This window comes from Bhargavaea sp. CC-171006 (assembly GCF_009761675.1).
GTDB lineage: Bacteria > Bacillota > Bacilli > Bacillales_A > Planococcaceae > Bhargavaea > Bhargavaea changchunensis.
Genome location: NZ_QUZH01000030.1, coordinates 1 through 55,462, shown reverse-complemented (window position 1 = coordinate 55,462; position 55,462 = coordinate 1). Strand labels below are relative to the sequence as shown.

The following is a 55,462-nucleotide window of genomic DNA, read 5'->3' as shown; positions in this document are numbered from 1 at the left end:
CGCTTCACCGGCTTGCGACCGGCTATGTGTCCGCTAAGTCCCAGGCGGCCATCGTCATCTCGATGGAAGAGGGCGGATTCCTTGATGAAGCGGAGTCCGCGGTCGTCCGCCGGGGGCGGAACGCCAAATCGGGACATGCTCCGAAAAACACGGATGTGCAGACGTACAATTACAGCACGGCATTCGAGGCGCTGGTCGGCTATCTGCATCTGCTCGGCAAAAAGGAGCGGCTCGATGAAGTGATCCGGTACGCCATTGATTTTGCGGAAGCGAAAGGAGGGGATGCGCGGTGACGAACCGTGAAGAAGAAATCATTGCGGGACGCAATCCCGTGCTCGAGGCGCTGCGTTCGAGGCGCCAACTGAATAAGATCTGGATTGGAGAAGGCATACAGAAAGGCTTTGCCTCGGATATCCGCCGCCTCGCAAAAGAATCCGGCACGGTTGTTCAGCAGGTGCCGAATAAAAAGCTCGACCAGCTGACCGATCTGACCCACCAGGGCGTTGTCGCTTCCATCGCCGCCTACGACTATGCGGAAATGGACGATCTGTTCCGCAGGGCCGAAGAGCGCGGGGAAGACCCGTTTTTCCTGATTCTGGACGAGCTCGAAGACCCGCATAACCTGGGATCGATCCTCCGGACGGCGGACGCTTCCGGCGTGCACGGCATCATCATCCCGAAGCGGCGCTCCGTCGGCCTGACCGGCGTGGTCGCCAAGGCATCGACAGGCGCGATCGAACATGTCCCGGTCGTGCGGGTCGGCAATATGGCGCGCACCGTGGATGAGCTGAAAGACCGTGGTGTCTGGATTGCGGGCACCGATGCCAAGGGGGACGCCGACTACCGCAAGATGGACGCGGGCCTGCCGCTTGCCGTCATCATCGGCAGCGAGGGCCGCGGCATGAGCCGCCTTCTGCGGGACAAGTGCGACTTCCTGTATAGCCTGCCGATGGTCGGGCATGTGAATTCCCTGAATGCCTCCGTCGCCGCGGCGCTCCTGATGTACGAAGTGTTCCGGAAGCGTGATCCGGAAGGCGGTCAGTGATGGACGTCCTGCTCGTCGACGGCTACAACATCATCGGCGCATGGCCTGAGCTGAAAGCGCTCCGTGATGCCCGGCTGGAAGATGCCCGCGACCTGCTCGTCGAGCTGATGGCCGAATACCGGGCATACACGGGCTGGCGGGTGATTGTCGTATTTGATGCACAGTACGTCCCGGGCATCCCGAAGCCACAGCGGCGGCGGGATGTCGAGGTGATATTTACCAGGGAAAACGAGACGGCGGACGAGCGCATCGAGCGTCTCGCCTCCGAACTCGGGAGCCGGCGCACCCGGGTTCATGTCGCCACATCGGACTTTACCGAGCAGCGTGTCATTTTCGCGCAGGGAGCCCTGCGGAAATCCGCCCGGGAGCTCCGTCTCGAAATGGGCGAGGTGCGTGACGGCATAGCGAAACGGGTGCGGGAAATCCGCGAAAACCGGCCGTTTTCCAAGATCCCGCTCAATGACGATGTGGCCGAAATTTTCGAAAAATGGCGCCGCGGACTAAAATGAGCGGTTGACGACAATATTTTCCTTCCTGTAAACTTGTCATTAAACTCAAGGGGGACCGGGGTGATCTGAAATGATGATTGACAGCCGGAAAGAGGTTTTGGGGGAAGCGTTTGAAAACCACAGCGATGAGTCGCTTGTCGAGCTGGTGCATGCCGGAAGGTCGGACGCGCTCGATTACCTGATCCGGAAGTATCATTATTTCGTCCGGATGAAAGCGCGCTCATACTTCCTGGTCGGCGCAGACAGGGAAGACATCATACAAGAGGGCATGATCGGCCTGTACAAGGCGATCCGGGATTTCCGCGCGGACAAGCTCAGCTCGTTCCGGGCGTTCGCGGAGCTCTGCATCACGCGGCAGATCATTACGGCGATCAAGACTGCGACGCGGCAGAAGCACATTCCGCTGAATTCGTCGGTATCGCTCGACAAGCCGGTCTACGAGGATGAGTCCGAGCGGACGCTGCTGGACATGCTTACTGGGCCGGAGCTGGACGACCCTGCCGACCTCATGGTCCACCGGGAGGATTTCCACCGGCTGGAGGAAGAGGTCAACAATGTTCTGAGCACGCTTGAGCGGCAGGTGCTCGCCCTTTATCTGGAAGGACGCAGCTACCAGGAGATTTCCGATAAGCTGGACCGCCAGGTGAAGTCGATCGACAATGCTCTCCAGCGGATCAAGCGGAAACTGGAGCAACACCTTGCTGCAGGGGCGCGCCGCTAGGCACCGGGACGCGTTGACAGCCTTGTTTTCAGGTGATAGGCTTTAAATGGACCGGTCCGCGGATCGGCGGCACGGCCGTCCTGACCCGGCGGCCGGCGGAAAATCGTGATACGACGCCGGAACTTCCGGTGACACAACCACACTCGACTTAGACACTGATAATCCGGAGGTTTACGATAAAATGGGCAAGATTCGCGAGTTTTTCAGCGGCGTCGTCTCCGAGATGCGGAAGGTCAGCTGGCCAAAACGCAAAGAACTGACCAAGTATACGATCGTCGTTCTTTCGACGGTCATTTTCATGGCTTTGTACTTTGTAGTCATCGACCTCGGCATTTCGGAACTGTTCCGCTGGTTCCTGAGCATCTGACTCAGACTGTCTGAATACATGGCCACAATAGCCCGTTTGGAGGACCACACGGGCTTTTTCATTTTGCTGAAGTTTCCGGGAGCGGGTTGCGCAAGCCGGATGCGGGTACACTCTTTGGAGAAGCCGCTTCGGGTGAGCTGCCGCCCCGGCGCTCAGCCGTTCATATGGAAGTGAAAGGGAGGGACGGACGGCCAGTCCGATCGAATGGAGAAAAATTGGTACGTGGTGCACACCTATTCCGGATACGAGAACAAGGTGAAGGCTAACCTCGAAAAGCGGGTTGAAACGATGGGGATGCTCGATAAAATCTTCCGTGTCATCGTTCCCGAAGAGCAGGAAACAGAACTGAAAGACGGCAAGAAAAAGACCGTCATGCGCAAGACCTTCCCGGGATACGTCCTTGTCGAAATGATCATGACTGACGACTCCTGGTACGTCGTCCGGAACACGCCTGGCGTCACGGGCTTTATCGGCTCGTCGGGCGGCGGTGCAAAACCGACGCCGCTCATGCCGGACGAGGTGGACTTCATCCTCCGCCAGATGGGCATGAAAGAAGCCAAGGTGGAGATGGATATCGAAGAGGGCGAGCTTGTTGAAGTTCTGGAAGGGCCGTTCGCGAACTTCCAGGGCACGGTCGAGGAAGTCGATCCGTCCAAAGGCAAAGTCAAAGTCGCTGTCGAGATGTTCGGCCGTGAAACGAAGATGGAGCTTGATTTCGCCCAGATTCGTAAAATTTGACATTCCGCTTGCATGCGGAGGGTGTTAGTGGTATCATTCCATAGGTCAGGCCTAAAATAGGTCTGCTGCGGATCAACCGTATTCTACCGGCAATGCCGGCAGACACATATGAGTGGGAGGGGCAACCCTATTACCACATCACGGACTTTAAGGAGGTGCGTCTCGTGGCTAAAAAAGTAAGCAAAATCGTTAAACTGCAAATCCCTGCAGGTAAAGCAAACCCGGCACCACCGGTCGGACCGGCACTCGGTCAGGCAGGTGTAAACATCATGGGCTTCTGTAAGGAATTCAACGCACGGACATCTGACCAGGCAGGTCTCATCATCCCTGTTGAGATCACGGTTTTCGAAGACCGCTCGTTTACATTCATTACAAAAACTCCGCCGGCTGCCGTTCTTCTGAAGAAAGCAGCAGGCATCGATAAGGCGTCCGGCGAACCGAACAAAAACAAGGTTGCCGTCGTCAAGCGTGATAAAGTCCGCGAAATCGCGGAGACTAAAATGCCAGACCTCAACGCCGCTTCTGTTGAAGCAGCGATGCAGATGGTCGAAGGCACTGCCCGCAGCATGGGCATCACGATCGAAGACTGATTCTTTCACTTGATGTTGTTCTGTTACAGGAGGGTTGCGCCCGTTCTACGCGAACGCCGCAATCCTTTTTCGTGGGAGGGTTAATCCGCTATAACCACAATCAAGGAGGAAACAAACATGGCTAAAAAAGGCAAGAAGCTCGTAGAAGCGGCTAAAAAAGTAGACCGCGAACAACTCTACGGCGCAGAAGAAGCAATCGCGCTCGCTAAAGAAACGAGCACAACCAAATTCGACGCTACTGTCGAAGTCGCTTTCCGTCTCGGAATCGACACTCGTAAAAACGACCAGCAGATCCGCGGCGCAGTCGTCCTTCCAAACGGAACGGGCAAAACGCAAAAGGTCCTCGTTTTCGCAAAAGGCGAAAAAGCGAAGGAAGCGGAAGCTGCAGGCGCTGATTATGTAGGTGAAGCAGACTACGTCCAAAAGATCCAGCAAGGCTGGTTCGACTTCGACGTCGTCGTTGCGACTCCTGACATGATGGGCGAAGTCGGTAAGCTCGGCCGCGTCCTCGGACCAAAAGGCCTCATGCCGAACCCTAAGACAGGAACTGTTACATTCGACGTAACAAAAGCTGTCCAGGACATCAAAGCAGGTAAGGTTGAATACCGCGCTGACAAAGCCGGCATCATCCACGCGCCAATCGGAAAAGTTTCGTTCGACAACGAGAAGCTCATCGAGAACTTCAACACGATCTTCGAAACAATCCAGAAGGCAAAACCTGCAGCTGCAAAAGGCACTTACATGAAGTCCGTCAACGTGACGACTACAATGGGCCCTGCAGTGAAAATTGATGCGGCTAACGTTACTGTCGCAAAATAATCATTGACAACGTACCGGTAGTCTGGTAAGATTGCCGATGTTGTGAATATCGTTTGTACCGTAGACAGCAGGGGCGGCATGCCGCTTAAAATTTCCCTGCCGAGGACAAAGACGTGCTTGATCGAATGAAGCCGACTTTAATGCCCTGTGTCTGCGTACGCGGATACAGGGCTTTTCCGTTGATATGCGGTATAAATGAGCCACTCTAACAGGAGGTGTTGACATGAGCAAGATTCTCGAACAGAAACAAGCGCTCGTCGATGAAATCAGCGGCAAGCTGAAAGAAGCGGCATCCGTCGTCGTCGTGGACTACCGCGGCCTCAACGTGGCGCAAGTGACTGAACTGCGTAAACAGCTTCGCGAAGAAGGCATCGAGTTCAAAGTATACAAAAACTCGATGACTCGCCGCGCGGCTGAAGCATCAGGCCTCGAAGCACTCAACGAGTACATGACAGGCCCGAACGCGATTGCGTTCTCGAAAGAAGACGTTGTTGCTCCTGCGCGGATTATCAATAACTTCGCGAAGGACAACGATGCGCTTGAGATTAAAGCGGGCGTCATCGAAGGCAACGTTGCAACTCTGGAAGAAGTCAAGGCACTGGCGGAACTCCCATCCCGGGAAGGTCTCCTCTCCATGGTCCTCAGCGTCCTCCAGGCGCCGATCCGCAACTTCGCACTCGCTACGAAGGCAGTTGCAGACCAGAAAGAAGAACAAGGCGCATAATTCCGCAGCCTGAGCCAACGGAACGCGGCATCGCCGCATAAAATAAATCGATTTATTAGGAGGAAACATCAATGAGCAACGAGCAAATCATTGAAGCGATCAAAGAAATGACGGTCCTCGAACTGAACGACCTTGTCAAAGCTATCGAAGAAGAATTCGGCGTAACAGCAGCAGCTCCTGTAGCAGCAGCAGGCGCAGCAGGCCCTGCAGTTGAAGAAAAAACAGACTTCGACGTTGTCCTGACTTCCGCAGGCGACCAGAAGATCAAAGTCATCAAAGTTGTCCGCGAAATCACGGGCCTTGGCCTGAAAGAAGCGAAAGCGCTCGTAGACGAAGCGCCGAAGCCACTCAAAGAAGGCGTAGCGAAAGAAGAAGCAGAAGAAATGAAATCGAAGCTCGAAGAAGTCGGCGCAGGCGTCGAACTCAAGTAATCCTTGCTTCCTATACAAAAAAGCCCGTCTCAACTCGACGGGCTTTTTTATTCATGTCCAAGGGGTATGATAGGGGCGAAGGCTCCCGGCCCCGGCCGGGCACCATTTTCATGAACGGAGGCGACGGGCATGGCGGATCATTACTATTCGAAGAACCCGGGCACCGAGAGCGCGCCGCAGACCTGGACGGCGACGCTGCGCGGCATCCCGTTCCGTTTCAAGACGGATGCGGGTGTATTCAGCAAGGAAAGTGTTGATTTCGGTTCCAGGCTCCTGATCGATACATTCAGGGAACCGGAAATTCCGGGAGATCTCCTGGACATCGGCTGCGGGTACGGTCCGGTCGGACTGACTGCGGCCAGACTGCTGCCGGACAGGACCGTCCATATGGTCGACGTCAACAGCCGCGCGCTTGATCTTGCGCGCGAAAATGCCGGCGCAAACGGCGCCGGCAATACGGTGATCTATGAAAGTGACGCGGGTGCGGATGTGCGGGGAAGCGGGTTTGCGGCCATCCTGACGAATCCTCCGATCCGCGCAGGCAAGGATACGGTCTTCCGGATCTATGAAGATGCCTACCGCCTTCTCGCCGAAGGGGGCGAGCTCTGGGTTGTCATCCAGAAAAAACAGGGCGCCGCGTCCACCGAGAAGAAACTCCAGGAGCTTTTCGGGAATGCCACGGCGGAGGAAAAGAAAAAAGGCTACTTCATCTACAGATCGCTCAAAAAACGACTTGACAAACATTGACTTGACAAAAATTCGATGATAGTATAATAAAATGCACAAATAAAATTGAGGTCGTGTGCCCTTTTGACTGAAGTGCCTCCGGCTGCCCTGGCGGCTGCCGGGGCCGGACAATCGCATTGTATCGTATAGTCCGGCTCTTCAATTGGGAATACTGGCCCGGAATGGAATAAGCCTGGTGAAACCGAAAATGAGCTTCTGCATCGGACTCGTTTTCTTTTTGTCTTTTCGGATATCATACATCAATTTGCCGGCATCCGCAAAGACCCATTATCGCTTTAATTGAGGGGTGAATCAGTTGACAGGTCAACTAGTTCAGTACGGTCAACATCGTCAGCGCAGGAGTTTTGCGCGGATCAGTGAGGTGCTTGAGCTCCCGAATCTGATCGAGATCCAGACGAAGTCCTATGAATGGTTCCTAGAGGAAGGCCTGCGGGACATGTTCCGAGACATTTCTCCGATCGAGGACTTTACGGGCAATCTTTCGCTTGAATTCGTCGACTACAGCCTCGGCGAACCGAAGTATCCGGTCGGCGAGTCGAAAGAGCGCGATGCGACGTACGCGGCACCGCTCCGCGTCAAGGTGCGCCTCCATAATAAAGAAACCGAGGAAGTAAAGGAGCAGGACGTCTTCATGGGCGACTTCCCGCTCATGACGGACAACGGGACGTTCATCATCAACGGCGCGGAACGCGTCATCGTCTCCCAGCTCGTGCGCTCCCCGAGCGTCTACTTCCACGACAAGACGGACAAAAACGGTAAGCGCGGCTTCGGAGCGACAGTCATCCCGAACCGCGGCGCATGGCTTGAATACGAGACGGACGCGAAAGATGTCGTCCACGTCCGTATCGACCGCACGCGCAAACTGCCGGTAACGGTCCTCTTGCGCGCGCTCGGTTTCGGCTCCGATCAGGAGATCATCGATCTGATCGGTGATAATGAATACCTTCAGAACACACTGGAGAAGGACAGCACCGAAAGCACCGAGAAAGCACTTCTTGAAATCTACGAGCGCCTCCGCCCGGGCGAACCGCCTACGGTCGAGAGCGCGAAGAACTTGCTCTACTCCCGTTTCTTTGATCCGAAGCGCTACGACCTTGCCAACGTCGGCCGCTATAAGATGAACAAGAAGCTCAGCATCAAAAACCGCCTCCTCAACCAGACGCTCGCTGAAGCGATCGCTGATCCGGAGACGGGTGAGATCATTGCGGAGAAGGGGACGCTGCTTGACCGCCGCGAACTCGACCGCATCATCCCGTTCCTCGAGCAGGGCGCCGGCTATGAAACGCTTGAGCCGGTCGGCGGCGTACTCGACGAGGATATCACGATTTCTTCCGTGAAGATCTATGCACCGAACAGCGAAGATGAGAAAGTCATCAACGTCATCGGCAATGCAGATATCGAAGAAGAAGTGAAGCACGTCACCCCTGCGGACATCGTGTCGTCGATCAGCTACTTCTTCAACCTGCTTTATCAGGTCGGCACGACCGATGACATCGACCACCTCGGCAACCGCCGTCTCCGTTCGGTCGGGGAGCTGCTGCAGAACCAGTTCCGCATCGGCCTTTCCCGGATGGAGCGCGTCGTCCGCGAACGGATGTCGATCAACGATACACAATCTATTGTGCCTCAGCAGCTGATTAATATCCGTCCGGTCATCGCATCGATCAAGGAATTCTTCGGCAGCTCCCAGCTGTCACAGTTCATGGACCAGACAAACCCGCTTGCGGAACTGACGCATAAGCGCCGCCTCTCCGCACTCGGGCCGGGCGGGCTCACCCGTGAGCGCGCCGGCATGGAAGTCCGTGACGTCCACTACTCCCACTATGGCCGCATGTGTCCGATCGAGACGCCGGAAGGCCCGAACATCGGACTCATCAACTCGCTCTCGACTTACGCGAAAGTGAACAAATTCGGCTTCATTGAAACACCATACCGCCGCGTGGACCCGGAGACGGGTATCGTCACCGACCGGATCGACTACCTGACGGCCGACGAAGAGGACAACTATGTCGTCGCCCAGGCGAACGCTCCGCTTGATGAAGAGAAGCGCTTCGTGAATGAAGAGGTTGTCGGCCGTTTCCGCGGTGACAACTCGGTCTTCAAGCGCGAATCGATCGACTACATGGACGTTTCGCCGAAACAGGTTGTCTCGGCTGCGACTGCCTGCATCCCGTTCCTCGAGAACGATGACTCGAACCGTGCCCTCATGGGTGCGAACATGCAGCGTCAGGCTGTTCCGCTCCTCAATCCGGAAGCGCCGTTTGTCGGCACCGGGATGGAGTATGTCTCGGCACGCGACTCTGGCGCGGCGATTGTCTCGAGGCACCACGGTATCGTGGAGCACGTTGAGGCCAAGGAAGTCCGCGTCCGCCGCATCGAGACGGTGGACGGCAAAGAAGTCAAGGGCGACCTTGACATCTACCCATTCGAAAAATTCATCCGTTCCAACCAGGGGACATGCTATAACCAGCGTCCGATCGTCAAGGTCGGTGACCGCGTCGAGCCGCTTACCGTACTCGGTGACGGCCCGTCGATGGAAGACGGAGAGCTCGCGCTCGGCCGCAACGTCCTGGTCGCATTCATGACTTGGGACGGCTTCAACTACGAGGATGCCGTCATCATGAGCGAACGCCTGGTGAAGGACGATGTCTATACATCGATCCACATTGAAGAATACGAGTCCGACTCCCGCGACACGAAACTCGGGCCTGAAGAAATCACCCGTGACATTCCGAACGTCGGTGAAGACGCACTCCGCAACCTTGATGAGCGCGGAATCATCCGTGTCGGCGCGGAAGTTCGCGACGGCGACATCCTCGTCGGCAAGGTCACGCCTAAGGGCGTCACCGAACTGACGGCGGAAGAGCGGCTCCTCCACGCGATCTTCGGCGAGAAGGCCCGTGAAGTCCGCGACACCTCGCTGCGCGTTCCTCACGGTGCAGGCGGAATCGTCCTCGACGTCAAAGTGTTCAATCGCGAAGACGGCGACGAGCTCGCACCGGGTGTAAACCAGCTCGTGCGTGTCTACATCGTCCAGAAGCGGAAAATCTCCGTGGGCGACAAAATGGCGGGCCGCCACGGGAACAAGGGTGTCATCTCCCGGATCCTTCCGGAAGAGGACATGCCGTTCATGCCGGATGGCACGCCTGTAGACATCATGCTTAACCCGCTCGGCGTTCCTTCCCGGATGAACATCGGCCAGGTGCTCGAGCTTCACCTCGGCATGGCTGCCCGTTACCTTGGCCTCCATATGGCGACTCCGGTCTTCGACGGTGCCAACGAAGAAGACGTCTGGGAAACCATGGAAGAAGCCGGAATGGACCGCTCGGGTAAAACAACCCTTTACGACGGCCGCTCCGGTGAACCGTTCGACAACAAAGTGTCGGTCGGCATCATGTACATGATCAAGCTCGCCCACATGGTCGACGATAAGCTCCACGCCCGTTCGACCGGGCCATACTCCCTCGTCACGCAACAGCCGCTCGGCGGTAAGGCGCAGTTCGGCGGACAGCGTTTCGGCGAGATGGAAGTCTGGGCACTTGAAGCGTACGGTGCAGCCTACACGCTCCAGGAAATCCTGACGGTCAAGTCTGATGACGTCGTCGGACGCGTGAAGACCTATGAAGCGATCGTCAAAGGGGAGAACATCCCGCAGCCGGGCATCCCTGAATCGTTCAAGGTCCTCATCAAGGAACTCCAGTCCCTCGGCCTCGATGTCAAAATGCTGACGGAAGAGTACGAGGAGATCGAGCTCCGCGACCTTGACGAAGACGAAGACCTCCAGCCGACGGATGCGCTGAACATCCTGCCGGAGCAGGAAACGATCGGAGCCGAGTAACGCGATAAAATTGCAGCGGGGCGGCTCGGCCGCCCGGAAACGCTGCGTTGCCATGAACGGTGAGCCTGTTCAGATTGAGACTAAAGGGAGGTAGGCTCCTTGATAGATGTAAATAATTTCGAGTATATGAAAATCGGCCTGGCATCCCCGGACAAAATCCGGTCGTGGTCATACGGTGAAGTCAAAAAGCCGGAAACGATCAACTACCGGACGCTGAAGCCGGAGAAAGACGGCCTGTTCTGCGAACGGATCTTCGGTCCGACAAAAGACTGGGAGTGCCACTGCGGTAAATACAAGCGCGTCCGCTATAAGGGCGTCGTCTGTGACCGCTGCGGCGTCGAAGTGACCCGCGCCAAAGTCCGCCGCGAACGCATGGGCCATATCGAGCTTGCGGCTCCGGTATCCCATATCTGGTATTTCAAAGGCATCCCGAGCCGCATGGGGCTTCTTCTTGACATGTCCCCGCGCTCGCTAGAGGAAGTCATCTACTTCGCTTCCTATGTCGTGACTGACCCTGCAGACACTGGCCTTGAGCGCAAGCAGCTTCTGTCCGAGCGCGAATACCGCGCGTACCGCGAAAAGTACGGCAATAAATTCTCCGCGCTCATGGGTGCGGAGGCGATCGAGAGGCTTCTTAAGCAGATCGACCTCGACAAAGAGGCCGACGCGCTGAAAGAAGAGCTCAAGACGGCACAGGGCCAGCGCCGCACACGCGCCATCAAGCGCCTGGAAGTCGTCGAATCGTTCCGCCATTCCGGCAATAACCCGGAATGGATGATTCTCGAAGTGCTTCCGGTCATCCCGCCGGAACTCCGCCCGATGGTCCAGCTGGACGGCGGACGCTTCGCGACATCGGACCTGAACGACCTGTACCGCCGGGTGATCAACCGGAACAACCGCCTCAAGCGCCTGCTTGACCTCGGTGCACCGGGAATCATCGTCCAGAACGAGAAGCGGATGCTGCAGGAAGCCGTCGATGCCCTCATCGACAACGGCCGCCGCGGCCGTCCGGTGACCGGTCCGGGCAACCGCCCGCTCAAGTCCCTTTCGCACATGCTGAAGGGTAAGCAGGGCCGCTTCCGCCAGAACCTTCTCGGAAAGCGCGTCGACTACTCCGGCCGATCCGTTATCGTCGTCGGTCCGAACCTGAAGATGTACCAGTGCGGCCTGCCGCGCGAAATGGCGATCGAGCTGTTCAAGCCGTTCGTCATGAAGGAACTCGTCGAACGCGGCCTCGCTCACAACATCAAGAGCGCAAAGCGCAAGATCGAACGCCTTCATTCGGACGTTTGGGATGTCCTTGAAGAAGTCATCAAGGAACACCCGGTACTCCTGAACCGCGCACCGACGCTTCACCGCCTCGGGATCCAGGCGTTCGAGCCGACGCTTGTCGAAGGCCGTGCCATCCGTCTTCACCCGCTCGTATGTACGGCATACAACGCCGACTTCGACGGCGACCAGATGGCGGTCCACGTGCCGCTGTCCGCAGAAGCACAGGCGGAAGCCCGCCTTCTCATGCTTGCGGCACAGAACATCCTGAACCCGAAAGACGGGAAGCCTGTCGTAACACCTTCCCAGGATATGGTCCTCGGGAACTACTACCTGACGCTCGAGCGCAAAGGCGCAATGGGCGAAGGGATGGTCTTCAGCAATTCGGACGAAGTGATGGTCGCCTACCAGAACGGTTACGTGCACCTGCACAGCCGGATCGCCATCCATGCGTCATCGCAGAACAACCCGACATTCACGGAAGAGCAGAACCGGCAGCTGCTCATGACGACAGTCGGCAAGGTCATCTTCAACGAGATCCTTCCGGAGTCGTTCCCGTACATCAACGAGCCGACAAACCACAACCTGCAGGTCGAGACGCCTGAGAAGTACTTCATCGATCCGACTGATGACGTCAAGGCGAGGATCCAGGAAGCGGAACTTGTCCAGCCGTTCAAGAAGAAAATCCTTGGGAACATCATCGCCGAGATCTTCAAACGGTTCCATATCACGGAAACGTCGAAGATGCTTGACCGCATGAAAGACCTCGGATTCAAATATTCGACCCGTGCCGGCATCACGATCGGCATCTCGGACATCGTCGTCCTTCCGAACAAGGGAGAAATCCTACAGGAAGCACAAGGAAAGGTCGACAAGGTCACGAAGCAGTTCCGCCGCGGTCTCATCACCGAAGAGGAACGCTACGACCGCGTCATCTCGTATTGGTCCCAGGCCAAGGACACCATCCAGTCCCAGCTGATGGAGTCTCTCGAGAACACTAACCCGATCTTCATGATGTCCGACTCCGGTGCCCGTGGTAACGCATCGAACTTTACGCAGCTTGCGGGGATGCGGGGCCTCATGGCCAACCCGGCCGGCCGGATCATCGAACTCCCGATCAAGTCGTCGTTCCGTGAAGGCCTCACAGTCCTCGAGTACTTCATCTCGACACACGGTGCGCGTAAAGGTCTTGCCGATACGGCGCTGAAGACGGCCGACTCGGGTTACCTGACACGGCGTCTCGTCGATGTCGCGCAGGACGTCATCGTACGCGAAGACGACTGCGGCACGGACCGCGGCCTTGAAGTGAGCGCGCTCACCGAAGGCACGGAAATCATCGAAACGCTTGATGAGCGGATCATCGGACGCCACGCAAAGAAATCGGTGCGCCATCCGGAAACGGGCGAAATGCTCGTCGACCGCGACGGCCTCATCACCGAAGACATCGCGCGTGCGATCCTGGATGCGGGCGTCGAAACCGTCACCATCCGTTCCGCGTTCACGTGCAACACGAAGCACGGTATCTGCAAGAAGTGCTACGGCATGAACCTGGCGACAGGCGAAGCGGTCGAAGTCGGCGAAGCCGTCGGCATCATCGCGGCGCAGTCGATCGGGGAGCCGGGCACGCAGCTGACGATGCGTACGTTCCACACAGGCGGTGTTGCCGGAGACGACATCACCCAGGGTCTTCCGCGTATCCAGGAAATCTTCGAATCACGGAACCCGAAAGGCCAGGCAGTCATTTCCGAGATCGATGGTGTCATCACCGAGATCGACGAGATCCGTGAAGGCCAGAAGGAGATCACCGTCACCGGCGAAGTCGAGACACGCAAGTATACGCCACCGTATAACTCGCGCCTCCGCTTCGGCCTGAACGACACGATCAAGCGCGGCGATGCGCTGACAGAAGGATCCATCGATCCGAAGCAGCTGATCGTCGTCAAGGACGTCAAGACTGTCCAGGAATACCTGCTGAAGGAAGTCCAGAAGGTCTACCGGATGCAGGGCGTTGAGATCAGCGACAAGCACGTCGAGGTCATGGTCCGTCAGATGATGCGCAAAGTCCGTGTCATCGAAGCCGGCGAGACCGACCTCCTGCCGGGCACGCTGCTCGACATCCACCAGTTCACGGAAGCGAACTTCGATGCCATCCGCGACGGCCGGCTGCCTGCAACAAGCCGCCCGGTCATCCTCGGAATCACGAAGGCGTCCCTCGAGACGGAATCCTTCCTCTCGGCCGCCTCATTCCAGGAGACGACACGCGTCCTCACCGATGCAGCCATCAAAGGCAAGATGGACGAACTCCTCGGACTCAAGGAGAACGTCATCATCGGGAAGCTTGTTCCTGCCGGTACCGGCATGCAGCGCTACCGCCAGATCGAAATGGCCTACGAAGGCATGGAAGAACAGGAAGAAACCGCAACAGCGGAATAATCCATGAAGATCCCCCGGGAAGCTTAATGCTTTCCGGGGGTTTTTGTGTGGGGCATGCCGGGAATAGGGGCGGAGGATTGTGGAATCGTACTTATATATGGCAGTTTAGTAGTATGGTTCGGTAAATCGTAGTTCGCAGCCGCAAATCGTATGATAGGGAGAGAAATTGTACTATAGGAGTCATCATCATCGCCGTTTTTCTCTGGGGTATTCGCCCTTTTTCGAGCTCAGGAAAAATGATATGTTTTTTATTGACATACGGAATCAGGGATGATAATATGTTCAAGGTTGAGAGTTGACTTTTGGTTCCTTGGAGGAAATGGCATGTCTCATGGACAAGCGAATCAGAAACAGACGATCATCGGTATAAAGCAGGCAGTAAAGGCGCTCCGGAAGGGCCGGGTGCGGGAAGTGATTCTCGCCGCGGATGCTGACGGGCGGCTGATCGGCGACGTTCTGTCCCTTGCGGAAGAGAACGGGATTCCGGTACGCTATGAAGGCACGAGGAAAGACCTCGGCCGGGCATACGGAATCGATGTCGGCGCTTCGGTCATCGCCATTACTGAGTAGGTTTTTGCGTCATGCTGCGCAAAGACTTTGTTTTTACCCCTAAAATGAACCACCTGGATGTGTGGTATTAAAAAGAACTGAAGGGAGGACCCTATCGATGCCAACAATTAACCAACTGGTCCGCAACCCGCGCAAGTCGAAAGCGACCAAGTCGAAGTCTCCGGCACTCGGGAAAGGTTACAACAGCTTCAAGAAATCTCTTACAGATGTGAACTCGCCACAAAAGCGCGGTGTCTGCACACGTGTCGGCACTATGACGCCTAAGAAGCCGAACTCCGCGCTTCGTAAATACGCTCGTGTGCGTCTGACGAACACGATTGAAGTCAACGCGTATATCCCTGGCGAAGGCCACAACCTGCAAGAGCACAGTGTTGTCCTGATCCGCGGCGGCCGTGTTAAAGACCTTCCGGGTGTCCGCTACCATATCGTACGCGGCGCCCTCGATACAGCCGGCGTTCAAGGCCGTATGCAGAGCCGTTCCCAATACGGCGCGAAGAAGCCAAAAGAGAAAAAATAATACACCTTCCAAAGGTGTCGTAAAGTTTGAAAGGAGGAACACACATGCCTCGTAAAGGTCCAGTAGCAAAACGTGACGTGTTGCCTGATCCGCTGTATAACTCGAAGCTCGTGACACGTCTTGTAAACAAAATCATGGTAGACGGCAAGAAGGGTACTGCCCAGAAAGCCCTCTACGGCGCATTCGAAATCGTCCGTGAGCGTTCCGGTAAGGATCCTCTGGAAGTATTCGAAGCAGCACTCGAAAACATCATGCCAGTCCTCGAAGTCCGTGCCCGCCGTGTCGGTGGCGCGAACTACCAGGTACCGGTTGAAGTCCGCCCTGACCGCCGTGTCACACTCGGCCTCCGCTACCTCGTCAACTACTCCCGCCTGCGCGGTGAGAAGACGATGGAAGAGCGCCTGGCTAACGAGATCCTTGATGCATCCAACAACACTGGTGCATCCGTGAAGCGTCGCGAAGACCTTCACAAAATGGCGGAAGCGAACAAAGCATTCGCTCACTACCGCTGGTAAGTTCAAGCCGAAGTCCACTCTATTCCGACATAACAGGAGGAGAAACACATTATGGCTAGAGAATTCTCCTTGGAGAACACTCGTAACATCGGGATCATGGCTCACATTGATGCCGGTAAGACTACAACAACCGAGCGTATCCTTTATTACACAGGTAAGATCCACAAAATCGGCGAAACGCACGAAGGTGCTTCCCAGATGGACTGGATGGAGCAGGAACAGGAGCGCGGAATCACGATCACTTCCGCCGCGACGACTGCTGCATGGAAAGGCCACCGCGTCAACATCATCGACACCCCGGGACACGTCGACTTCACAGTTGAAGTAGAACGTTCCCTCCGCGTACTCGATGGTGCGGTAACGGTTCTTGACGCCCAGTCCGGCGTTGAGCCACAGACAGAGACAGTATGGCGCCAGGCAACCACTTACGGCGTACCTCGTCTCGTGTTCGTCAACAAGATGGACAAGACAGGCGCAGACTTCCTCTACGCTGTCAAAACACTGCACGACCGTCTCGATGCAAATGCGCATCCGATTCAGCTTCCAATCGGTGCTGAAGACGAATTCCGCGGCATCATCGACCTCGTCGAGCAGAAAGCCATCCTGTATGGCAACGACCTCGGAACAGATGTCGAAGTCACTGAAATTCCTGCCGAATACCAGGAGCAGGCTGACGAATACCGCGAAAAGCTCATCGAAGCACTTGCGGAGTTCGACGAAGAGCTCATGGAGAAATACCTCGGCGGAGAAGAACTCTCTGTTGAAGAGATCAAGGCTGCTATCCGTAAAGCGACACTCGCGGTAGAATTCTACCCGGTCGTCCTCGGTACAGCGTTCAAGAACAAAGGTGTCCAGCTCGTCCTTGACGCAGTTGTCGACTACCTCCCGTCCCCGCTGGACATTCCGGCAATCGACGGCACTGACCCTGACACAGGCGAAGCAATGGAACGCCATGCCGATGACAGCGAGCCATTCTCGGCACTCGCGTTCAAGGTCATGACTGACCCGTTCGTCGGTAAGCTGACATTCTTCCGTGTCTACTCCGGTGTCCTTCAGTCCGGTTCTTACGTTCAGAACTCGACAAAAGGCAAGCGTGAGCGCGTCGGCCGGATCCTGCAGATGCACGCGAACTCCCGTGAGGAGATCTCCGAAGTGCATGCAGGTGAAATCGCGGCTGCCGTCGGCCTGAAAGACACAGGCACAGGCGACACGCTCTGCGACGAGAAAGCACTCGTCATCCTTGAGTCGATGGAATTCCCTGAGCCGGTTATCTCGGTTGCAATCGAGCCGAAGACCAAAGGCGACCAGGACAAGATGGGCATTGCCCTCGGCAAGCTCCAGGAAGAAGACCCTACATTCCGCGCGCATACTGACCAGGAAACTGGTGAAGTTATCATTGCGGGTATGGGTGAACTTCACCTCGACATCATCGTTGACCGCCTCAAGCGCGAGTTCAAGGTTGAAGCGAACGTCGGTGCGCCTCAGGTATCCTACCGTGAGACGTTCCGCCAGACTGCAAATGTCGAAGGTAAATTCGTACGCCAGTCCGGCGGCCGCGGTCAGTTCGGCCACGTCTGGATCGAATTCTCGCCAAACGAAGAAGGCGCCGGCTTCGAGTTCACGAACGGCATCGTCGGTGGTGTTGTTCCGCGTGAATACGTTCCTGCTGTTGAAGCGGGCGTTAGAGACGCACTCGAAAACGGTGTTGTGGCAGGATTCCCTGTCATCGACGTCAAAGCCAAGCTCTTCGATGGTTCTTACCACGATGTTGACTCCAGCGAAATGGCGTTCAAGATTGCCGCTTCCATGGCAGTCAAGAACGCAGTATCGAAGGTCAACGCTGTACTTCTTGAGCCGATGATGAAAGTTGAAGTTGTCATCCCTGAAGAGTACATGGGCGACATCATGGGCGACATCACTTCCCGACGCGGCCGCGTTGAAGGTATGGAAGCCCGCGGTAACGCTCAAGTCGTCCGCGCGATGGTTCCACTTTCCGAAATGTTCGGCTATGCGACATCGCTCCGCTCGAACACGCAGGGCCGCGGCACATTCTCGATGGTGTTCGATCACTACGAGGAAGTTCCTAAGTCCATCCGGGAAGAAATCGTCAAAAAAGTTAAAGGTGAATAATTGAAATTCCCCTTTGATTCAAGTATAACTAACCTATAAGATATGGAAGGTGGGGAAGTGCGGCTTCCCCGCGGACCATACCAACTATCTCTTACATTTAAGGAGGATTTTCCTAATGGGTAAAGAAAAATTCGATCGCTCCAAAACGCATGCGAACATCGGTACAATTGGTCACGTTGACCATGGTAAAACAACTCTGACTGCTGCAATCGCGACAGTTCTCGCGAAAAAAGGCGGCGGTGAAGCACGTTCTTACGCTGATGTTGACAACGCTCCTGAAGAAAAAGAGCGCGGGATCACAATCAACACTTCCCACATCGAGTATGAAACAGAAAGCCGCCACTACGCACACGTTGACTGCCCAGGTCACGCTGACTATGTCAAGAACATGATCACTGGTGCAGCTCAGATGGACGGCGGAATCCTCGTTGTATCCGCAGCTGACGGCCCAATGCCACAAACTCGTGAGCACATCCTCCTGTCCCGTCAGGTTGGTGTTCCTTACCTCGTCGTATTCCTTAACAAGTGCGACATGGTTGACGACGAAGAACTTCTTGAACTCGTTGAAATGGAAGTCCGTGACCTCCTTTCCGAGTACGACTTCCCTGGCGATGACGTTCCAGTCATCAAAGGTTCCGCTCTGAAAGCCCTCGAAGGCGAAGCAGAATGGGAAGAGAAAATCGTTGAGCTCATGGACGCAGTTGACAGCTACATCCCAACTCCAGAGCGCGACACTGAAAAGCCATTCATGATGCCTGTCGAGGACGTATTCTCGATCACAGGCCGTGGTACTGTTGCAACAGGCCGTGTAGAACGTGGACAAGTTAAAGTCGGCGACACTGTTGAAATCATCGGTCTTGCTGAAGAAGCAAAATCGACTACAGTAACAGGCGTTGAAATGTTCCGTAAGCTTCTCGACTATGCAGAAGCTGGCGACAACATCGGTGCGCTTCTCCGTGGTGTTGCACGTGAAGACATCCAGCGTGGCCAAGTTCTTGCGAAGCCAGGCTCGATCACTCCACACACTAACTTCAAATCTGAAGTTTACGTTCTGTCCAAAGAAGAAGGTGGCCGTCACACGCCATTCTTCTCCAACTACCGCCCGCAGTTCTACTTCCGTACAACTGACGTAACCGGCATCATCACGCTTCCAGAAGGCGTTGAAATGGTTATGCCTGGCGACAACGTTGAAATGACAGTAGAACTCATCTCGCCAATCGCGATCGAAGAAGGTACTAAATTCTCGATCCGTGAAGGTGGCCGCACAGTTGGTGCAGGCGTCGTAGCTTCTATCCAGAAGTAATCTGAGAAGATGATGTAAATCGAATATCGGAAGCGGGCCGGCCTGATCAGCCGCTCCGCTTCCAAAGTCCAGACGTGGACTTTGACCTCCGCCCAGACGTGGGCGGGGGTCTTTTTTTGTTTGTACGGAATTCCCTGCACTCCATGCCAAATCGGGATGGAACTCCTCTCTTGACTTCCTTTTTTCTATATCGGTTAAGGCCCTCGCATCGGCAGGTGATTACGCTTCCAATCAACCTTGCGAAATAATTCTCAAATTATTTTTAAGAAGTGCAGAATGCGATATATCAACGTTTGCAAACGTTTACAGACTGAATCCAATTCTAAATTGCACAAAAACTTGGAAAAAGCGACTTGACGCAATATTTTAACCGCGTTATGATGTGTTCAATTCATTTTGAGAGACGGCAAAAGAGCACGGCCAGAAGCCGCTCCGCCTCCATTCAGAGGAGAGATCATCTTATGCGAAGCGACATGATTAAAAAAGGAATCGACCGGGCACCGCACCGGAGCCTGCTATATGCAGCGGGCGTCAAGGCGAAGGATATGGGCAAGCCGTTCATCGGCGTCTGTAACTCCTACGTCGACATTATCCCGGGGCATATGCACCTGAACAAGTTCGCGGAAGTCGTCAAGGAAGCGATCCGTGAAGCGGGAGGAATTCCGTTCGAGTTCAACACGATCGGAGTCGATGACGGGATTGCGATGGGGCACATCGGAATGCGCTACTCGCTTCCGAGCCGGGAAATCATCGCTGATTCGGCTGAGACGGTCATCAACGCTCACTGGTTCGACGGTGTGTTCTATATCCCGAACTGTGACAAGATCACGCCGGGAATGCTCATGGCGGCAGTCCGGACGAACGTCCCGTCGATCTTCGTATCGGGCGGTCCCATGGAAGCCGGTGTCGGTTCCGACGGCAGGCAGCTTTCCCTTACCTCAGTATTCGAGGGAGTCGGCGCCTACAAACAGGGATCGATGTCCGAGACCCAGCTTCTCGAAATCGAGCAGAGCGCTTGTCCGACATGCGGCTCCTGCTCAGGGATGTTCACCGCCAACTCGATGAACACCCTCATGGAGATGATGGGAGTCGCCCTTCCGCAAAACGGCACAATCGTCGCAACCTCGGACAAACGCAAGGACCTCATCTATGAGGCGGCCAAGCAGCTGATGCGCATGGTCGAGGAAGACGTGAAGCCACGTGATCTGGTTACGGAAGAGACCATCGATGACGCATTTGCGCTTGACATGGCGATGGGCGGCTCGACAAATACCGTCCTTCACACACTCGCCATCGCGCATGAAGCCGGCATTGACTATGACCTGAAGAAGGTCAACGAAATCGCCGAGCGCGTTCCGTATTTGTCCAAGCTCATGCCTGCGTCGGATTATTCGATGCATGATGTGCACCTTGCCGGCGGCGTCAATGCGATCATCCGTGAACTGTGCGACATCCCGGGTGCTATTCACCCGGACCGGATGACGGTCACCGGCAAAACACTTTATGAAAACGTGAAAGACAGCAAGATTTTGAATGAGCAGGTCATCCGGCCAAAAGAAAACCCGTATAGCCCGGTGGGCGGCCTATCCGTCTTATATGGGAATCTGGCACCGGATGGCGGCGTCATCAAAGTCGGCGCGGTCGATCCTTCCATCAAGGTGTTCGAGGGCGATGCCATCGTCTTCGAATCACAGGAAGAAGCCCAGAAAGGTATCGATGACGGCACGGTCCAGGAAGGTCATGTGGTCGTCATCCGATACGAGGGTCCGAAAGGCGGCCCCGGCATGCCGGAAATGCTCGCCCCGACATCGGCAATAGTCGGACGCGGACTCGGCACAAAAGTCGCACTCATCACGGACGGACGATTCTCGGGTGCATCCCGGGGCATCGCAGTCGGGCATATTTCGCCGGAGGCGGCGGAAGGCGGTCCGATCGGCCTGGTCGAGAACGGTGACATCATCGAAATCGATCTCGTCAACCGAAAGATCGAACTCAAGGTCCCGGAAGACGTGCTGGAACAACGGCGCAAGAACGTGAAGCCGTTTGAACCGAAGATCAAGACGGGCTATCTCGCCCGCTACTCGAAACTGGTCACATCCGCCAACACAGGCGGCGTCATGAAGATCTGACAAGACTTAAATCGAACCAAAGCGCAGAAGAGGCAAAAGGGAAGGACCCCTGCATTTACCAGAGAGCCGGAACAGCTGGAACCCGGCAGTGCAGCCCCGACCGACATCACCTCCGAGCGGAACACTGAACGGATCATTCCCAAGGTGTTCCCGGGGCAGGCATCGCGCCGCCCCGTTACCAACCGGCCGGGCTCCCAGCCCGGCCACCGAGGCGGCGAAGCCGCGAACAAGGGTGGTACCATGAAAGGCTCTTTCATCCCTTGCAACGGAAGACGACTGTGTTCCGTGCAAGGGGGTGGAGGGGTCTTTTGTTTTTTAAATACAAAACTCACGAGTGAAGGAGGAAGGCGCAGATGGAAGCGAGCGTCAAGGTAAGGGAAACAAAACAAGCCGTCACGCCGGCGGCAGCCGGCAACGGAGCCGACCTGCTGGTCCGGTCTTTGAAAAACGAGGGCGTGGACATTATTTTCGGCTACCCGGGCGGTGCGGTGCTCCCGATCTACGATGCACTGTACAAGAATCCGATCCGGCACATCCTGGCCCGTCATGAGCAGGGTGCCATCCACGCAGCCGAAGGGTTTGCACGCACGACAGGAAGGACCGGCGTGGTGATCGCCACTTCCGGTCCGGGGGCAACGAACCTTGTGACCGGCATCGCGGATGCCATGTTGGACTCGCTCCCGCTCGTCGTCCTGACCGGGCAGGTCGCCCAGCAGGTGATCGGCACAGATGCCTTCCAGGAGGCGGATGTCATTGGCATCACACAACCCATCACGAAGCACAACTACCAGGTAAAGGATGCAAAAGACATCCCGCGGATCATCAAGGAAGCCTTCCATATCGCTTCCACAGGACGGAAGGGCCCTGTAGTCGTCGACATTCCGAAGGATGTGTCGCTGGCGGAACTCGCCGGGGAAATTCCTCATCCTGAGAGCGTCTATCTGCCGGGCTACCAGCCGACGGTCAAGCCGAACTTCCTCCAGATCCAGAAAGCGGCACAGGCCCTTTCAGAAGCGAAACGGCCGCTGATCCTTGCGGGAGCCGGCATCCTCGCCGCGGAAGCCACAGGGGAGCTCAGGAGCTTTATCGAGCGGTACCGCATCCCGGTGACGACGACGCTGCTCGGCATCGGGACCGTCCCGGGCGGACATGAGCTCGGGCTGGGAATGGCCGGCATGCACGGGTCTTACGCCGCGAACATGGCCATCCAGGAATGCGATGTGCTCCTGAACATCGGTGCCCGCTTCGACGACCGGCTCACCGGCAATCTCAAAGGTTTCGCGCCGAATGCAAAAGTGATCCACATCGACATCGACCCGGCGGAGATCGGCAAGAACGTCCCGACCGACATTCCGATCGTAGCGGACGCCAAGGCTGCTCTCGCGGAGCTGAACAAAAAAGGCTTCGATACTCCGGATACGGAAAAATGGCTCGCCCAACTGGAAGAATACCGGGAGACCCGTCCGTTCGGCTACGAAGAAGCTCCGGAAGGCCAGATCATGCCGCAGGATGCGGTACGGCTCATCCACAAGTACACGGGAGGCGATGCGATCGTCACGACTGACGTCGGCCAGCACCAGATGTTCGCCGCCCAGTATTACGAGCCGAACCACCCGCACCACTGGGTGACATCCGGAGGACTCGGGACGATGGGCTTCGGTTTCCCCGCAGCCATCGGCGCACAGCTCGCCTTCCCGGGTGAAAAAGTCGTTGCGATCGTCGGAGACGCCGGCTTCCAGATGACACTGCAGGAGCTTTCCATCCTGCAGGAGTTCAAGCTTCCGGTGAAGGTCATCATCCTGAACAATGCATCGCTCGGCATGGTCCGCCAGTGGCAGGAGACCTTCCACGGGGAACGCTACTCCTCTTCGCTCGTGCCTGTTCAGCCGGACTTCGTGAAGCTGGCGGAAGCGTATGAGGTCAAGGGTTACAAAGTCGAGACACTTGCCGAGGCGGAACGGGTCATCCGGGAAGCGATCGAGTCGGACGGTCCGGCACTTGTCGACTGCCGGGTGCTCGCGACAGAAAACGTCTACCCGATGGTCGCGCCGGGCAAGAGCCTCAGTGAAATGATCGGAGTGATGGAACGGTGAAACGGATCATAACGACAACAGTCCTCAACCAGAGCGGTGTCCTGAACCGGGTGACAGGCCTCCTCATGAAGCGGCAGTTCAACATCGAGAGCATCACCGTCGGGCATACCGAGACACCGGGCATGTCGAAGATCACCTTCGTCGTCCACGTCGAGGATTCCTCGAAGGTCGAGCAGCTGGTCAAGCAGCTGTCCAAACAGATCGACGTCATCAAGGTAAACGACATCTCCGACAAGGCGATGGTCATGCGGGAACTGGCGCTCGTCAAGGTCGTCACGCCGCCGCAGCTCCGCCAGGAAGTCCGGAGCATCGTCGAGCCGTTCCGCGCGCAGGTGATCGACATGAGCAAGAACGTCACAACCTATCAGGTGACGGGAGATCCGGAAAAGATCGAGGCCTTCATCGACCTCGTCCGCCCATACGGCATCAAGGAAATCTCGCGCACCGGCGTCACCGCCTTTACCCGCGAGACACAGCGCGCGGACACCATGCCCGATCTGATCCTTCAGTAAAGCTCCATCGGTGCAACGAACACAATCAGAGAGATTCCCGCGGCAGGCCGGCCCGCTTCGAAGCCCGGCCCAACCAAAAAAACAGAACCCACAGGGAGGAAAATGAAAATGGCAAAAATGTACTATAACCAAGATGTTAACGAGGCAGTTCTCCAAGGACGTAAAATCGCGGTCATCGGCTACGGTTCCCAGGGCCATGCCCATGCACAGAACCTGAAAGAATCCGGCTTCGATGTCATCGTCGGCGTACGCCCGGGCAATTCGTTCGAAATGGCGCAGGAAGACGGCCTCCAGGTCGGCACGGTTGCCGAAGCTTCTGCAGCTGCGGATGTCATCATGGTTCTCCTCCCGGATGAGCGTCAGACTCAGGTCTACAACGAAGAGATCAAGCCGGCCCTCACTGCAGGCAAGGCGCTCGTCTTCGCACACGGGTTCAACATCCACTTCGGACAGATCGTTCCTCCGGCCGATGTCGACGTATTCATGGTCGCACCGAAAGGCCCTGGACACCTTGTCCGCCGCACGTACGAAAGCGGCGCAGGTGTACCGGCACTGATCGCAATCCACCAGGACGCAACCGGCCAGGCGAAGGATCTCGCTCTCGCTTATGCCAAAGGAATCGGCGCTGCGCGTGCAGGCGTTCTTGAGACCACTTTCCAGGAAGAGACCGAAACAGACCTCTTCGGCGAACAGGCTGTGCTCTGCGGCGGTACAACGGCACTCGTGAAGGCTGGGTTCGAAACACTGGTCGAAGCGGGCTACCAGCCGGAAGTCGCTTACTTCGAGGTTCTCCATGAACTGAAGCTGATCGTCGACCTCATGTACGAGGGCGGCATCGAAAACATGCGCTACTCCATCTCCGACACGGCACAGTGGGGCGACTTCGTCTCCGGACCGCGCGTCATCACGGATGAAACAAAAGCCCGCATGAAGGAAGTGCTGGAAGATATCCAAAACGGCAAGTTTGCAAAAGGCTGGCTGCTTGAGAACCAGCTTGGCCGTCCTGAATACAACGCCATCAACCGCCGCGAGTCCGAGCACCAGATCGAGTCGGTCGGCCGCGAGCTCCGCGCCATGATGCCATTCGTCAACGAAGGCAAGAAGATCAAAAAGGAAGTGGTCGCCAGTGCGCAAAATTGATATTTTCGACACGACCCTGAGGGACGGGGAGCAGTCGGCGGGGATTAACCTGAACACCGCCGAGAAGCTCGAGATCGCGCGCCAGCTGGAACGGCTCGGTGTGACGGTCATGGAGGCCGGCTTCCCGGCCGCTTCCCCCGGCGACCAGGACGCCGTCCGGAAAATTGCAGGCACGGTCAAGAATTCGATCGTGACGGGCCTTGCCCGCTGCAACCAGAAGGATATTGATGCAGCATGGGAAGCGCTCCGCGTCGCGGAGCAGCCCCACATCCATATCTTCCTTGCAACGTCTCCGATCCATATGGCCTACAAGCTGAAAAAGACGCCGGATGAAGTGATCGAGGCATCGGTAGAAGCGGTCAAGTACGCGAAGAAGTTTTTCCCGCTCGTCCAGTGGTCGGCGGAAGACGGATCTCGCACGGAGCCTGATTTCCTCGCCCGCATCGTGACCGAAGTCGTCAAGGCAGGCGCTACGACCGTCAACATTCCGGACACTGTCGGCTATGCGACGCCGCAGGACTACGGTTCCATCTTCAAGTTCCTGAAGGAGACCGTTCCGAACATCGACCGTGTGAAGCTTTCCGCCCACTGCCATGACGACCTCGGCATGGCGACGGCCAACACGCTCGCAGCCATCGAGAACGGCGCCGACCAGGTGGAGGGCACCATCAACGCGATCGGCGAGCGCGCCGGCAACGTCGGCCTCGAGGAAGTTGCGGTCGCTCTCCATATCCGGAAGGACCACTACAATGTCGAGACCGGCATCAACCTGAAGGAGATCAAGCGCACGAGCCAGTTAGTCAGCCAGCTGACGGGCGTCGCGATCCAGCCGAACAAGGCGGTGACGGGCAAGAATGCCTTTGCCCATGAGTCCGGCATCCACCAGGACGGCATGCTTAAAAACCCGAACACTTACGAAATCATCACGCCGGAACTGATCGGCGATGCCCATACCGAATTGGTCCTCGGCAAGCACTCCGGACGCCATGCGTTCAAGACCCGTGCCGAAGAGCTGGGCTTCTCCCTGGAGCCGGAGCGGCTGAACGAAGCGTTTGCGGAGTTCAAGAAGCTGGCGGACCGCAAGAAGGTCATCACCGAAGCGGACCTGCTCGTCATCCTCACCGACCAGCAGATCCAGGAAGCGGACGCGCCGATCTACGAACTGTCAGGCGTCCAGCTGTCCAGCGGCACGGCGAACATTCCGACGGCGACGATCACCGTCGTCCGGCCTGACGGAGAGACCGTCACCGAGGCGGCAACCGGCACCGGCTCCGTCGAAACGATTTTCAATGCGCTTGAACGCATCGTGAGCGAGAAGGTCCACATCCTTGACTACCGTGTATCATCTGTCGGCAAAGGCCGCGATGCACTCGGAGAGGCGGTCGTCAAAGTCCTGATCGGAGATGACGAAATCACGGGCCGCGACGCTGCGCAGGATGTACTGGAAGCAACAGCCAATGCCTACCTGAACGCAATCAACCGGAAACTTGTCAAAAACGCACAGCAGGCTCCGGAAGCTACCGTTCCTTTAACGTAACCCGCACGCCGATCTGACCACTAAAAGGAGGAAACGAACATGGAAAAGACAATTGCCGTATTGCCCGGAGACGGAATCGGCCCCGAAGTGACAAGGGCTGCCGTCAAGGTCCTGAAGCTTATTGCACGCCGCTATCAGCACGAATTCAATTTTTCCTACGGCCTCATCGGCGGAGCGGCAATTGACGCCCTCGATAGCCCGTTCCCGAAAGAGACGGCCGACGCCTGCGGGACGGCGGATGCTGTTCTTCTGGGCGCCGTCGGGGGACCGAAATGGGACAACAATCCGTCCGAACTCCGCCCGGAGAAAGGACTGCTTGCCATCCGCAAACATTTCGGCCTGTTCGCAAACCTCCGTCCCGTCAAGGCGGTACCGGCACTGCTGTCCGCTTCTCCTCTGAAAGAGGAAAAGGCGGCAGGCGTCGATCTCATGATCGTCCGTGAGCTGACCGGGGGCCTCTACTTCGGAGAAAAGGCCCGCACGGCCGACGACGCTTATGACACGCTTGTCTACTCCAGGGAGGAAATCAGCCGCATTGTCGAGCAGGCTTTCGAGCTTGCCCGGGTGAGAAGGGGCAAAGTGACTTCCGTCGACAAGGCCAACGTCCTGGAGTCGAGCAGGCTCTGGCGGGAGGTCGTCGAAGAGAAAAAGGCGGCCTATCCGGACGTCACAGTCGAGCACCAGCTGGTCGACTCTTGCGCGATGAAGCTCATCACGGATCCGTCCGCATTCGACGTCGTGGTGACCGAGAACATGTTCGGGGATATCCTGAGCGACGAAGCATCAGTCATCACAGGTTCACTTGGCATGCTGCCGTCCGCGAGCATCCGCACCGACGGCTTCGGCCTTTATGAGCCGGTGCACGGTTCCGGCCCGGACATCGCCGGCAAGGGAATCGCGAATCCGGCGGCGGCGATCCTGTCGGCCGCGATGATGCTCCGCTACTCGTTCGGAATGGAGACCGAGGCGGCAGCGATCGAAGAAGCGGTCCAGACCGTACTCGAAGACGGCTGCCGCACGGCGGACCTCGCCGAGGCGGGAGGCCGTTCCCTCACGACGGAAGAATGGACCGACAAAGTCATCGAACAGCTCGACGCGGAAGCCGTGTCGGAAGATATTATGTTTTCGTATATGTAAAACGGGAGGCGGAACGCAATGGCAAAGACAATCATCGATAAAATCTGGGACCGGCACATCGTCGTCGGAGAACCGGGCAAACCGGACCTCCTCTACATCGACCTCCATCTTCTTCACGAAGTCACTTCTCCGCAGGCGTTTGAAGGACTGCGCCTGAACGGGCGCAAAGTCCGCCGGCCGGACCTCTGCTTCGCGACGATGGACCATAACGTGCCGACGGTCAACCGCAAGGTGATCAAGGATCCGATCGCACGCAAGCAGATCCGGACACTGGCGGAAAACTGCGAGGAGTTCGGCGTGCCGCTTGCGGACGTCGACCACCCCGATCAGGGGATCGTTCATGTAATCGGGCCCGAGCTCGGTCTTACCCAGCCGGGCAAGACGATCGTCTGCGGCGACTCCCATACTTCGACGCACGGCGCATTCGGCGCTCTCGCTTTCGGCATCGGAACGAGTGAAGTCGAGCACGTGCTGTCCACGCAGACGCTCTGGCAGTCCCGCCCGAAGACACTGGAGATCCGTATCGATGGTGAGATTGCCCCGGGCGTTGCCGCCAAGGACATCATCCTGGCCATCATCGCAAAGTTCGGCACCGACATGGGCACAGGCCATATCGTGGAATACACGGGAGAGGCGATCCGCAAGCTTACGATGGAAGAGCGGATGACGATCTGCAACATGTCGATCGAAGCAGGTGCCCGTGCAGGCCTGATCAGCCCGGATGAAACGACAGTCGAGTACCTTCGCGGACGCAAATATGCCCCGCAGGGCGAGGCATTCGACAAAGCTGCCGAAGATTGGCTTTCCCTTGCTTCGGATGAAGGGGCAGCGTATGACAAGTCTGTATCGATCCATGCAGACGAGATTGAACCGTTCATCACCTGGGGTACGAACCCGGGTATGGGTGACGGGATCTCCGGGCACGTCCCTCATGCTTCGGACTTTGAGAACGAGCTTGAGCGCGAATCCTTCCTCCGTGCCATTGACTACATGGGACTTGAAGAGGGCCAGAAGTTCACGAACATCGAGATTCAGCACGTGTTTATCGGATCGTGCACGAACGCCCGCCTGAGCGACCTTCGCGAAGCAGCCCGCGTGATCGAAGGCAAGAAAGTCCGTGATGGGGTCCGCGCCATCGTTGTACCGGGCTCCCGTACGGTCAAGAAGCAGGCGGAAGAGCAAGGCCTCGACAAGGTCTTCACCGAAGCAGGATTTGAATGGCGTGAATCGGGGTGCAGCATGTGCCTAGCCATGAACGACGATGTCGTCCCGGCAGGCGAACGCTGTGCATCCACATCCAACCGGAACTTTGAAGGACGGCAGGGGACGGGTGCCCGAACGCACCTCGTGAGCCCGGCCATGGCTGCAGCCGCAGCCATCAACGGCCGATTCACCGACGTCCGCGAAGAATTTGCCGTCCACGCCTGAGCGGGACGATGAAAGGAGGCTGCATCCATGAAACCGATCAATGAAGTCACCAGTATCCTGACGCCGCTCGAACGGAGCAACGTCGACACCGACCAGATCATATCCAAGGAATTCCTGAAGCGCATCGAACGGACCGGCTTCGGCAAGTACCTGTTCTACCATTGGCGCTTTGATGCCGAGGGCAATAAAAGGGACGGATTTGTCCTGAACGATCCCCGTTTTGACGGATCCGAAATCCTCGTCGCACGCGAAAACTTCGGCTGCGGCTCCTCACGCGAACACGCACCGTGGGCCATCCTTGACTATGGATTCCGCGTCGTCATCGCGCCGAGCTACGCCGATATCTTCTATAATAACTGCATGAAAAACGGCATCCTGCCGATCAGCCTGCCGGAAGAGGAAGTGGAAGAGCTCCTCGCAAAGGGCAAGGCTGAACCGCTCCAGCTTGCGGTCAATCTTGCAGAACAGACCGTCACGCAGCCGGACGGCACCGTCCACCGGTTCGACATCGACCCGTACTGGAAGGAAATGCTCCTGAACGGCTGGGATGAAATCGCACTGACCTTCAAATATGAAGATCAGATCACGAAATACGAAGAAGTCATGCAGCGCGCATGATAGGAAACCGGCAGGCCCCCGTTTGGGAGCCTGCCGGTTCTTTTGTGTGTGCGGAGCAATATAATGGCTGACAATGAGCGCGCAAGGATTCCTATGCGCGCTTGCTGCAGTTCTATGCGCGGTTATGCCTACTCTATGCGCACTCATAAAAATGGAGCGTGTGATTCTGTTCGCATTCACTTTCTGAAGGGGTTGACAGCCTGCAGCCGCCATGATAATCTAATAACATTCATTTTAACGCTTTATCACGGTGAAGTGATGAAGCGAAAAGGAGTACTTGTTATGAATGCAGTCATTATTGCGGTCGCCGTCATGCTTGTCCTGAGCCTTCTCCGGGTCAACGTCGTACTGGCGCTGGCTGTCGGCGCGATTGCCGGCGGCCTGACGGGCGGCCTTTCCATAGAAGATACAATCGGGGCGTTTACCGAGGGCCTCGGGGGCGGTGCGACGATCGCACTCAGCTATGCACTTCTCGGCGGGTTTGCGGTCGCCATCTCCCGGACCGGCATTCCTGAAGTGCTCGTCAAACTGATCCTGAAAGTTGTCGGCAACGAAGGGGAAGGGGAGCGCAAAGGACTGGCCAAGGCGCTGATCATCATGATCCTGCTTCTGGTTGCCATTTCGTCACAGAACCTGATTCCGATCCACATCGCATTTGTGCCGCTGCTCGTGCCGCCGATCCTGCACATCCTTGACATGCTGAAGATCGACCGCCGGCTGATCGCCTGTGTGCTCGCATTTGGACTGATCGCACCTTACGTCCTGCTGCCTTACGGGTTCGGTCTTCTCTTCCACGAAGTCATTGCCAACCAGATGGCATTGGCCGGACTCGAGATCGACATGGCGGATATTCCGTCGGCTATGGCACTTCCGGTCGCCGGCATGGCTCTCGGACTTGTCATCGCCATTTTCATCTCCTACCGGAAACCACGTGACTACGGGGACAGCCAGGCCATCGCTAACGGACCGGATCGGGAAGTCCGGACACGCAACATCGTCTTTACGGTAATCGCGCTTGCAGCGGCACTTGTCGGACAGATCATGACCGACTCCATGATCGTCGGTGCCATTTCCGGTATTGCCGTTCTGTATGCGACAGGTGCTGTCCGATGGAAAGAAGCGGACGAGCTCCTCAACGACGGCATGAAGATGATGGCGTTTGTCGGCTTTGTCATGATCGCGGCAAACGGATTTGCCGGCGTCATCCAGGCAACCGGCCACGTCGAGACTCTCGTAGAATCCGCCAGCGGCATGCTCGGAGACAACAAAGGCATGGCGGCATTCATCATGTTGCTTGTCGGCCTGCTCGTCACGATGGGCATCGGATCCTCGTTCGCAACGGTGCCGATCATCGCCGCCATCTTTGTTCCGCTCAGCGTCGAGTTCGGTTTCAGCACACTGGCGATCATCTCACTGATCGGCACGGCCGGAGCACTCGGCGACGCCGGCTCCCCGGCATCCGACTCCACACTCGGACCGACCGCCGGGCTCAACGCCGACGGCAAGCACAACCACATCTGGGACACCTGCGTCCCGACCTTCATCCACTACAACATCCCCCTCGTCATCTTCGGCTGGATCGCCGCAATGATTCTCTGAGGGAAAAGAAAAGCTCCGGGCTGCCGGAGCTTTTTGTAATTCTTGAAAACATCGGGGGGCATGTTTCCTCTATATAGAAAAGGCTCTGTTCCAAATGCACATTGAACAAATTCCGTCGTTGAAATTAAGGTGGAAGAAAGGGGGCTCTTGAAAAACTCACTATAGAACGGATTGTAGCGGAGGGTCCGAGACACCTGCGGGAAAAGCGTTAGCCGAAGACCCCGCAGAGCGCAGCTCGAGGAGGCTAAGGCAACGCCCGCGGTAAGCGAGGAGCCGTAGCAAAATCCGCAAGGATTTATTGAAAAAAAGAAGCTTGTCCTATCAGACAGAAAACCACAAAGACTTCCTTCCATATAACAACCCCACTCTCCTGCAACCTAATATTCCGACTCTTTCCTTACCGATTGCATCCTGAGCCAAACCGTTATATAATTCTAGGGTCCAGCAAAGAATCTCGCGCGTAGTACTTGCGAGGCTCTTCCGTTTTGTGTATAATACGGAATGTTGGTCATTTGACTGCGATGAAGCGGGAGGTTGCTGACACACCCGGCCGCTTTGCCATGGCGGTGTGCAGGAGATTTCCGTGGAGAATTGTCTTGAAAAAAGGCGAAAGGGAGGGAAAGTAATGGCAAAACAAAAAATCCGTATCCGTTTGAAAGCTTACGACCACCGTATCCTCGATCAATCAGCTGAGAAGATTGTTGAAACGGCAAAACGTTCTGGTGCAAGTGTTTCGGGTCCGATCCCGCTTCCGACAGAGCGTTCGGTTTACACGATTCTTCGTGCGGTCCACAAATACAAGGACTCGCGTGAACAGTTCGAGATGCGCACACACAAGCGTCTGATCGACATCGTCAACCCGACACCAAAAACGGTTGATGCGCTCATGAAGCTTGATCTGCCATCCGGCGTAGACATCGAAATCAAACTTTAATCAACACAAAAATAAAAACACACAGATTACAGGAGGTGTGACGAATGACCAAAGGAATCTTGGGTAGAAAGATCGGCATGACGCAAGTCTTCGCTGAAAACGGCGATCTCATCCCGGTAACTGTCATCGAAGCGGCACCAAACGTTGTCCTTCAAAAGAAGACAGCAGAAACGGACGGCTACGCAGCAGTCCAGCTCGGCTTCGAAGACAAGCGCGAAAAGCTCGCGAACAAACCGGAAAAAGGCCATGCAGCAAAAGCAGAAACTGCGCCTAAGCGCTTCGTTCGCGAATTCCGCGGAGAGGACACGGCCGATTATGAAGTTGGTCAGGAAGTCAACGTAGAAATTTTCGCAGCTGGCGATTTCGTCGATATTACAGGTGTAACAAAAGGTAAAGGATTCCAAGGTGTCATCAAGCGCCACGGGCACTCCCGCGGACCGATGAGCCACGGTTCCCACTTCCACCGCGCACCTGGTTCGCTCGGTCCGGTTGACCCGGCACGCGTCTTCAAGGGCATGAAGTCCCCAGGCCGCATGGGCAGCGACACCGTAACGATCCAAAACCTCGAAATTGTAAAAGTTGACACAGAGCGCAACCTGCTCCTCGTCAAAGGGAATGTGCCGGGCGCACGCAAGTCGCTCGTAAAAGTACGCGCATCCCTCAAGAAATAAGGAAAGGAGGACAACACAATGCCAAAAGTATCCGTACTTAATCAAACTGGCGCTTCTGTAGGCGAAGTAGAACTCAGCGAATCCGTATTCGGAATCGAGCCGAACGAAGCCGTTCTTTTTGAAGCGATCATCTCCCAGCGCGCATCGCTGCGCCAGGGTAACCACAAAACGAAGCAGCGCGGAGAAGTAGCAGGCGGAGGCCGCAAACCATGGCGCCAAAAAGGCACAGGCCGTGCACGTCAAGGCTCCACCCGTTCCCCGCAATGGCGCGGTGGCGGTACCGTATTCGGTCCGGTTCCACGCAGCTACAGCTACAAAATGCCTAGGAAAGTCCGCCGTCTCGCACTCCGTTCGGCACTTTCTGCGAAAGTTCGCGAAGAAAGCCTCGTCGTACTCGACGCACTCACTTTCGACGCACCAAAGACGAAAGCATTCGTTCAGGTCCTGAAAGATCTTTCCGTCGACAAGAAAGCATTGTTCGTCACTGCAGAGCTCGATGAAAACGTGGCACTGTCCGCACGCAACATCCCGGGCGTCACAGTCGTCTCCGCAAACGGCATCAACGTCCTCGACCTGGTAGGCCATGACAAGCTCGTCATGACAAAATCCGCGGTCGAAAAAGTACAGGAGGTGCTTGGTTAATGGATGCACGTGATGTATTGAAGCGTCCGGTCATTACCGAGCGTTCTGCACAAGCGATGGAAGACAAGAAGTACACGTTCGATGTAGACGTCCGCGCCAACAAGACACAGGTCAAACAGGCCGTCGAAGAAGTCTTCGGTGTCAAGGTCGAGAAAGTCAACATCATGAACGTCAAAGGCAAGTTCAAGCGTATGGGCCGTTTCGGCGGATACACGAACAAACGCCGCAAAGCCATCGTCAAACTGACGGCTGACTCCAAAGACATCGAACTTTTCGAAGCGTAAGACTTACGCTCTGAACCCATAAAACAAGAGGAGGGAAAACAATGGCGATCAAGAAGTACAAACCGACTTCCAACGGCCGACGCAACATGACGGCTTCCGACTTCGCAGAGATCACAACTGACAAGCCGGAAAAATCGCTCCTCGCGCCTAAACACCGCAAGGGCGGCCGTAACAACCAGGGCCGTACGACTGTCCGTCACCAAGGCGGCGGACACAAGCGCCAATACCGTGTCATCGACTTCCAACGCCGGAAAGATGGCATTCCGGGACGCGTTGCTACGATCGAATACGATCCGAACCGTTCTGCGAACATCGCACTGATCAACTACGTGGACGGGGAAAAGCGTTACATCCTCGCTCCTAAAGGCCTCAAGGTCGGCATGGAAATCATGTCCGGTCCTGAAGCAGACATCAAAGTGGGGAACGCACTCCCGCTCGAAAACATTCCGATGGGTGCAACGATCCACAACATCGAACTGAAGCCTGGCAAAGGCGGACAGCTTGTCCGTTCCGCGGGTACATCCGCTCAGGTTCTCGGTAAAGAAGGCAAATACGTCATCGTCCGTCTGCAGTCCGGCGAAGTCCGCATGATCCTCGGCACATGCCGCGCGACAATCGGCCAAGTCGGCAACGAGCAGCACGAACTGATCAACATCGGTAAAGCAGGACGTTCCCGCTGGATGGGCAAGCGCCCGACAGTACGCGGTTCCGTCATGAACCCGAACGATCACCCGCACGGTGGTGGTGAAGGCCGCGCGCCAATCGGACGCCCATCTCCAGTTACACCTTGGGGCAAACCGGCACTTGGTCTCAAAACCCGCAAGAAGAAAAACAAATCGGACGACTACATCATTCGTCGCCGCAAAAAATAATGTGGTTTCTCAGCGGTTCACGGGGTGGGCCGCCGGGCAATCACGGAGGGAGGTACCAAAATGGGTCGCAGCTTGAAAAAAGGACCTTTTGTGGATGATCATCTCATGAAAAAGGTCGAAACACAGAACGAAAACGAGAAGAAGCAGGTCATTAAAACATGGTCCCGCCGCTCTACAATCTTCCCGAACTTCGTCGGAAACACAATTGCTGTCTACGACGGACGCAAACATGTACCGGTTTACGTAACGGAAGACATGGTCGGCCACAAACTGGGTGAATTTGCACCTACACGCACTTACCGCGGTCATGGAGCCGACGATAAGAAAACGAAACGCTAATTGAGAGGAGGTACTCCTGATGCAACAAGCAAAAGCCGTAGCCCGCACAATCCGGATTGCTCCTCGCAAAGTCCGTTTGGTCGTCGACCTGATCCGGGGCAAGCAAGTGGGTGAAGCGGTCGCAATCCTGCGACTTACACCGAAAGCCGCATCGCCGGTTGTCGAGAAAGTATTGAAATCCGCAATTGCCAACGCAGAGCACAACTACGACTTGGATGTCAACAACCTCGTTGTCAGCGAAGTATTCGTAGACGAAGGCCCGACGCTCAAGCGTTTCCGCCCACGTGCACAAGGCCGTGCAACTGCAATCAACAAACGTACTAGCCACATCACAGTAGTGGTATCCGAGAAGAAGGAGGGATAATTCGTGGGTCAAAAAGTACATCCAAATGGTATGCGACTCGGAGTCATCCGTGACTGGGAGTCGAAATGGTATGCAGAAAAAGACTATGCAACTCTTCTCCATGAAGACCTTAAGATTCGCGAGTTCATCGATGAGCGCCTGAAAGACGCTTCCCTGTCCCAGGTCGAGATCGAGCGTGCTGCGAACCGTGTAAACATCACGATCCATACAGCGAAGCCCGGCATGGTAATCGGGAAGGGCGGTTCTGAAGTTGAAGCGCTCCGCAAAGAACTCAACGCAATTACAGGCAAGCGTGTGCACATCAACATCGTTGAAGTGAAGCGTGCAGATCTTGATGCGAAACTTGTCGCAGAAAACATCGCCCGCCAGCTTGAACAGCGTGCATCGTTCCGCCGTGCCCAGAAACAAGCGATCCAACGCACAATGCGTGCAGGCGCTAAAGGGATCCGCACAATGGTATCGGGACGCCTCGGCGGCGCCGACATCGCCCGTGCCGAACACTACAGCGAAGGTACTGTACCGCTCCATACACTCCGTGCCGACATCGACTACGCTCATGCGGAAGCCGATACAACATACGGCAAACTCGGCGTAAAAGTATGGATCTACCGCGGTGAAGTCCTTCCTGAGAAGAAGAAATCCGAGGAAGGAGGCAACTGATCATGTTGATGCCTAAACGTGTTAAGCACCGTCGTGTACACCGCGGCAAAATGCGCGGCGAAACAAAAGGCGGCGGCACAGTTAATTTCGGTGAGTACGGCCTCCAGGCTACAGAAGCCGGCTGGATCACCAACCGTCAGATCGAATCTGCCCGTATCGCAATGACACGCTACATGAAGCGTGGCGGTAAGGTCTGGATCAAGATCTTCCCTCATAAGCCATATACGAAAAAGCCTCTTGAAGTCCGGATGGGTTCCGGTAAAGGTGCCGTTGAAGGATGGGTGGCTGTCGTGAAGCCAGGCCGTGTCTTGTTTGAAATCGCAGGCGTTCCTGAAGAGGTTGCCCGTGAAGCGCTGCGTCTCGCATCGCACAAACTGCCGGTTAAGAGCAAGTTTGTAAAACGCGAAGAAATTGGTGGTGAATCGAATGAAGGCTAATGATATCCGTGAATTGACCACTGCTGAAATCGAACAAAAAGTGAAGTCGCTGAAAGAAGAGCTCTTCAACCTGCGTTTCCAGCTTGCTACCGGCCAACTCGAAAACACAGCTCGCATTCGTGAGGTGCGCAAGTCGATCGCGCGCATGAAGACAGTCATTCGCCAACGCGAACTCAGCGCCAACAACTGATAAAAGGAGGCTGCAAGCATGTCTGAGCGTAACCAACGCAAAGTTTACACAGGCCGCGTCGTTTCCGACAAAATGGATAAGACGATCACGGTTGTTGTCGAGACTTACAAGAAGCACCCGGTCATCGGCAAACGTGTAAAATACTCGAAGAAATATAAAGCTCATGATGAAAACAATGTTGCAAAAACAGGCGACATCGTCCGCATCATGGAAACTCGCCCGCTTTCCGCTACGAAGCGTTTCCGCCTTGTAGAGGTCGTTGAAAAAGCGGTTATCATCTGATCGGAATTTAACTTGAGAGGAGGTACCCTCAATGATCCAACAAGAGAGTCGTATGAAAGTCGCTGACAACTCCGGCGCGCGTGAAGTCCTCACGATCAAAGTGCTCGGCGGTTCCGGCCGTAAGACAGCGAACATCGGCGACATCGTCGTTTGCACCGTCAAGAAAGCAACACCAGGTGGCGTTGTTAAGAAAGGTGACGTCGTCAAGGCGGTTGTAGTCCGCACGAAGAGCGGTGTCCGCCGCAAAGACGGTACGTACATCAAGTTCGACGAGAACGCATGCGTCATCATCCGTGATGACAAAGGCCCGCGCGGTACGCGGATCTTCGGACCAGTCGCACGTGAGCTGCGCGACAACAACTTCATGAAAATCATTTCCCTCGCTCCGGAAGTTCTTTAATCCATAGGGTAGTGCCAACCAAGGAGGTGCAAGAGAATGCACGTTAAAAAAGGTGATAAAGTCCAGGTGATCACAGGAAAAGACAAAGGGAAAACCGGCGTCATCCTTGCTGCATTCCCTAAGAAAGACCGTGTCATCGTGGAAGGTGTCAACATCATCAAGAAGCACACGAAGCCGAACCAGGAAAGTCCTCAGGGCGGCATCGTGAGCAAAGAAGCTCCAATCCACGTTTCCAACGTAATGCTGCTTGATCCGAAATCGGGCGAACCGACTCGTATCGGCTATAAAGAAGAAGAACAAGACGGCAAGATGGTCACAGTCCGCGTTTCCAAGAAATCCGGCGAGATCATTGCTGATCCATACAAGAAATAAGCGACATAGAGGAAGGAGGTACTCCTGATGAACCGCCTAAAAGAGAAATTTAGCACAGACATCACACCTGCTCTCATGAGCAAGTTTGAATACAGTTCGGTTATGCAAGTGCCGAAAGTTGAAAAGATCGTCATCAACATGGGTGTCGGCGACGCTGTCCAGAACAGCAAGTCCCTCGACGCTGCTGTAGAAGACCTTGAAATCATCTCCGGCCAAAAACCGGTCATCACGAAAGCAAAGAAATCGATCGCCGGCTTCCGCCTCCGTGAAGGAATGCCGATCGGTACGAAAGTAACGCTCCGCGGTGACCGCATGTATGATTTCCTCGACAAGCTGGTTTCCATCGCGCTTCCGCGTGTCCGCGACTTCCGCGGTGTATCGAAGAACGCGTTTGACGGCCGCGGCAACTACACGCTCGGCGTCAAAGAACAGCTGATCTTCCCGGAAATCGATTACGATAAAGTATCCAAAGTCCGTGGCATGGACATCGTCATCGTCACGACTGCTAACACGGACGAAGAAGCCCGTGAGCTCCTGACGCAGCTCGGCATGCCATTCCAAAAGTAAACGAAAGGGAGGCGAAATTGTGGCTAAGAAATCGATGATCGCGAAACAAAAGCGCACACCGAAACACAAAGTGCAGGAATACACACGCTGCGAGCGTTGCGGACGTCCTCACTCCGTGTACCGTAAATTTAAGCTTTGCCGTATTTGTTTCCGTGAACTTGCATACAAAGGGCAACTGCCTGGCGTCAAGAAGGCCAGCTGGTAATCCCTATACCTGGGAAGGAGGTACAACACAATGACTATGAGTGATCCGATCGCAGATATGCTTACGCGTATCCGTAACGCCAACATGGTACGCCATGAAAAGCTGGAAGTTCCTGCTTCCAACATGAAAAAAGAGATCGCCGAAATCCTGAAACGCGAAGGATTTGTCCGCGATGTTGAATATATCGAAGATGATAAGCAGGGGATCATCCGGATCTTCCTTAAGTACGGTCAGGACAACGAACGTGTTATCACGGGCCTGAAACGTATTTCGAAGCCGGGTCTGCGCGTCTACGCAAAGACAAATGAAATCCCTAAAGTCCTGAACGGCCTGGGCATCGCCCTCGTCTCTACTTCTCACGGCGTCATCACTGACAAAGAAGCTCGTGCGAAGAAAGTCGGCGGCGAAGTCGTCGCATACGTCTGGTAATCTGCTACAAACGAATGGAGGTGCACACACATGTCCCGTATTGGCAATAAGCTGATCGAAGTGCCTGAAAGCGTGACAGTCACCCTTGCGGATGACAACACGGTCACGGTCAAAGGCCCGAAAGGCGAACTCACTCGCAAACTGAGCAGTGACATCACGATCAACCAGGACGGCAACGTCATCACCCTGACACGCCCGTCCGACAACAAAGAACACCGCGCGATCCACGGAACGACCCGTTCGCTCCTGAACAACATGGTCGAAGGCGTCTCGAAAGGCTTCGAAAAGTCCCTTGAGCTCGTTGGTGTCGGTTACCGTGCGCAAAAACAGGGCAACAAGCTTGTCCTGAACGTCGGTTACTCCCACCCGGTCGAGTTCACACCTGAAGAAGGCGTGGAAATCGAAGTTCCTTCGAACACGAAAGTCATCGTCCGCGGTTACAACAAAGAGCACGTCGGTGCGCTCGCTTCCAACATCCGTGCCGTACGTCCGCCTGAGCCATACAAAGGCAAAGGGATCCGCTACGAAGGCGAACATGTCCGCCGCAAAGAAGGTAAGACAGGTAAATAATGCCGCATAGGCATCGAAAGGAGTGACCACGATGATTACGAAACAGGACAAGAACCAGGTCCGCAAAAAGCGCCATGCACGTGTGCGTTCCAAGATCAGTGGCACTGCCGAGCGTCCACGCCTGAACGTCTTCCGGTCCAACAAGCATATCTATGCTCAGTTGATCGATGATGCAAACGGTGTGACACTCGCAAGTGCGTCCACTATGGACAATGGTTTCGAAGGATCCACTTCGAACACTGAAGCAGCAGTTAAAGTCGGCGAAACAATCGCCAAGGCAGCTGTTGAAAAGAACATCAAATCTGTTGTCTTCGACCGTGGGGGTTACCTCTATCACGGCCGTGTGAAGGCTCTGGCAGATGCAGCCCGTGAAAACGGACTAGAATTCTAATCAAAAGGAGGGACCTATACACATGCGTCGCAATGAAGTGAAAAGTGAGTTCGAAGAACGCGTAGTTACGATCAACCGCGTAGCGAAAGTCGTAAAAGGCGGACGTCGTTTCCGCTTCACGGCACTCGTCGTCGTAGGCGACAAGAATGGCCGTGTCGGTTTTGGTACAGGTAAAGCTCAGGAAGTTCCGGATGCAATCCGCAAGGCTGTTGAGGATGCGAAAAAGAACCTCGTCAACGTTCCTATGGTCAATGGCACAACGCCACACGAAGTGACCGGACGTTTCGGTGCAGGCTCTGTCTTCATCAAACCTGCCGCTCCTGGTACCGGTGTTATCGCCGGCGGCCCTGTCCGCGCAGTACTTGAACTTGCAGGCATCACGGACATTCTTTCGAAATCCCTCGGTTCCAACACGCCGATCAACGTCATCCGTGCTACGATCGCAGGTCTCCAGGACCTTAAGCGTGCCGAGGAAGTTGCAAAACTCCGTGGCAAATCTGTAGAAGAACTGCTGGGTTGAGGGGGGAAAACTAATGGCTAAGCTCGAAATCACCCTTAAGAAAAGCGTGATCGGGGCGAAACCGGATCAACGCAAAACGGTTGAAGCTCTCGGTCTGCGCAAGACGAACCAAACGGTCGAACACGAAGACAATGCTGCAATCCGCGGCATGCTGAACAAAGTCGGCCATCTCGTCGAAGTTAAAGAAAACTAATCTTTCATCAAAATATAAGGAGGTGCCAGTCAAATGAAACTGCATGAACTGAAACCTGCAAAAGGATCCCGCAAAGAACGCAACCGTGTGGGCCGTGGACCTGGTTCGGGCAACGGCAAGACGTCCGGCCGCGGTGCAAACGGTCAAAACTCGCGTTCCGGCGGCGGTGTACGCCTCGGCTTCGAAGGTGGACAGATGCCTCTTTTCCAGAGCCTGCCTAAGCGCGGATTCACGAACATCAACCGTAAGGAATATGCCATCGTGAACCTTGAAACGCTTAACCGCTTCGAAGAAGGCACGGAAGTCACTCCTGCGCTCCTGCTCGAAACGGGTGTCGTGAGCAAGGAAAAATCCGGCATCAAAATCCTCGGCAACGGTCAGCTTGAGAAAAAGCTTACTGTACAGGCTCACAAATTCTCTGCTTCCGCTAAAGAGGCCATCGAGAACGCAGGCGGCTCTGTCGAGGTGATCTAATGTTTGAGACCATCTCTAACTTTATGCGTGTTCCGGAAATCCGGAAGAAAATCCTATTTACGCTGGCGCTGCTCATCGTCTTCAGGCTCGGGACCTTTATCCCGGTGCCGAACGTTGACGCATCAGCACTCCAGGCAGCCGATCAATTCAGCCTGATCGGCTTTCTGAACACGTTCGGGGGCGGCGCGCTCGCGAACTTCTCCATTCTGGCGATGGGCATCATGCCGTACATCACGGCATCGATCATCGTCCAGCTTCTCCAGATGGACGTCGTCCCGAAATTCGCCGAGTGGGCGAAGCAGGGCGAGGTCGGCCGGAGAAAGCTGGCCCAGTTCACCAGATACTTCACGATCGTTCTGGCATTTATCCAGTCGATCGCCATGTCGTACGGCTTTAACCGCATGTACGGCGGCACGCTGATCCAGAACGACGGCATTACGACTTACCTCGTCATCGCAGTCGTCCTGACAGCAGGCACGGCGTTCCTCCTCTGGCTCGGTGAGCAGATCACCGAGAACGGAGTGGGCAACGGGATCTCAATCATCATCTTTGCGGGTATCGTTGCGGCGATCCCGAATGCGGTGAACCAGATCTATGCGCAACAGATCCAGGATGCAGGGGACCAGCTGTTCCTGAACATCCTCATTCTGGTCCTCCTTGTCCTCGCGGTCGTCGCCATCACGGTCGGCGTCGTGTATTTCCAGGAGGCGCTCCGGAAAATTCCGGTGCAGTATGCAAAACGTGTCACGGGCCGCGGCCGCCAGCAGGCCGGCCAGCAGACCCACCTGCCATTGAAAGTAAACGCGGCCGGCGTCATTCCTGTAATCTTCGCCGTCGCGTTCATCATAACCCCTCAGTCGATTGCATCGTTCTTCGGACAGAACCGCTGGACGGCGGCGATCATCGAAATCTTCGACTATACGAAGCCTGTGGGGATGATCATCTACGTAGCGCTCATCATTGCCTTCACTTACTTCTATGCGTTCATCCAGGTCAACCCTGAGAACGTATCGGACAATCTGAAGAAGCAGGGCGCCTACGTCCCGGGCATCCGTCCGGGACAGGACACACAGAACTACCTGACGCGTGTCCTGAACCGCCTGACATTCGTCGGGGCGCTCTTCCTTGCGGTCATCTCGGTCCTGCCGATCTTCTTTATCAATCTGGCAGGCCTCCCGCAGTCCGTGCAGATCGGCGGCACCAGCCTCCTGATCGTTGCCGGGGTTGCGCTCCAGACGATGAAACAGCTGGAATCCCAGCTCGTCAAGCGGCACTACAAAGGCTTTATGAAGTAATCTGCTGCCGGTTACGGCCGGCGGCACAAAACACTGTAGGAGGGCACGACGTATGAACATCGTATTGATGGGCCTGCCGGGCGCCGGTAAAGGCACCCAGGCGGACAGGATTGTCGAGAAGTACGAAATCCCTCATATCTCTACAGGCGACATGTTCCGTTCCGCAATCCAAGAAGGAACGGAACTCGGTCTGAAGGCAAAGCAGTTCATGGATGAAGGGGCTCTCGTCCCTGATGAAGTGACCGTGGGCATCGTCCGTGAACGCCTGTCAAAGCAGGACTGCGAGCAAGGCGTCCTTCTGGACGGCTTCCCGCGGACGGTCGCACAGGCGGAAGCACTGGATGAAATCATGTCCGGGCTCGGCCGGAAGATCGACCATGTCATCAATATCCGGGTGGAGCATGACGAACTCGTCAAACGGCTGACCGGCCGCCGCATCTGCAAAGAATGCGGAACTTCCTACCACCTTGTCTTCAACCCTCCCAAACAGGAAGGGATTTGCGACAAGGACGGCGGGGAGCTCTACCAGCGTGCCGACGACAACCCGGAGACCGTCAATAACCGCCTGGAAGTGAATATGAAACAGAGTGAACCGCTCCTCGCCTACTACGGCGATAAAGGCGTTCTGACCCACATCGACGGGCAGCAGGACATCGAAGTCGTATTTGAGGACATCGACCGGCTGCTCCGGGGCAACTGAACCCGTGCCGGGGAGGCGAGACGATCCTGTTTTATGGCATGTGACGGCAGACCATGTCCGCCGACCGCTGCGAACGGCGGACATGGCGCGGAAATGCAGGCGTGGCGGGACTCCGTCCATGCAATGCAGTCCGGAACAAGGTATAATGGGGACCGTGGATTTGTCCGTTTTTCGGACAGGGAAGCGGAATCCATTGGTAGTCTTTCGGACATCTCTCATGCAGACCGTTCATATGTTTGAAGGTAGGGCGCAGCGGGACGAAGAGAGACCTGATTCTAACATGAAGGGATGATGATGGATGGCGAAAGATGATTTAATCGAAGTGGAAGGCAAGGTCGTCGAGACTCTGCCAGGAGCTAATTTTCAAGTGGAACTCGAAAACGGCCATACGATCCTTGCGCACGTTTCCGGAAAGATGCGGATGCACTATATCCGGATTTTGCCGGGTGACCGTGTGACAGTGGAACTTTCCCCCTACGATCTGACCCGTGGCCGTATCACATACCGTTACAAATGATCTAAGCACTCCGGACGATAAGGAGGTTCTATGCGATGAAAGTAAGACCATCTGTTAAGCCGATCTGCGAAAAGTGCAAAGTCATCCGCCGTCGCGGTCGGGTCATGGTAATCTGTGAAAACCCGAAACATAAACAACGCCAAGGCTAAACCTTAAGGAGGTGCACGAATATATGGCACGTATTGCTGGTGTAGACGTACCGCGCGAGAAGCGCGTAGTCATCGCTCTCACTTACATCTACGGAATCGGTAAAACGACTTCCCAGAAGATCCTCGCCGGCGCAGGCGTTTCCGAAGAGACTCGCGTACGCGATCTCACTGACGCCGAGCTCGACAAGATCCGTGAACAAATCGACAGCCTGAAAGTTGAAGGTGACCTTCGCCGTGAAACGAACCTCAACATCAAGCGTCTGATGGAAATCGGCAGCAACCGTGGAATCCGCCACCGCCGCGGCCTTCCTGTACGCGGTCAGCACACGAAGAACAACGCACGTACCCGTAAGGGCCCGCGCAAGACAGTCGCAAACAAGAAGAAATAATCAGTAAAGGAGGTAACTTCACACTATGGCACGTAGACAACAAACGCGTAAACGCCGCGTCAAAAAGAATATTGAATCCGGCATCGCACACATCCGTTCCACTTTCAACAACACAATCGTCACGATCACGGACACTCAAGGTAATGCAGTATCCTGGTCGAGCGCAGGTGCACTCGGATTCAAGGGCTCCCGTAAGTCCACGCCGTTCGCTGCACAGATGGCTGCAGAAACTGCTGCACGCACGTCGATGGAGCACGGCATGAAGACTCTTGAAGTAACGGTTAAAGGACCTGGTGCAGGCCGTGAAGCGGCTATCCGCGCACTGCAGGCTGCAGGCCTTGAAGTCACTGCGATCCGCGACGTAACTCCGGTTCCTCACAACGGTTGCCGTCCTCCAAAACGCCGCCGTGTATAATGGCTGTCCGTCCATTGATTGAGAAACACGATTTACGGATAAACTGGTTTGTGAGAGTGCAATAGTTGTCTTGTATATCGATTTCCAATAGGAACTGCCATTCATGGACGTTTTGAGGGAGGGTGAATTTGATGATCGAAATAGAAAAACCGAGGATTGAAGCTGTACAGACTGTGGAAAGCACCTATGGAAAGTTTATCGTGGAGCCGCTTGAGCGGGGCTACGGAACCACCCTGGGCAATTCCCTGCGACGGATTCTTCTTTCTTCACTGCCGGGTGCCGCTGTTACATCCATCCAGATTGACGGAGTCCTCCACGAGTTTTCGACGGTTGACGGCGTCGTGGAAGATGTGGCATCGATCATCCTGAACGTGAAGCAACTTGCTCTGAAAATCTACTCGGACGACGAAAAAGTCATCGAGATCGATGTGAAGGGCGAGAACGAGGTAACGGCCGCAGACATCACGCATGACAGCGACGTTGAAATCCTCAATCCGGATCTCCATATTGCGACTGTCGGCAAGAATGGCCACCTCCGCATGCGCATGTATGCACAGCGCGGGCGCGGATATGTTCCGGCTGACCGCAACAAGCGTGAAGATCTGCCAATCGGCGTGATCCCGATCGACTCCATTTACACCCCAGTCTCACGCGTCAATTTCCAGGTGGAAAACACACGTGTCGGACAACTGTCCGATTACGATAAATTGACCCTCGACGTCTGGACCGATGGCAGCATCGGGCCGCAAGAGGCAATCTCGCTCGGATCCAGGATCCTGACCGAGCACCTCAACATCTTCGTCGGCCTCACGGATGAAGCACAGTCCGTCGAGATCATGGTGGAGAAGGAAGAAGACCAGAAGGAGAAGGTCCTCGAGATGACGATTGAGGAGCTCGACCTGAGCGTCCGTTCCTACAACTGCCTGAAGCGTGCCGGCATCAACACGGTGCTTGAGCTCGCGAACAAGAGCGAAGATGAAATGATGAAAGTGCGCAACCTGGGCCGCAAGTCCCTCGAAGAGGTCAAGGCGAAGCTGACAGATCTCGGACTCGGCCTGCGTACGGAAGAATAAATCGTCCATAGCGGACCATCCAATTTACCCAAAAGGAGGGAAACTCGATGGGCTACAGAAAGTTAGGTCGTACAAGCTCCCAGCGTAAGGCGATGCTTCGTGACCTCGCAACCGATCTCATCATCAACGAACGCCTGCAGACGACTGAAACGCGTGCGAAAGAGCTCCGTTCCGTCGTTGAGAAAATGATCACTCTCGGAAAACGCGGTGATCTCCATGCACGCCGTCAGGCTGCCGAATTCATCCGTCGCGAACTCGTTACGACGACTGACGAAGAAGGCAACGAACAAACGGTCTATGCACTGCAGAAACTGTTCGACGATGTGGCACCTCGCTACGCTGAGCGTCAGGGCGGCTACACACGCATCATGAAGGTCGGCCCTCGTCGCGGTGACGGCGCACCGGTCGTCATCATCGAACTCGTTTAATTGCAGTACGGAAAAGGGTGTGCGGTTACCTGAGTATGGACGGCACCCTTTTCTTTCTATAATGATTTATACGGCAAATGAAAAAGCTGAGCGTTATGATGGGCGGAGCAACTGCTTGCGTCCCGTCTAGCTCTCCGCACCCCATCATGGTCCCGGCGGTGTGAGCAGCCGCCGGTCATGCCATACGACAAAAGCGCAGTCACCAGTTGGGGTGCGCGCTTTTTTTTTACATACTGACGGAAACGGGATGGCGCCGGGGAGCGTTTGGCAGTGAAACGTTGCTTTATTGGAGTGAGACGTTGCTATATTCGGCTGAGACGTTGCCGTATTTCATTGAGACGTTGACATATCTGACTTAAACGTTGACATATGTCCCAGAGGCCGCCGAAGTGCGCGCCAAACCCGCCGGGGCCGGACGACACGGCCTCCGGATTCCGTTACAATAGACAGCAGAGTTGAGCGAAGCAGAGGAGGAATGACTATGGAACGGATCCTGTCCCTTCAGGACGTCCGTTTTACCTATACACCGGACGACCCGGACAGCCGCTATGCGGTGGACGGCGTATCGTTCGACATGCAGGCGGGCGAGTGGATCGCCGTCGTCGGCCATAACGGCTCGGGCAAGTCGACGCTTGCCCGGCTCATGATCGGCCTTCTGTTCCCGCAGGAGGGGACAGTGGGGCTGTTCGGCGACACGCTCACGGAGGACAACCTCTGGGAAAAGCGTTCTCAGATGGGCATGGTGTTCCAAAACCCGGATAACCAGTTTGTCGGCGCGACCGTGCAGGACGATGTCGCCTTTGCCCTTGAGAACAACGGCATCCCGTTCGAGGAGATGACACTCCGTGTGCAGGATGCGCTCAAGCAGGTCAAGATGGACACCTTCCTCGATCATGAGCCGCAACACCTGTCCGGCGGCCAGAAGCAGCGTGTGGCGATTGCAGGGGCACTGGCCCTGCGGCCGAGGCTGCTGATCCTGGACGAGGCGACCTCGATGCTTGATCCGCAGGGGCGCGAGGAAGTGATCCGGGTCATCCTCGACCTGAGAGAAAAGACGGGACTTTCCGTCATCTCGATCACCCATGACCTGGAGGAGGCGCTGCTTGCGGACCGGGTCGTGGTCATGAACGGCGGCCGGAAATTCGCGGAAGGAACGCCGCAGGAGGTCTTCCTGAAGGGAGAGGGTCTGACGGCACTCGGGCTGGATCTGCCGTTCGCCATGAGGCTGTCCGCGCTTCTCGGGGAGCAGGGGATCGGAACAGAGCCAGGAACGATGACAGAACGGAAGTTGGTGGAGCAGCTATGGACATTGCGCTCGAACAGGTAGATTACACATACGCGGCGGGTACGCCATTCCAGAAGCAGGCGCTCCATGATGTGAACGTCCGCATTCCGTCGGGCTCCTACACGGCCATCATCGGCCACACGGGTTCCGGAAAATCGACGCTCCTGCAGCACCTGAACGGCCTCCTGAAGCCGACGGCGGGCATCGTCCGCATCGGCGATACCCAAGTCACCAAGGAGACAAAGGGCAAGCAGCTGAAGCCCATCCGCCGCAAAGTCGGCATCGTCTTCCAGTTCCCCGAACATCAGCTGTTCGAGGAAAATGTGCTGAAGGATGTCATGTTCGGCCCGCTGAACTTCGGCGTGAAAGAAGAAGAGGCGAGGACGCGCGCGCTCAGTTGGATCGAACGTCTTGGCCTGCCCGAAGGGACGGCGGAAAAGTCACCGTTCGACCTGTCGGGCGGCCAGATGCGCCGAGTCGCGATTGCAGGAGTGCTGGCGATGGAGCCGGATGTGCTCGTTCTGGACGAACCGACCGCGGGCCTTGACCCTGCCGGACGCAAGGAGATCATGGACCTGTTCTATGAGCTCCACGAACAGCGGGACATGACGACGATCCTCGTCACACACAGCATGGAGGACGCCGCACGCTACGCGGACCATATGATCGTCATGCATGACGGAACGGACGTCCTGCAGGGACCGCCTGAAACAGTGTTCGCGGATGCGGAGCGCCTCGCACAGTGGCGCTTAGGCGTTCCGCGCACCGTCAGCTTCCAGCGGCTGTACGAGGAAGGCGCTGGCCTGCCGCCTGCCCCTCCGGCACTCACCGAAGAGCAGCTCGCGGCCTATCTTGCGGCGGACCTCCGGAAAGGGGGCGGCGCGTCATGATGGAGAAAATGGTGTTCGGCCGATACATTCCCGGTGATTCATTTGTCCACCGGCTCGATCCGCGATCGAAGCTGATCTTCGTCTTCATCTTCATCGCGGCCGTGTTCCTTGCGAACAACACGGTAAGCTACGCGCTCCTGCTCGCCTTTACGCTGCTGGCGATCCTTGCATCCAAGGTTCGCATCGGTTTTCTGATAGGCGGCCTGAAGCCGGTCATGTTCCTGATCGCATTCACCTTCCTTTTGCATATCTTCTTCACGAAAGAAGGCGACCTGCTGTTCCAGCTCGGGTTCCTGAAAATCTATGAAGAAGGTCTGCGGCAGGGGATCTATATCTCGGTCCGGTTCCTCGTGCTCGTATTGATGACGTCTCTCCTCACACTCACGACGTCTCCGATCTCGATCACGGACGGGCTCGAGGTGCTGCTGAACCCGCTGAAGAAAGTGAAATTCCCGGTACACGAGCTTGCGCTTATGATGTCGATCTCGCTCAGGTTTATTCCGACCCTGATGGATGAGACCGACAAAATCCTGAAGGCCCAGCTTGCACGGGGCTCCGACATCTCGTCGGGCACGATGAAGGAACGCATCCAGGCGGTCGTCCCGCTGCTTGTCCCGCTCTTCGTCAGCGCCTTCAAGCGCGCCGAAGACCTCGCCGTCGCGATGGAGGTCCGCGGCTACCGCGGGGGAGAAGGGCGGACCCGCTACCGTCAATTAAAATGGGACTGGCGGGATACCACGGCGCTGCTGATCCTGCTCGCGGTGATCGTGGCACTGTGGTTCCTGCGGGGATAAGGACGGGGGCGGACTTACAGCCGCATAATCGGAGTTAGAGCGCCAATTCCGGACTTGGTGGCCCCATTTCATATTTAAATCTGCGGCTTTGTACTATAGGAACCGAATTCGGAGTACGCGCCCAACATCCGTACTACGGATCGCCGGTTCGTACTTAATCCCTGACCCGAAAGGAGAGATTCCATGCCACGCATCAAACTGATCATCGCCTATGACGGGAGCGGCTTTGAAGGCTATCAGATTCAGCCGAAGGGGCGCACCGTCCAGGGGGAGTTGGAGCAGGCGCTCTCCGTAATCCATAAGGGGGAGGCGGTCCGTGTGCATGCATCCGGACGCACCGATGCCGGCGTGCATGCGAGCGGGCAGGCCGTGCACTTTGACACGCCGCTCGGAATCCCGGACAACCGCTGGGCGATGGCGCTCAATACGCGTCTTCCGGGGGCGATACGTGTCCTTTCCGCGGAGACGGTGCCTGACAGCTTCCACGCGCGCTTCTCTGCGACGGGGAAAACCTACAGGTACATCTGGCATCTGTCGGACGTCATCAGTCCGTTCCGGCGGTATTTCACGACGCCGTCACTTGGTGTGACGCCCGATGTCTCCAAGATGGAAGAAGGCGCACGGCACCTGGTCGGCACCCATGACTTCACCAGCTTCTGCTCGGCCAAGACCGACGTGGAGGACAAGGTCCGCACCGTCGAGACGATCCTGTTCGAGCGGCATGGCGAGGAGCTCCATATGGTCATCAGCGGGAGCGGCTTCCTGTACAACATGGTCCGCATCATCGCCGGCACACTCTGGATGTGCGGCAAGGGCGAGATGGACCCGGGGGACATCCCGGGCATCCTCGCAGCAAAGGACCGGTCCAAAGCGGGAAAAACCGCGCAGGCACAAGGTTTATACCTCGAAAACGTGCGCTATGGTGAATGAAACAACTTTTCCTGGTGTACACACAAAAATGGTTGACTTCAATACCAATTCACGGTATGATGATAAACGGTATTTCGATAACCCCACTAAGAATGCCCCGGTAAGGTTTCTTTGTGTTTGGGATAGAGAATCGAAACTTGGAACTCGGAACTTTTGATTGAGTGAAATTTAGGAGGACTAACAAATGCGTACAACGTACATGGCGAAAGCCCAAGAAGTCGAGCGTAAGTGGCTCGTTGTCGACGCAGAGGGCAAGACGCTTGGCCGTCTATCGTCCGAAGTCGCAGCAATCCTGCGCGGCAAGCATAAACCAACGTACACTCCGAACGTGGACACAGGCGACCACGTCATCATTATTAATGCAGAAAAGATCGAAATGACTGGCAACAAGCTCCAGGACAAGATCTACTACCGTCACACAGGCCACCCGGGCGGCATCCGTCAGCGTACTGCAGGCGAAATGCGCGAGAAGTACCCTACAAAGCTTCTCGAAACGTCCATCAAGGGCATGCTTCCAAAAGGCCCTCTCGGCCGTCAGATGTACCGCAAACTTCATGTTTACGCGGGCGCTGAACATCCACACGCAGCACAACAACCGGAAGTCTACGAACTTCGCGGGTAATTAAGAGGAGGAACCACTTTGGCACAAGTTCAATACATCGGCACTGGCCGCCGCAAGACTTCCGTTGCCCGCGTACGCCTCGTACCCGGCGAAGGCAAAGTCGTTATCAACGGTCGTGACGCAGAAGATTACATTCCATTCGAAACACTTCGTGAAGTTATCAAGCAACCGCTTGTAGCGACTGAAACACTCGGCAGCTACGACGTTCTCGTCAACGTCAACGGCGGCGGCTACACTGGACAAGCCGGCGCAATCCGCCACGGCGTTGCCCGTGCGCTGCTTCAGGTAGACCCTGACTTCCGTCCTGCACTCAAAACTGCAGGTCTCCTTACGCGTGACCCACGCATGAAGGAACGTAAGAAGTACGGTCTCAAAGGCGCGCGTCGTGCACCTCAGTTCTCGAAGCGCTAATTTTCAACATCACAAAAGCTCTCAACCGTTTTGGTTGGGGGCTTTTTTGTTATTCTTATGATGAGAAGCAAGAGGAGGTCCATTGATGAACATTTTAATATTAGGAGGAACGGGACGGGTTGGCAGTCACATCGTTGCGCAAGCATTGGAGGACGAGCATCATGTGACCGTCCTAGTCCGCACTCCGGAAAAGGTTACAATCAATCACAACAATCTGACGGTCATCCAAGGCGATGTATTAAACCAAGAAGCGCTCACACACGCCATACACGGAGCGGACGTGTTGATCAGCGCACTCAATACTGACGGAGGCACGACACTCTCGGAAAGCATGCCCCTGATCATCAATGCTATGGAAACGGAAGGAATCAGGCGGATCATCACAATCGGGACTGCCGGAATCCTGCAGAGCCGGGTCAATCCGGAAATCCTGCGCTATCAGTCCAGCGAATCCAAGCGCAAAACAACCCGTGCTGCCGAAGAACATGAGAAAGTCTATAATTTGCTAAAGCAATACGATCTCGACTGGACCATCGTCTGTCCGACTTATTTGCCCGACGGCGAGCGATTGGGCAACTACCGGACAGAGCCTGATTTCCTCCCGGAAGGCGGCAGCCAGATTTCAGTACCGGATACGGCGGAATTCGCGTATAGCCTGATTGAAAGCGGCGAGCACATCAAAAAGCGTGTAGGAATCGCCTATTAAAGCGGAGCCCCTCCCTTAAACAATCGGAAGGGGCATTTTTTATACCAGGAATACGGGATTAAACAAGTTGGTCTGATACAATATTCAAAAGACTAAAGACGACTTGTTCGCAAGGGGAGTATGTTGAATGAAGCTGCTTTTTCCGTTACTCGCATTAATAGGCGGCATTGCCGTCGCCATCCAGAGCCAGGTCAACGGAAACCTGGGAAGAAACGTCGGAGTGATCGAAGCGTCATTCGTTTCATTTCTGATCGGCACGCTCGCGCTGTTCTTCGCGGTTATCTTTTTTGGCAATGGCAACTTGCTGGCAGTGGCGACGGTTCCAAAATGGCAGCTGCTCGGTGGCTTGATGGGTGCGGTTTACGTGCTCATTCTGGTCTTTTCCGTTCCAAAAATCGGTGTAGCGGCGGCACTTGCCGGAATTATTGCAGGGCAGGTGATCATGGGCGCGGTAATCGACCACTTCGGACTGTTCGGAGGAGTGCGTTTCCCGATCGATGCCAAAAAGCTGGTCGCGATTGTGCTTCTGTTCGTGTCGCTTTACTTGTTCAATCAGAAGTAATCACAGTCATAAAAGAAGTCCCCTTCTATAAGAACCCGATTGACCCGGAAAACGGGGACTTCATCTCACATTGGATGCCATTCATATGGTCAAGATAGTTACTTTATCAAAGTGCAAGGTGGCGGGGGATGACCATGGAAAAGGTACGGGGTCTCAAAGTTTATCTGATTACCATGTTGGGCGCGGCCTGTTGGGGATTAATCGGGCTGTTTATTGCTCCCCTGTATGATCGGGGATTTACGGCTTGGGATGTAGTTGCAGTCAGGAGTATCTTTACAGTAGTTTTTCTATTGGTTGGGATGGCAGTGTTCAACCGGTCCCAACTCAAAACCCGGCTAAAGGATCATGTTTTTTTCGCAGGTGCGGGGGTTTTGAGCATTTCCTTATTTAACTTCTTTTATTTTGAAGTGTTTTCCCGTACGAGCCTTTCGCTTGCTGTGACGCTCCTTTATACAGGACCTGTGTTTGTGACGATCTTATCCAGGATCTTTTTCAAGGAACCCCTGACGCTCCGTAAAGGATGGGCGTTGGTACTCGCCATGGGCGGATGTGCATTTGTAGTGGGTCTGCTGCCGTTCGGTCAGGTAAATGTGACATGGGCAATTTTATTGATGGGGATACTTTCGGGGTTCTGTTACGCGCTATACAGCATTTTCAGCAAGGCGGTCATCGATCGTTATTCTCCATTAACGGTGACCTTGTATACGTTTTTGTATGCAAGCATCTTTATGCTGCTGACCAGTGATGTGACCGAACAAATCTGCCAGTTCCAATATGCGGATGTCTGGATATCGTCGCTATTGTTGTCCTTGGTTTCTACGATTGCGGCTTTTGCTTTGTATACTTATGGTCTGAAACATCTGGAAGCCAGCAAAGCTTCTATTTTGGCAACGGTAGAGCCCATCGTTGCGGTGGTGATCGGAGTCGTTCTATTCCATGAGAGTCTTCAGGGGTGGCAAGTGCTGGGGATTCTTCTTGTTCTGTACTCAGCCGTGCTGGTCACCAGAGGTCAGCCTAAAGATGCCGGCCCTGAACAGGAGAAATTGGTATACGATAAACAAGATTAATGTACAAGTGGTCTCCAAAGGCCTCCCCCGATTCTTATTGAACAAGAATCAGGGGAGGTCTTTTAATCGAGTTCCATTCCGGATGCTTCCCGTCGGACCGGACAGAGGCCGGCCCGCAAACCGACAGGGCCGCATATCCTGTCGGGAGGTGGTTGGATGCGTGATCTTTCGTTTGTCCTGATCCTGTACAGCAATCTGGCGCTGTTTGCATTGCTGTATGTCTATGTACGCCGTCGCCGGAAGTTGATCAGCATTCATCTGGGCATGAATATTTCCATGGCACTGGGCGGGCTGGTCGGGCTGTCGACGGGGATTTTCCTGATCCTTCAATACCCCTTCCACTTTACGGCCATTACGATGGCGGCCGCTTTGACCGGGATGGGTGCAGGTGCGTTGTTTGGCGCGTTGTTCGACTACCAGGCAATGTTGACCGGGCTGATCAACGGCATGATGATGGGCCTGATGGCGCCCATGCTGGGGGCTATTCTGACAGACCCCTATTTTTTCACGGTCATTCTGGAAGTGTTTATTTTCCTGATCATCGCTGTCCTGTTCGCCGCGGTGAAGAGATCATGAGGGTGAAGAAATGCTCGGCATTATTGGACTTCTGATCTGGAACGTTTCGGCTGCCTGTTTCTGTTACTATCGGTTGCACAGAAGGAAACGCCAGTTTGACAGCCGGTATGCTGCCACCATCACAAGCACAGCGACGATGGGCATCACACTCGTATTGGGCATGCATGTGACCGTGTTGGTGTCTGCCGGCCTCTCCCTTGTTTTTCTTGTGAATCTGCTGCTTGGAGCGGCGGTCGGTGCTCTTTTCGGATCGCTCTTCAAATACCGGGAGATCCTGGCAGGTCTCTACAATGGGCTGGTCGGCGTCTTAATGGGGGCCATGATCGGGGAGGTTTTGAAAAACCCGCAGATCTGCAGCATCCCGATCGCTGATCACACCCAGCTTCTGCTGAATATGTACCAGCTGTGCGGATTCGCTACACTGTTATTCACTGTCGTTATTGGTCTCGTTTTATATTCAATAAAAGGTTGAGGGTGAACCAGTTGAAAAGAATCTCGGTCATTGCTGTAATCGTCCTTCTCGGATTTGCAGCGGTCTACTTTTTTTGGCCCCGGACGGTGGAGCTTCCCAAAATGGCTTCCATAGATGATCCGCAGTTGCCATCGATTACCGGTGAAACGGATGCCTTTTCCTCGGGCAAACCGAAACTTGTTGCGTTTTATTACACCCAGTGTCCGGATGTTTGCCCAATGACAGTGATTGACTTGCTGAGGCTTCAAGAAACATTGGAGGGCAAGGGCATTCAGGAGAAAGCCTACGATGTCATCCTCATTACATTGGACCCCGAAGTGGATACCGTGGACAGGATTGAGCAATACAAGAATCAGTTCGATATTACTGCAGGGAACTGGGTCTTTCTAAGGGGAACCGTTGAGCAGACAGAACAGGTCACAAACCAATTTAATATGGTTTTTCAGAAAGACCGGGAAGGGCAGATCGTTCATGGCACGACCATGTATGTATTAGATGATGAAAATCAGATTCGGGCCGTTCACGACATGAACACGGGGCAGGCAGCGGTCAACGTGGAACAGATTGCTGAACATATCGATATGCTGATTAAATAGCTGCAGGCGTCTCATGGAGCTGTCCGACATCCGGATGGCTCCATTTTAGTGTTCAACACCTCATCTTGACTGGTCTGCCCATAAAAAAGGCTGCATCGAGAGAATCTTCTCATCGATGCAGCTTTATCTAGTCCCAATCCGTGATTCGGGCAGGTTAAATGAAATCTTAATTCAATAACACAGATTGTACTTTTTTCGGAGATCGTCTTAGCCTTAGCACTTGCATCCGCCGTCGCACTTGCACTTGCCGTCGCACTTGCACTTGCCATCGCACTTGCACTTGCCATCACACTTGCACTTGCTATCGCACTTGCACTTGCTGTCGCACTT

General features: G+C 55.5%; 69 protein-coding genes and 1 other annotated feature (1 of these 70 cut by a window edge). Of the genes, 68 read left to right on the top strand and 1 reads right to left on the bottom strand.

Translation table 11 applies throughout. The features are described 5' to 3' along the window. From DZC51_RS14180 to DZC51_RS13845, 68 genes are all read left to right on the top strand, one after another. Window positions 1-293: the 3' portion of a Mini-ribonuclease 3 gene (locus DZC51_RS14180; RefSeq protein ID WP_157296986.1), read on the top strand. The gene continues 127 nt to the left of window position 1, outside the view; only the last 293 of its 420 coding nucleotides appear in the window; its start codon lies beyond the left edge, outside the window; its stop codon occupies window positions 291-293. Continuing rightward, entirely contained in the window at window positions 290-1,045 is a 756-nt protein-coding gene (gene rlmB / locus DZC51_RS14175) for a 23S rRNA (guanosine(2251)-2'-O)-methyltransferase RlmB (protein WP_157296984.1), read from the top strand. The genes DZC51_RS14180 and rlmB overlap by 4 nt, the downstream gene beginning before the upstream one ends. Then, entirely contained in the window at window positions 1,045-1,554 is a 510-nt protein-coding gene (locus DZC51_RS14170) for an NYN domain-containing protein (protein WP_157296983.1), read from the top strand. The genes rlmB and DZC51_RS14170 overlap by 1 nt, the downstream gene beginning before the upstream one ends. Before the next feature lie 70 nt (window positions 1,555-1,624). Beyond that, entirely contained in the window at window positions 1,625-2,275 is a 651-nt protein-coding gene (sigH, locus tag DZC51_RS14165; RefSeq protein WP_198304128.1) for an RNA polymerase sporulation sigma factor SigH, read from the top strand. Between the two features lie 181 nt (window positions 2,276-2,456). Further along, window positions 2,457-2,642 (top strand): preprotein translocase subunit SecE, encoded by a 186-nt coding sequence (gene secE, locus DZC51_RS14160; protein ID WP_157296981.1) that lies wholly within the window; start codon window positions 2,457-2,459, stop codon window positions 2,640-2,642. A 204-nt stretch (window positions 2,643-2,846) separates the two neighbouring features. Next, window positions 2,847-3,380, top strand: a complete 534-nt coding sequence (gene nusG / locus DZC51_RS14155; protein ID WP_157296979.1) for a transcription termination/antitermination protein NusG — start codon at window positions 2,847-2,849, stop codon at window positions 3,378-3,380. Between the two features lie 164 nt (window positions 3,381-3,544). Then, entirely contained in the window at window positions 3,545-3,970 is a 426-nt protein-coding gene (gene rplK, locus DZC51_RS14150) for a 50S ribosomal protein L11 (protein ID WP_143020570.1), read from the top strand. Window positions 3,971-4,087: 117 nt separating this feature from the next. Next, window positions 4,088-4,789 carry a 50S ribosomal protein L1 gene (gene rplA, locus DZC51_RS14145; protein ID WP_157296977.1) on the top strand — a complete coding sequence of 234 codons (702 nt, stop codon included), beginning with the start codon at window positions 4,088-4,090 and terminating at the stop codon, window positions 4,787-4,789. A gap of 40 nt (window positions 4,790-4,829) precedes the next feature. Beyond that, window positions 4,830-4,976: a sequence feature (ribosomal protein L10 leader region), on the top strand. A gap of 36 nt (window positions 4,977-5,012) precedes the next feature. After that, window positions 5,013-5,513: a 50S ribosomal protein L10 gene (rplJ, locus tag DZC51_RS14140; protein ID WP_157296975.1), complete on the top strand. Its 501-nt coding sequence runs from the start codon at window positions 5,013-5,015 to the stop codon at window positions 5,511-5,513. Window positions 5,514-5,584: 71 nt separating this feature from the next. Next, window positions 5,585-5,944, top strand: coding sequence for a 50S ribosomal protein L7/L12 (gene rplL, locus DZC51_RS14135; RefSeq protein WP_157296973.1), 360 nt, complete (start codon window positions 5,585-5,587; stop codon window positions 5,942-5,944). A 129-nt stretch (window positions 5,945-6,073) separates the two neighbouring features. After that, window positions 6,074-6,691 carry a class I SAM-dependent methyltransferase gene (locus DZC51_RS14130; protein WP_157296971.1) on the top strand — a complete coding sequence of 206 codons (618 nt, stop codon included), beginning with the start codon at window positions 6,074-6,076 and terminating at the stop codon, window positions 6,689-6,691. 295 nt (window positions 6,692-6,986) lie between these two features. After that, window positions 6,987-10,529: a DNA-directed RNA polymerase subunit beta gene (gene rpoB / locus DZC51_RS14125; RefSeq protein ID WP_157296970.1), complete on the top strand. Its 3,543-nt coding sequence runs from the start codon at window positions 6,987-6,989 to the stop codon at window positions 10,527-10,529. A 99-nt stretch (window positions 10,530-10,628) separates the two neighbouring features. Then, window positions 10,629-14,231: a DNA-directed RNA polymerase subunit beta' gene (gene rpoC, locus DZC51_RS14120; protein WP_157296968.1), complete on the top strand. Its 3,603-nt coding sequence runs from the start codon at window positions 10,629-10,631 to the stop codon at window positions 14,229-14,231. A gap of 324 nt (window positions 14,232-14,555) precedes the next feature. Further along, entirely contained in the window at window positions 14,556-14,801 is a 246-nt protein-coding gene (locus tag DZC51_RS14115) for a ribosomal L7Ae/L30e/S12e/Gadd45 family protein (RefSeq protein ID WP_157296966.1), read from the top strand. A gap of 97 nt (window positions 14,802-14,898) precedes the next feature. Continuing rightward, window positions 14,899-15,318 (top strand): 30S ribosomal protein S12, encoded by a 420-nt coding sequence (gene rpsL, locus DZC51_RS14110; RefSeq protein ID WP_008298903.1) that lies wholly within the window; start codon window positions 14,899-14,901, stop codon window positions 15,316-15,318. Window positions 15,319-15,362: 44 nt separating this feature from the next. After that, the gene (gene rpsG / locus DZC51_RS14105; protein ID WP_008298901.1) at window positions 15,363-15,833 is read left to right on the top strand and encodes a 30S ribosomal protein S7; all 471 of its coding nucleotides are present in this window, start codon (window positions 15,363-15,365) and stop codon (window positions 15,831-15,833) included. A 51-nt stretch (window positions 15,834-15,884) separates the two neighbouring features. Beyond that, window positions 15,885-17,963, top strand: coding sequence for an elongation factor G (gene fusA, locus DZC51_RS14100; protein WP_157296964.1), 2,079 nt, complete (start codon window positions 15,885-15,887; stop codon window positions 17,961-17,963). A 115-nt stretch (window positions 17,964-18,078) separates the two neighbouring features. Then, complete coding sequence (gene tuf / locus DZC51_RS14095) at window positions 18,079-19,266, top strand: elongation factor Tu (protein ID WP_157296962.1); 1,188 nt, start codon at window positions 18,079-18,081, stop codon at window positions 19,264-19,266. Window positions 19,267-19,727: 461 nt separating this feature from the next. Further along, window positions 19,728-21,395, top strand: a complete 1,668-nt coding sequence (gene ilvD / locus DZC51_RS14090) for a dihydroxy-acid dehydratase (RefSeq protein WP_157296960.1) — start codon at window positions 19,728-19,730, stop codon at window positions 21,393-21,395. A 353-nt stretch (window positions 21,396-21,748) separates the two neighbouring features. Then, on the top strand, window positions 21,749-23,488 hold the full coding sequence (ilvB, locus tag DZC51_RS14085) for a biosynthetic-type acetolactate synthase large subunit (protein ID WP_157296958.1): 1,740 nt from the start codon (window positions 21,749-21,751) through the stop codon (window positions 23,486-23,488). Beyond that, window positions 23,485-24,000, top strand: coding sequence for an acetolactate synthase small subunit (gene ilvN / locus DZC51_RS14080; RefSeq protein WP_157296956.1), 516 nt, complete (start codon window positions 23,485-23,487; stop codon window positions 23,998-24,000). The genes ilvB and ilvN overlap by 4 nt, the downstream gene beginning before the upstream one ends. Before the next feature lie 6 nt (window positions 24,001-24,006). Further along, window positions 24,007-25,140 carry a ketol-acid reductoisomerase gene (ilvC, locus tag DZC51_RS14075; protein WP_370513698.1) on the top strand — a complete coding sequence of 378 codons (1,134 nt, stop codon included), beginning with the start codon at window positions 24,007-24,009 and terminating at the stop codon, window positions 25,138-25,140. Continuing rightward, entirely contained in the window at window positions 25,127-26,677 is a 1,551-nt protein-coding gene (locus DZC51_RS14070) for a 2-isopropylmalate synthase (RefSeq protein ID WP_157296952.1), read from the top strand. Before ilvC ends, DZC51_RS14070 begins: the two co-directional genes overlap by 14 nt. A gap of 39 nt (window positions 26,678-26,716) precedes the next feature. Beyond that, window positions 26,717-27,814 (top strand): 3-isopropylmalate dehydrogenase, encoded by a 1,098-nt coding sequence (leuB, locus tag DZC51_RS14065; protein WP_157296950.1) that lies wholly within the window; start codon window positions 26,717-26,719, stop codon window positions 27,812-27,814. Between the two features lie 18 nt (window positions 27,815-27,832). Next, the gene (gene leuC / locus DZC51_RS14060; RefSeq protein ID WP_157296948.1) at window positions 27,833-29,242 is read left to right on the top strand and encodes a 3-isopropylmalate dehydratase large subunit; all 1,410 of its coding nucleotides are present in this window, start codon (window positions 27,833-27,835) and stop codon (window positions 29,240-29,242) included. Window positions 29,243-29,269: 27 nt separating this feature from the next. Continuing rightward, window positions 29,270-29,860 carry a 3-isopropylmalate dehydratase small subunit gene (gene leuD, locus DZC51_RS14055; protein WP_157296946.1) on the top strand — a complete coding sequence of 197 codons (591 nt, stop codon included), beginning with the start codon at window positions 29,270-29,272 and terminating at the stop codon, window positions 29,858-29,860. A 282-nt stretch (window positions 29,861-30,142) separates the two neighbouring features. Next, window positions 30,143-31,459 (top strand): Na+/H+ antiporter family protein, encoded by a 1,317-nt coding sequence (locus DZC51_RS14050; protein ID WP_157296944.1) that lies wholly within the window; start codon window positions 30,143-30,145, stop codon window positions 31,457-31,459. A gap of 625 nt (window positions 31,460-32,084) precedes the next feature. Then, the gene (gene rpsJ, locus DZC51_RS14045) at window positions 32,085-32,393 is read left to right on the top strand and encodes a 30S ribosomal protein S10 (RefSeq protein WP_008298888.1); all 309 of its coding nucleotides are present in this window, start codon (window positions 32,085-32,087) and stop codon (window positions 32,391-32,393) included. Window positions 32,394-32,437: 44 nt separating this feature from the next. After that, window positions 32,438-33,064 (top strand): 50S ribosomal protein L3, encoded by a 627-nt coding sequence (gene rplC, locus DZC51_RS14040; protein ID WP_157296942.1) that lies wholly within the window; start codon window positions 32,438-32,440, stop codon window positions 33,062-33,064. An 18-nt stretch (window positions 33,065-33,082) separates the two neighbouring features. Continuing rightward, on the top strand, window positions 33,083-33,706 hold the full coding sequence (gene rplD / locus DZC51_RS14035; protein WP_157296940.1) for a 50S ribosomal protein L4: 624 nt from the start codon (window positions 33,083-33,085) through the stop codon (window positions 33,704-33,706). Beyond that, on the top strand, window positions 33,706-33,990 hold the full coding sequence (rplW, locus tag DZC51_RS14030; protein ID WP_063182516.1) for a 50S ribosomal protein L23: 285 nt from the start codon (window positions 33,706-33,708) through the stop codon (window positions 33,988-33,990). The genes rplD and rplW overlap by 1 nt, the downstream gene beginning before the upstream one ends. Window positions 33,991-34,031: 41 nt before the next feature. Next, on the top strand, window positions 34,032-34,862 hold the full coding sequence (rplB, locus tag DZC51_RS14025; RefSeq protein WP_008298883.1) for a 50S ribosomal protein L2: 831 nt from the start codon (window positions 34,032-34,034) through the stop codon (window positions 34,860-34,862). Between the two features lie 60 nt (window positions 34,863-34,922). After that, entirely contained in the window at window positions 34,923-35,201 is a 279-nt protein-coding gene (gene rpsS, locus DZC51_RS14020; RefSeq protein ID WP_157296938.1) for a 30S ribosomal protein S19, read from the top strand. Window positions 35,202-35,220: 19 nt separating this feature from the next. Then, window positions 35,221-35,565, top strand: coding sequence for a 50S ribosomal protein L22 (gene rplV / locus DZC51_RS14015; RefSeq protein ID WP_008298880.1), 345 nt, complete (start codon window positions 35,221-35,223; stop codon window positions 35,563-35,565). Between the two features lie 3 nt (window positions 35,566-35,568). Then, window positions 35,569-36,225 (top strand): 30S ribosomal protein S3, encoded by a 657-nt coding sequence (rpsC, locus tag DZC51_RS14010; RefSeq protein ID WP_157296936.1) that lies wholly within the window; start codon window positions 35,569-35,571, stop codon window positions 36,223-36,225. A gap of 2 nt (window positions 36,226-36,227) precedes the next feature. Further along, entirely contained in the window at window positions 36,228-36,662 is a 435-nt protein-coding gene (rplP, locus tag DZC51_RS14005) for a 50S ribosomal protein L16 (RefSeq protein WP_157296934.1), read from the top strand. Beyond that, window positions 36,652-36,852, top strand: a complete 201-nt coding sequence (gene rpmC / locus DZC51_RS14000; protein ID WP_063182504.1) for a 50S ribosomal protein L29 — start codon at window positions 36,652-36,654, stop codon at window positions 36,850-36,852. Before rplP ends, rpmC begins: the two co-directional genes overlap by 11 nt. Window positions 36,853-36,870: 18 nt before the next feature. After that, window positions 36,871-37,134, top strand: a complete 264-nt coding sequence (rpsQ, locus tag DZC51_RS13995; RefSeq protein WP_157296932.1) for a 30S ribosomal protein S17 — start codon at window positions 36,871-36,873, stop codon at window positions 37,132-37,134. Window positions 37,135-37,165: 31 nt separating this feature from the next. Beyond that, window positions 37,166-37,534 carry a 50S ribosomal protein L14 gene (gene rplN / locus DZC51_RS13990; protein WP_092053032.1) on the top strand — a complete coding sequence of 123 codons (369 nt, stop codon included), beginning with the start codon at window positions 37,166-37,168 and terminating at the stop codon, window positions 37,532-37,534. A gap of 36 nt (window positions 37,535-37,570) precedes the next feature. Then, entirely contained in the window at window positions 37,571-37,906 is a 336-nt protein-coding gene (gene rplX / locus DZC51_RS13985; RefSeq protein ID WP_157296931.1) for a 50S ribosomal protein L24, read from the top strand. A gap of 27 nt (window positions 37,907-37,933) precedes the next feature. Beyond that, on the top strand, window positions 37,934-38,473 hold the full coding sequence (rplE, locus tag DZC51_RS13980; RefSeq protein WP_157296929.1) for a 50S ribosomal protein L5: 540 nt from the start codon (window positions 37,934-37,936) through the stop codon (window positions 38,471-38,473). A gap of 19 nt (window positions 38,474-38,492) precedes the next feature. Further along, on the top strand, window positions 38,493-38,678 hold the full coding sequence (locus DZC51_RS13975; protein WP_076758835.1) for a type Z 30S ribosomal protein S14: 186 nt from the start codon (window positions 38,493-38,495) through the stop codon (window positions 38,676-38,678). Between the two features lie 30 nt (window positions 38,679-38,708). Further along, window positions 38,709-39,107: a 30S ribosomal protein S8 gene (gene rpsH, locus DZC51_RS13970; protein ID WP_008298867.1), complete on the top strand. Its 399-nt coding sequence runs from the start codon at window positions 38,709-38,711 to the stop codon at window positions 39,105-39,107. A 30-nt stretch (window positions 39,108-39,137) separates the two neighbouring features. Next, entirely contained in the window at window positions 39,138-39,677 is a 540-nt protein-coding gene (gene rplF, locus DZC51_RS13965) for a 50S ribosomal protein L6 (protein ID WP_157296927.1), read from the top strand. A gap of 31 nt (window positions 39,678-39,708) precedes the next feature. Next, window positions 39,709-40,068: a 50S ribosomal protein L18 gene (gene rplR / locus DZC51_RS13960; RefSeq protein ID WP_157296925.1), complete on the top strand. Its 360-nt coding sequence runs from the start codon at window positions 39,709-39,711 to the stop codon at window positions 40,066-40,068. 22 nt (window positions 40,069-40,090) lie between these two features. Continuing rightward, a complete protein-coding gene (rpsE, locus tag DZC51_RS13955) occupies window positions 40,091-40,588 on the top strand; it encodes a 30S ribosomal protein S5 (protein WP_157296923.1) in 498 nt (165 codons plus the stop codon). Window positions 40,589-40,601: 13 nt separating this feature from the next. After that, window positions 40,602-40,781: a 50S ribosomal protein L30 gene (rpmD, locus tag DZC51_RS13950; RefSeq protein ID WP_092093265.1), complete on the top strand. Its 180-nt coding sequence runs from the start codon at window positions 40,602-40,604 to the stop codon at window positions 40,779-40,781. Window positions 40,782-40,814: 33 nt separating this feature from the next. Beyond that, window positions 40,815-41,255 (top strand): 50S ribosomal protein L15, encoded by a 441-nt coding sequence (gene rplO, locus DZC51_RS13945; protein WP_008298858.1) that lies wholly within the window; start codon window positions 40,815-40,817, stop codon window positions 41,253-41,255. Beyond that, a complete protein-coding gene (gene secY, locus DZC51_RS13940) occupies window positions 41,255-42,550 on the top strand; it encodes a preprotein translocase subunit SecY (protein ID WP_157296921.1) in 1,296 nt (431 codons plus the stop codon). The genes rplO and secY overlap by 1 nt, the downstream gene beginning before the upstream one ends. A gap of 52 nt (window positions 42,551-42,602) precedes the next feature. Further along, window positions 42,603-43,250: an adenylate kinase gene (locus DZC51_RS13935; RefSeq protein ID WP_157296919.1), complete on the top strand. Its 648-nt coding sequence runs from the start codon at window positions 42,603-42,605 to the stop codon at window positions 43,248-43,250. Between the two features lie 298 nt (window positions 43,251-43,548). Next, entirely contained in the window at window positions 43,549-43,767 is a 219-nt protein-coding gene (gene infA, locus DZC51_RS13930) for a translation initiation factor IF-1 (RefSeq protein ID WP_008298852.1), read from the top strand. A gap of 35 nt (window positions 43,768-43,802) precedes the next feature. Next, a complete protein-coding gene (gene rpmJ / locus DZC51_RS13925; protein ID WP_076758849.1) occupies window positions 43,803-43,916 on the top strand; it encodes a 50S ribosomal protein L36 in 114 nt (37 codons plus the stop codon). A gap of 23 nt (window positions 43,917-43,939) precedes the next feature. Further along, window positions 43,940-44,305 carry a 30S ribosomal protein S13 gene (rpsM, locus tag DZC51_RS13920; RefSeq protein WP_092093285.1) on the top strand — a complete coding sequence of 122 codons (366 nt, stop codon included), beginning with the start codon at window positions 43,940-43,942 and terminating at the stop codon, window positions 44,303-44,305. A 25-nt stretch (window positions 44,306-44,330) separates the two neighbouring features. Then, complete coding sequence (gene rpsK, locus DZC51_RS13915) at window positions 44,331-44,720, top strand: 30S ribosomal protein S11 (protein ID WP_008298848.1); 390 nt, start codon at window positions 44,331-44,333, stop codon at window positions 44,718-44,720. A 131-nt stretch (window positions 44,721-44,851) separates the two neighbouring features. Then, the gene (locus DZC51_RS13910; protein ID WP_157296917.1) at window positions 44,852-45,793 is read left to right on the top strand and encodes a DNA-directed RNA polymerase subunit alpha; all 942 of its coding nucleotides are present in this window, start codon (window positions 44,852-44,854) and stop codon (window positions 45,791-45,793) included. A gap of 47 nt (window positions 45,794-45,840) precedes the next feature. Continuing rightward, window positions 45,841-46,221 (top strand): 50S ribosomal protein L17, encoded by a 381-nt coding sequence (gene rplQ / locus DZC51_RS13905; RefSeq protein ID WP_008298846.1) that lies wholly within the window; start codon window positions 45,841-45,843, stop codon window positions 46,219-46,221. Between the two features lie 481 nt (window positions 46,222-46,702). Continuing rightward, window positions 46,703-47,548 (top strand): energy-coupling factor ABC transporter ATP-binding protein, encoded by an 846-nt coding sequence (locus DZC51_RS13900; protein WP_157296914.1) that lies wholly within the window; start codon window positions 46,703-46,705, stop codon window positions 47,546-47,548. Continuing rightward, complete coding sequence (locus DZC51_RS13895) at window positions 47,524-48,396, top strand: energy-coupling factor ABC transporter ATP-binding protein (protein WP_157296912.1); 873 nt, start codon at window positions 47,524-47,526, stop codon at window positions 48,394-48,396. The genes DZC51_RS13900 and DZC51_RS13895 overlap by 25 nt, the downstream gene beginning before the upstream one ends. After that, a complete protein-coding gene (locus DZC51_RS13890) occupies window positions 48,393-49,190 on the top strand; it encodes an energy-coupling factor transporter transmembrane component T family protein (protein ID WP_157296910.1) in 798 nt (265 codons plus the stop codon). Before DZC51_RS13895 ends, DZC51_RS13890 begins: the two co-directional genes overlap by 4 nt. A gap of 183 nt (window positions 49,191-49,373) precedes the next feature. Then, the gene (gene truA / locus DZC51_RS13885) at window positions 49,374-50,120 is read left to right on the top strand and encodes a tRNA pseudouridine(38-40) synthase TruA (protein WP_157296908.1); all 747 of its coding nucleotides are present in this window, start codon (window positions 49,374-49,376) and stop codon (window positions 50,118-50,120) included. A 184-nt stretch (window positions 50,121-50,304) separates the two neighbouring features. Further along, window positions 50,305-50,742 (top strand): 50S ribosomal protein L13, encoded by a 438-nt coding sequence (rplM, locus tag DZC51_RS13880; protein ID WP_063182467.1) that lies wholly within the window; start codon window positions 50,305-50,307, stop codon window positions 50,740-50,742. Window positions 50,743-50,760: 18 nt separating this feature from the next. After that, the gene (rpsI, locus tag DZC51_RS13875) at window positions 50,761-51,153 is read left to right on the top strand and encodes a 30S ribosomal protein S9 (RefSeq protein WP_063182465.1); all 393 of its coding nucleotides are present in this window, start codon (window positions 50,761-50,763) and stop codon (window positions 51,151-51,153) included. Window positions 51,154-51,238: 85 nt separating this feature from the next. Continuing rightward, window positions 51,239-51,859 carry an NAD(P)-dependent oxidoreductase gene (locus tag DZC51_RS13870; RefSeq protein ID WP_157296906.1) on the top strand — a complete coding sequence of 207 codons (621 nt, stop codon included), beginning with the start codon at window positions 51,239-51,241 and terminating at the stop codon, window positions 51,857-51,859. Between the two features lie 127 nt (window positions 51,860-51,986). Beyond that, complete coding sequence (locus DZC51_RS13865; protein WP_157296904.1) at window positions 51,987-52,421, top strand: DMT family transporter; 435 nt, start codon at window positions 51,987-51,989, stop codon at window positions 52,419-52,421. Window positions 52,422-52,549: 128 nt separating this feature from the next. After that, window positions 52,550-53,488 (top strand): DMT family transporter, encoded by a 939-nt coding sequence (locus DZC51_RS13860; protein WP_232524150.1) that lies wholly within the window; start codon window positions 52,550-52,552, stop codon window positions 53,486-53,488. A gap of 156 nt (window positions 53,489-53,644) precedes the next feature. Then, window positions 53,645-54,064, top strand: coding sequence for a hypothetical protein (locus DZC51_RS13855; RefSeq protein ID WP_157296902.1), 420 nt, complete (start codon window positions 53,645-53,647; stop codon window positions 54,062-54,064). 10 nt (window positions 54,065-54,074) lie between these two features. Beyond that, window positions 54,075-54,536: a hypothetical protein gene (locus tag DZC51_RS13850; RefSeq protein ID WP_157296900.1), complete on the top strand. Its 462-nt coding sequence runs from the start codon at window positions 54,075-54,077 to the stop codon at window positions 54,534-54,536. 2 nt (window positions 54,537-54,538) lie between these two features. Continuing rightward, the gene (locus tag DZC51_RS13845) at window positions 54,539-55,132 is read left to right on the top strand and encodes an SCO family protein (protein WP_157296898.1); all 594 of its coding nucleotides are present in this window, start codon (window positions 54,539-54,541) and stop codon (window positions 55,130-55,132) included. 11 nt (window positions 55,133-55,143) lie between these two features. Here the strand turns inward: DZC51_RS13845 and DZC51_RS16300 are convergent. After that, on the bottom strand, window positions 55,144-55,462 hold a 319-nt coding region (locus DZC51_RS16300), incomplete at its 5' end, for a hypothetical protein (protein ID WP_232524149.1).

What these genes read in the sequence shown, in the direction of transcription:
- leuD (WP_157296946.1), top strand. Translation starts at nt 29,270, where the DNA reads ATGAAACCGATCAATGAAGTCACCAGTATCCTGACGCCGCTCGAACGG.
- rplP (WP_157296934.1), top strand. Translation starts at nt 36,228, where the DNA reads ATGTTGATGCCTAAACGTGTTAAGCACCGTCGTGTACACCGCGGCAAA.
- rpsK (WP_008298848.1), top strand. Translation starts at nt 44,331, where the DNA reads ATGGCACGTAGACAACAAACGCGTAAACGCCGCGTCAAAAAGAATATT.
- rplA (WP_157296977.1), top strand. Translation starts at nt 4,088, where the DNA reads ATGGCTAAAAAAGGCAAGAAGCTCGTAGAAGCGGCTAAAAAAGTAGAC.
- rplO (WP_008298858.1), top strand. Translation starts at nt 40,815, where the DNA reads ATGAAACTGCATGAACTGAAACCTGCAAAAGGATCCCGCAAAGAACGC.
- nusG (WP_157296979.1), top strand. Translation starts at nt 2,847, where the DNA reads ATGGAGAAAAATTGGTACGTGGTGCACACCTATTCCGGATACGAGAAC.
- rpsQ (WP_157296932.1), top strand. Translation starts at nt 36,871, where the DNA reads ATGTCTGAGCGTAACCAACGCAAAGTTTACACAGGCCGCGTCGTTTCC.
- secE (WP_157296981.1), top strand. Translation starts at nt 2,457, where the DNA reads ATGGGCAAGATTCGCGAGTTTTTCAGCGGCGTCGTCTCCGAGATGCGG.
- DZC51_RS13865 (WP_157296904.1), top strand. Translation starts at nt 51,987, where the DNA reads ATGAAGCTGCTTTTTCCGTTACTCGCATTAATAGGCGGCATTGCCGTC.
- rpsG (WP_008298901.1), top strand. Translation starts at nt 15,363, where the DNA reads ATGCCTCGTAAAGGTCCAGTAGCAAAACGTGACGTGTTGCCTGATCCG.
- rpmD (WP_092093265.1), top strand. Translation starts at nt 40,602, where the DNA reads ATGGCTAAGCTCGAAATCACCCTTAAGAAAAGCGTGATCGGGGCGAAA.
- rplN (WP_092053032.1), top strand. Translation starts at nt 37,166, where the DNA reads ATGATCCAACAAGAGAGTCGTATGAAAGTCGCTGACAACTCCGGCGCG.
- rplB (WP_008298883.1), top strand. Translation starts at nt 34,032, where the DNA reads ATGGCGATCAAGAAGTACAAACCGACTTCCAACGGCCGACGCAACATG.
- rplV (WP_008298880.1), top strand. Translation starts at nt 35,221, where the DNA reads ATGCAACAAGCAAAAGCCGTAGCCCGCACAATCCGGATTGCTCCTCGC.
- DZC51_RS14115 (WP_157296966.1), top strand. Translation starts at nt 14,556, where the DNA reads ATGTCTCATGGACAAGCGAATCAGAAACAGACGATCATCGGTATAAAG.
- DZC51_RS14130 (WP_157296971.1), top strand. Translation starts at nt 6,074, where the DNA reads ATGGCGGATCATTACTATTCGAAGAACCCGGGCACCGAGAGCGCGCCG.
- DZC51_RS13870 (WP_157296906.1), top strand. Translation starts at nt 51,239, where the DNA reads ATGAACATTTTAATATTAGGAGGAACGGGACGGGTTGGCAGTCACATC.
- DZC51_RS14170 (WP_157296983.1), top strand. Translation starts at nt 1,045, where the DNA reads ATGGACGTCCTGCTCGTCGACGGCTACAACATCATCGGCGCATGGCCT.
- ilvB (WP_157296958.1), top strand. Translation starts at nt 21,749, where the DNA reads ATGGAAGCGAGCGTCAAGGTAAGGGAAACAAAACAAGCCGTCACGCCG.
- rpmJ (WP_076758849.1), top strand. Translation starts at nt 43,803, where the DNA reads ATGAAAGTAAGACCATCTGTTAAGCCGATCTGCGAAAAGTGCAAAGTC.
- rplX (WP_157296931.1), top strand. Translation starts at nt 37,571, where the DNA reads ATGCACGTTAAAAAAGGTGATAAAGTCCAGGTGATCACAGGAAAAGAC.
- DZC51_RS13910 (WP_157296917.1), top strand. Translation starts at nt 44,852, where the DNA reads ATGATCGAAATAGAAAAACCGAGGATTGAAGCTGTACAGACTGTGGAA.
- DZC51_RS13890 (WP_157296910.1), top strand. Translation starts at nt 48,393, where the DNA reads ATGATGGAGAAAATGGTGTTCGGCCGATACATTCCCGGTGATTCATTT.
- rplE (WP_157296929.1), top strand. Translation starts at nt 37,934, where the DNA reads ATGAACCGCCTAAAAGAGAAATTTAGCACAGACATCACACCTGCTCTC.
- rpsE (WP_157296923.1), top strand. Translation starts at nt 40,091, where the DNA reads ATGCGTCGCAATGAAGTGAAAAGTGAGTTCGAAGAACGCGTAGTTACG.
- DZC51_RS13900 (WP_157296914.1), top strand. Translation starts at nt 46,703, where the DNA reads ATGGAACGGATCCTGTCCCTTCAGGACGTCCGTTTTACCTATACACCG.
- leuB (WP_157296950.1), top strand. Translation starts at nt 26,717, where the DNA reads ATGGAAAAGACAATTGCCGTATTGCCCGGAGACGGAATCGGCCCCGAA.
- DZC51_RS13895 (WP_157296912.1), top strand. Translation starts at nt 47,524, where the DNA reads ATGGACATTGCGCTCGAACAGGTAGATTACACATACGCGGCGGGTACG.
- fusA (WP_157296964.1), top strand. Translation starts at nt 15,885, where the DNA reads ATGGCTAGAGAATTCTCCTTGGAGAACACTCGTAACATCGGGATCATG.
- sigH (WP_198304128.1), top strand. Translation starts at nt 1,625, where the DNA reads ATGATGATTGACAGCCGGAAAGAGGTTTTGGGGGAAGCGTTTGAAAAC.
- secY (WP_157296921.1), top strand. Translation starts at nt 41,255, where the DNA reads ATGTTTGAGACCATCTCTAACTTTATGCGTGTTCCGGAAATCCGGAAG.
- infA (WP_008298852.1), top strand. Translation starts at nt 43,549, where the DNA reads ATGGCGAAAGATGATTTAATCGAAGTGGAAGGCAAGGTCGTCGAGACT.
- rpsM (WP_092093285.1), top strand. Translation starts at nt 43,940, where the DNA reads ATGGCACGTATTGCTGGTGTAGACGTACCGCGCGAGAAGCGCGTAGTC.
- DZC51_RS13935 (WP_157296919.1), top strand. Translation starts at nt 42,603, where the DNA reads ATGAACATCGTATTGATGGGCCTGCCGGGCGCCGGTAAAGGCACCCAG.
- rplQ (WP_008298846.1), top strand. Translation starts at nt 45,841, where the DNA reads ATGGGCTACAGAAAGTTAGGTCGTACAAGCTCCCAGCGTAAGGCGATG.
- DZC51_RS13850 (WP_157296900.1), top strand. Translation starts at nt 54,075, where the DNA reads ATGCTCGGCATTATTGGACTTCTGATCTGGAACGTTTCGGCTGCCTGT.
- rplW (WP_063182516.1), top strand. Translation starts at nt 33,706, where the DNA reads ATGGATGCACGTGATGTATTGAAGCGTCCGGTCATTACCGAGCGTTCT.
- truA (WP_157296908.1), top strand. Translation starts at nt 49,374, where the DNA reads ATGCCACGCATCAAACTGATCATCGCCTATGACGGGAGCGGCTTTGAA.
- rplL (WP_157296973.1), top strand. Translation starts at nt 5,585, where the DNA reads ATGAGCAACGAGCAAATCATTGAAGCGATCAAAGAAATGACGGTCCTC.
- rpsS (WP_157296938.1), top strand. Translation starts at nt 34,923, where the DNA reads ATGGGTCGCAGCTTGAAAAAAGGACCTTTTGTGGATGATCATCTCATG.
- DZC51_RS13855 (WP_157296902.1), top strand. Translation starts at nt 53,645, where the DNA reads ATGCGTGATCTTTCGTTTGTCCTGATCCTGTACAGCAATCTGGCGCTG.
- rpmC (WP_063182504.1), top strand. Translation starts at nt 36,652, where the DNA reads ATGAAGGCTAATGATATCCGTGAATTGACCACTGCTGAAATCGAACAA.
- DZC51_RS13860 (WP_232524150.1), top strand. Translation starts at nt 52,550, where the DNA reads ATGACCATGGAAAAGGTACGGGGTCTCAAAGTTTATCTGATTACCATG.
- rpsJ (WP_008298888.1), top strand. Translation starts at nt 32,085, where the DNA reads ATGGCAAAACAAAAAATCCGTATCCGTTTGAAAGCTTACGACCACCGT.
- rplJ (WP_157296975.1), top strand. Translation starts at nt 5,013, where the DNA reads ATGAGCAAGATTCTCGAACAGAAACAAGCGCTCGTCGATGAAATCAGC.
- leuC (WP_157296948.1), top strand. Translation starts at nt 27,833, where the DNA reads ATGGCAAAGACAATCATCGATAAAATCTGGGACCGGCACATCGTCGTC.
- ilvD (WP_157296960.1), top strand. Translation starts at nt 19,728, where the DNA reads ATGCGAAGCGACATGATTAAAAAAGGAATCGACCGGGCACCGCACCGG.
- rplD (WP_157296940.1), top strand. Translation starts at nt 33,083, where the DNA reads ATGCCAAAAGTATCCGTACTTAATCAAACTGGCGCTTCTGTAGGCGAA.
- rplC (WP_157296942.1), top strand. Translation starts at nt 32,438, where the DNA reads ATGACCAAAGGAATCTTGGGTAGAAAGATCGGCATGACGCAAGTCTTC.
- rpsL (WP_008298903.1), top strand. Translation starts at nt 14,899, where the DNA reads ATGCCAACAATTAACCAACTGGTCCGCAACCCGCGCAAGTCGAAAGCG.
- rplF (WP_157296927.1), top strand. Translation starts at nt 39,138, where the DNA reads ATGTCCCGTATTGGCAATAAGCTGATCGAAGTGCCTGAAAGCGTGACA.
- rpsH (WP_008298867.1), top strand. Translation starts at nt 38,709, where the DNA reads ATGACTATGAGTGATCCGATCGCAGATATGCTTACGCGTATCCGTAAC.
- DZC51_RS14050 (WP_157296944.1), top strand. Translation starts at nt 30,143, where the DNA reads ATGAATGCAGTCATTATTGCGGTCGCCGTCATGCTTGTCCTGAGCCTT.
- tuf (WP_157296962.1), top strand. Translation starts at nt 18,079, where the DNA reads ATGGGTAAAGAAAAATTCGATCGCTCCAAAACGCATGCGAACATCGGT.
- rplR (WP_157296925.1), top strand. Translation starts at nt 39,709, where the DNA reads ATGATTACGAAACAGGACAAGAACCAGGTCCGCAAAAAGCGCCATGCA.
- rplM (WP_063182467.1), top strand. Translation starts at nt 50,305, where the DNA reads ATGCGTACAACGTACATGGCGAAAGCCCAAGAAGTCGAGCGTAAGTGG.